Source organism: Bacillus sp. (in: firmicutes) (assembly GCF_031983925.1).
GTDB classification, from domain to species: Bacteria; Bacillota; Bacilli; order Bacillales; family Bacillaceae_G; genus Bacillus_A; species Bacillus_A pacificus.
Genome location: NZ_DALYZR010000001.1, coordinates 239,783 through 297,092 on the forward strand (window position 1 = coordinate 239,783; position 57,310 = coordinate 297,092).

Below are 57,310 nucleotides of genomic sequence, written 5' to 3' on the forward strand. Positions count from 1 at the left end.
ATTCATAAGGGGAGTTATTTGCACGGTCATAAAAGAAAACGGTACAATAGAAAGTAGTAATGCGGTATCGGTGTCATATTTGAATCGTTATCAGTGAAAGTACAAGAAGAAGTATGCTCATTCTAAAGGTTGCGTTCTTACACCTAGTTGCTTATGATAAAGTGAAACTTTAATTAGTAGGGGGATGTTTATCCCCGCTGATTATTAGTTGAACCAATCGGGCTTTTACGGGCAGTTGACCCAAAAACTAACTTCTTTGCCTTAGCTGAATTTTGAGGTGGGGTCTTACTGCCCGTTAATAGCGGGGTAAATGAACAGAAAAGAATATTTTTTAGAATTAAAGGAGACGTTTATGCAAAAGTTTGAACAAGCTGTTTCATATATTGAAAATGGTGAAGCGGAAAAAGGATTACAATTATTAAAAGAACAATTAAAAATTGCGAATGATGAAGAGAAGTATGATATCGCTCGCTATTATCATACACTTGGATTTACGGATGAAGCGTTAGCTATTACAGAAGACTTACGTTTATTGTATCCAGAGGAAAGTGAATTCACTGTATTTTTAGCAGAATTATATATTGATCTAGACAAAGAAGATGAAGCGATTGAAGTGCTTCATGATATTCCAGAAAATGATGATTTATATGTTCAATCGTTATTACTTGTTGCGGATTTATTCCAAATGCAAGGTTTCGATGATGTAGCAGAACAAAAACTATTAAAGGCGAAAGAAATGATGCCTGACGAGCCTGTCATTACGTTTGGATTAGCAGAGTTATATAGTAGTAAAGGTGAAGAACAAAAGGCAATCACTTATTATGAGTCGCTATTAGCGGAACATAAAGTAATGGGTGGTGTTGTCATTGCGCTACGCCTTGGAGAAACGTTAAGCGCGATTGGAAATTGGGAAGAGGCGATTTCTTACTACGAAGCAGGTTTAGAGGAACAAAAAGATATTCACTCATTATTTGGATATGCCTTCACGTTATACCAAGGTGAAGAATACCAACGAGCAATTGGTGCTTGGCAAGAACTGAAAGAATTAGATCCTGAGTATGCATCGCTTTACATGTATTTAGCGAAAAGCTATGAAAAAGAAGGGATGCTTCAAGAAAGCTATGAAACACTTCATGAAGGAATTAAAGTAGATGAGCTTTCTGTACCATTTTATGTAGAATTAGCAAACATTGCAGCGAAATTAGGGAAAATTGCGGAAGCAGAGGAAGTACTTCAAAAAGCGCTTGAGTTAGATCCAGGACATTTAGGTGCAACATTAAAATATGCGTACATCTTAAAGGAACAAGAAAAATATGAAGAGTTAATCGCTGTTGTAGAGCGTGCAATTGATAGCGGAGAACCAGATACACAACTACTTTGGGATCTTGCATTTGCAAAAAAACAATTAGAAATGTATTCGGATGCATTAAAACACTATGAAAGTGCATATACTTCTTTTAAGAATCATCCAGACTTCTTGGAAGAGTACGGTTATTTCTTATTGGAAGAAGGTATGCGAAAAGAGGCGAAAGAAGTATTTACTCAGTTAATACAACTAGACCCGACACAAATTCATATTGAAGAATTGTTATATAATTTAGAGGATTTTTCATAAGTTGGAAGGAAACTGAATGCCGCTTCTTGAATCTAAAAAGAAAAGAGAAAGACAGAGGAGGGACTTAATTGCTATGAATACCCCTGTTTCTGTAAACGAGAAGAAGGATTTTGTAAAATGGTTTTTGAATAATTACCAACTGAAACAGCGTGAATGTGTATGGATTTTGAATTATTTAATGAGTCACGACCAATTGATGCATAAAGTCCACTTCGTAGAGCATGCAAAATATTGTCCGCGTGGCTTAGTAATGTCCGCGAATTGTGTAAAAGATACACCGTTTCACTTTTTTAAACAAAATGTTATGACAACAGATGCTGAAAAATCGTTTCATGATATTCGTTTAAATCGAGATGAGGATATTTATATTCAACTCAATTTTAAATCATCGTTTCAAAATGCCAACTATGTAGCTGTATTAGAAGAAAACCCGTATTTACCAAAGCACATTGAAGTAAATGAAAAAGATCGTTTACTTGCAGAAAGGTTTTTAGAAGAAAGTGTATTTTCTTTTAGAAGAGAACGTCTTCTAAAGCAAATTGATGAAGCGCTGGATAAGCAAGATAAGGAAGCGTTTCATAGGTTAACAGCGGAGTTAAAGATGTTATAAAATTCATTTGGATTCATAAAATTTTACAAATTTTAGACTTTTTAAGAAAAACTACCTTAATATAGGTAGTTTTTCTTTTTTTACCTCTTTTAGTATGGTTTAATATATATAAAGTGAAAGTTCTGTTATTTCCAGGTGAGGGAGGGAAGAAATTTGAAATGGATTGTAAAAGATGTGGAGCAGTTTGAGCAAGCAAGAGAATATGTAGATACGGGTGTTATACCACTTTTATCAATTTCAGCAGCAAAAGAAATGAAAACGGTAGTAGAACAAGGCGAATTTATCGAATTGTTGAGTATGGAGCTAGAAAGAGAATATAAAGGAAGAGTGCTTTTACTACCTGCATTTACGTATCTAGTAGAAAGTCAAAAAAACGAAAAAGGTCGTTTGCAAGAATGGACAAATCATTTGAGAAAGCAAGGTTTTAAGCATATTGCTTATGTTACAAGTGATTTTTCATGGAAAGAAGATATGCAAGAATTGCAGGGAGATTTATTTTGGTTTCCTTCATTAGCGTTAGAACAATTTAGTGATCAAGCGAAAAGAGAAGTGATTCATGCACATATAAAAAATATAATGGTAATGTTAGAAGAAAAATGGGGAAAACAATAATAAACAGAAAGTTCTTATTATTATGAGTAGTATGATATTGACCTGTGCATGAGCGTATTATATCATGATAGTGTCCTAGTTTTTATTTTTTATATAATTTATCACGAGGGGACAATTTCTGATAGAGGGGGGAAATTTTCGTGAGCGAGAAAGAACATCGTGTGTCAAGAAGACAGTTTTTAAATTACACCCTTACAGGGGTAGGAGGCTTTATGGCAGCGGGTATTTTAATGCCGATGACGCGATTTGCGCTTGATCCGGTGTTAAGAAAAGAAGCGGGAACGGATATGGTTGCTGTTGCACAAGTAAAGGATATTACAACAGAGCCGAAACGTTTCGACTTTAAGGTGAAGCAGGTTGATGGTTGGTACAAGTCCGAAGAGCCAAAATCAGCTTGGGTTCATAAAGATGAAAGCGGAGACATTGTTGCGTTCTCTCCAGTATGTAAACATTTAGGATGTACAGTTAACTGGAATTCGGACAAAGCACATCCGAATCAATTCTTTTGTCCATGTCACGGGGGCCGTTACACAAAAGACGGAATTAACATTAAAGGCACGCCGCCCCTTGCTCCACTTGATGTATACGAATCTAAAGTGAAAGATGGAACGTTGTATCTAGGAAAAGCGAAGCCAAGAGGGGGTGCAAAGTAGATGCTAAATAAAATTTATGATTGGGTAGATGAAAGGTTAGATATTACACCAATATGGCGTGATATCGCTGATCATGAAGTACCTGAACATGTAAACCCGGCACATCACTTTTCTGCATTCGTTTATTGCTTTGGCGGACTTACCTTTTTCGTTACTGTAATTCAAATTTTATCTGGAATGTTTTTGACGATGTATTATGTGCCTGATATTAAAAATGCTTGGGAATCGGTTTATTATTTGCAAAATGAAGTTGCATATGGGCAAATTGTTCGTGGTATGCACCACTGGGGTGCTAGTCTCGTAATTGTAATGATGTTTTTACATACACTTAGAGTTTTCTTCCAGGGTGCGTATAAAAAGCCTCGTGAGCTAAACTGGATTGTTGGTGTTCTTATTTTCTTTGTTATGTTAGGTCTTGGTTTTACCGGATATTTATTACCGTGGGATATGAAAGCGTTATTTGCTACGAAAGTAGGGATTCAAATTGCAGAGCAAACGCCGCTCATTGGTCCTTACATTAAAACATTACTCGCTGGTCATTCCGAAATTGTTGGCGCTCAAACATTAACTCGCTTCTTTGCTATTCACGTCTTCTTCTTACCAGCAGCACTTCTAGGTTTAATGGCCTTCCACTTCATCATGATTCGCAAACAAGGTATTTCCGGTCCACTATAAGAGATTGCTAAATTAAAGGGGAAAGAACTAAAGGAGGGAGATTATGCATCGCGGCAAAGGGATGAAGTTTGTAGGAGATTCTCGGGTACCAGTAGCTCGGAAACCAAACATTCCAAAAGACTATTCGGAATACCCAGGGAAAACAGAAGCATTTTGGCCGAACTTCTTGTTAAAAGAATGGATGGTTGGTGCAGTTTTTTTAATCGGTTATTTATGTTTAACAGTGGCGCATCCGTCACCGCTTGAAAGAATGGCGGATCCAACTGATGCTGGGTATATACCACTTCCAGATTGGTATTTCTTATTCTTGTATCAGTTATTAAAGTATTCTTATGCTTCTGGCTCATTTACTGTAATTGGAGCGTTCATTATGCCAGGGATTGCGTTTGGCGCATTACTGTTAGCTCCATTTCTTGATCGAGGCCCAGAAAGACGCCCATTGAAGCGTCCTGTAGCAACGGGATTTATGCTTTTAGCAATTGCATCGATTATCTTTTTAACTTGGGAATCTGTAGCACACCACGACTGGGAAGCTGCAAAAAAACAAGGAGCAATTGTAAAAACAGCACCAGTTGATAAAAATGATGACGGTTATAAATTAATGCAAAAAAATACTTGTTTAACATGTCACGGTGACAATTTACAGGGCGGGGCAGCAGCACCGGCACTGCAAAATTTAACTTTGAAGCCAGAAGAAATTGCTAAAATTGCGAAAGAGGGAAAAGGTTCCATGCCTAAAGGTGTATTTAAAGGTACAGATGAGGAGCTGAAGAAGCTTTCGGAATTCGTTGCAAAGTATAATAAAAAATAATAAAAAGCTGACTACAAAATTTGTAGTCAGCTTTTTATTTTGATGATAGAAAGTTTACTATATAATAGAGTAGAGTTTGATGAAAGAATGAAAGGTGTTGGACATACAACTTGGTTTATTTGTATGCAATGTTAAGACAACGCTCCGTATTATTATTTTTATTAGTTGTTAACATATTAGGTACAATATACGGATTTATATGGTATGGAAATCAATTAAAAGAAACTTCACCTATATTTTGGCCGTTTGTACCCGATAGTCCTATGGCAAGTCTCTTTTTTGTCTTTGTTTTAATTGCTTTTTTAATAAAAAGAAATTGGGGATTAATAGAGGCGCTAGCGATTGTTACTTTAATAAAATATGGAATATGGGCTGTTGTTGTAAATGGGATTATGATCTATGTAAAAGGTCCTATTGGCTTTATCGGGTATATGTTAATGCTTTCACATTTTGCGATGGCAGTACAAGCAGTGCTATATGCACCGTTTTACCGTATAAAAAAATGGCATTTTGCAGTAGCAGCTATATGGACATTACATAACGATGCAATTGATTATTTGTTTTGGCAAATGCCGAGATACGGAATTATGCATTTGTTTGTAGGGGAAATTGGTTATTTTACGTTCTGGTTAAGCATTGCTGTGCTTTGTATGACATATTATTATTGCTTACGTGAGAATCGAAAACAGTTTTCTTTATAATCGTTAGAACATTAGGGGGAGAAAATGAAGAAAAATACGAGTGGTACAAAAATATTGGATCGATTGATTACGATAATTGTTTCATATAGCATAGCATTTTCTATATTTGCACTCGCAACAACGGCGGTTGTATACGGAAAATGGCTATATTATTTTGAAATTGATTTTTTAAACATTCCAGATTTAGCAGATATGACGAAGGATGATATTAAAAGAAATTATGATGTGCTTATCACATATTTATCTCCGTTTTATGACGGTGCATTACAGTTGCCCACATTAGATATGTCTACAAATGGTCGTATTCATTTTGTAGATGTTAAAAATATTTTAGTAAAGATACAATATGTAATGTATGCGACAATTATGATTGCAATAGTAGGCGGCATGTATTTATTAAAAAAGAAAAATGAAAAGTTTTTACTGCATGGATCGATTGTAACAATTATCTTTCCGATTGCGCTTGTGTTACCAATCGCTATTAATTTTGAAAAGAGTTTTGTATTATTCCATAAGCTTTTATTCAGTAATGATTATTGGATGTTTGATATTGAAACGGATCCGATTATATTAATGTTACCAGAAGAGTTCTTTATGCATGCAGCGTGTGCTATTTTATTATTTATTTTATGTGGTAGCATAATTTGTTATAGCTTGTATAAATATTTTGTAAAAAAGAAAAGGATTTCAAAAGAAAAATTCTCTGTTTAAAGAGAATTTTTTTGTTTGTAAAACGATAATATATTTTTCCGTCCAGTTCTGTTCTATTCTTGTCCAAATTAACATATTTTGTACTAGTAGTTATAGGGGGGACCGTGATGAAGAGAACATTAGTTGGATTGATAGCATTTCTAATTATAATGTTTCCGTTACGTATATATGCTGAAGAGTGGAGTGAACTAACAGGCTTGTTGGATGACTCATTACAATTAGTGAAGCGTAATGAAGATGAAAAAGCAGTACAAGTATTACAACATTTCTCGGAGCAGTTTGTCATAAAGGGGAATGAAAAGAAGCAAGAAGTAACGCCAGATCAAGTTAGAGTTATTTCTTTAGCTTACGACAAAGCGAAACAATCTCTCGCGGAAGAAGAGGTAAGTAAACAAGTTAAAATTGATAATGTACTAGCACTGCAGCTCGCTGTTGATGCACAAGTATCGAAGTACCAACCACTTTGGATGGAAAGAGAAGGAAAAGTAATGGATGCCTTTTCTCAAATGGAAAAAGCGATGACAAAAGAAGATACGGGACAGTTTCAACAAACGTTAAACACATTTTTACATGAATTTAATATTATTTATCCAAGCTTAATGATAGCTCTGCCAGAAAACGAAGTGCAGCGTGTAAATGCCCATTTATCTTATTTGGATGAATTCCGTAACGTTATGTTAAAAACGAAAGGTGGGCAAATGCAAGTAGGAATCATTAAAGGGGATTTACAAAAGATATTTCATACAGTAAAAAAAGACGAAATTGCACCCTCTCTCATTTGGTTTATGACAATTACTGGAGGTCTTATTTTATTCACATTAACTTATGTTGGATGGAGAAAGTATAAAGGGGAGAGAGAAAAAAGAAAAAGTAATGTACATTCTAAGAATAGATAATGTAATAAATAAAGATACGGATTGTAAGGTTTATTCATTGACAATGGTGGCAGAAGAAAATAGAATGAGAAGTACTATAATTAAAACTTCAATGGAGGTTCATGATGTTTTATTTAATTTACTTCGCGATCATTTTAATCATACCGTTGTACGCACAGTCAAAAGTACGTAGTGCCTATAGCAAGTATTCACAAGTTTACTCAACATCAGGTATGACAGGAGCAGAAGTGGCTCGGAAAATTTTAGATGAGAATGGATTATACAACGTAGCCGTTGAAGAAACACCAGGTCATTTATCAGACCATTATGATCCAACTGCAAAAACAGTTCGATTATCAACAGATAACTATTACGGTCATTCAGTTGCTGGTACAGCAGTTGCAGCACACGAAGTAGGACACGCAATTCAAGATGCAAAAGATTATAACTTTATGCGCGTTCGTCATTCGTTAGTGCCAGTTGCAAACTTTGGTTCGAATATGTCTTGGATTTTCGTCCTAATCGGTATATTTGCACAAATGTCTGGTTTGTTGTTATTAGGTATCATTTTAATGGCAGCAGGTGTTGTGTTCCAACTTGTTACATTACCAGTTGAATTTGATGCATCCAAGCGTGCAATGCAACAAATTGAAGCGTTAGGTATCGTATCAACTGATGAATATGGGCAAGCTCGTAAAGTATTAAATGCGGCAGCATTAACATATGTAGCAGCTGCAGCTGTAGCGGTATTTGAATTATTACGTCTTGTATTGATTTATACTGGTATGCAGCGTAGCGACGACTAAAGACTATCAATTATGATAGTCTTTTTTGTTTTATGAATTGAATTATATAATATATGGCAAGTAGCAATAATAGAAGTAATGCGGAAAGGTGGTGGGGCAAATGAAATATCCAAGTCATTTAGTAAAACAAGTGAAAGAACGTAGTGCTCCTTATCAGCTAGAAGGCTTTTTAAGTGGACAAGGTCCTGAAAATCCTAAATTTATGTTGTTAGGAGAAGCGCCTGGTGAAACAGAAATTCATAATGGGATTCCGTTTAGCGGGAGGGCAGGAAAACAATTAATGGGTTTTTTAGAACGTATTCACGTTACAAGGGATGAAGTATATATTACGAGCGCTGTTCGGAGTAGACCTTATAAATGGCGAGAGAAAAAAGAACGAAATGGTGAAATCATACAAAAAAAGTATAATAGAACGCCAAATCAAGGAGAAATAGTTGCCCATGCGCCTTTGTTAGATTATGAATTAGAGAAAATAAATCCGAAACTTATCGTCACGCTTGGCAATATCGGTCTTCAACGTTTAACAGGAAAAGATAAAAAAATCACAGACGTACACGGACAATTATTCAAACAGCCCATTCAAAAATTAAAGGATATGCAAAGTGCAGAGTTTACATGGTCAGAGAAAGAATATTATATTTTTCCGACATTTCACCCTGCTTCCATTTTTTATAATCGGAGTTTATTGGAGCTTATTTATGAGGATTTAGAGAAACTTAAGCGATATGTAATAAAAAACTAGAAAAGCTAAAAAGCTTTTCTAGTTGTGTTTACGTATGTAATGGATTTTTATTTTCATCCAATGTAAAACCTTCACCAACTACATCATGTACGTCAGTTACAGCAACAAAGGCGTGAGGATCTACAGAAGTAATAATGTTTTTTAGTTTCACGATTTCATTTTTAGCAACAACGCAATACAATACGTTCCGTTCCACTTTTGTATACGACCCAACAGCTTTTAAAAAGGTTGCTCCGCGCTCCATCTCAGATAAAATTTTGGCAGCAATTTCATCGTTTTTATCTGAGATAATCGTTGCTCCTTTTGCTGCATAGGCTCCTTCTTGCATAAAATCAATCACTTTCGCTCCGATAAAAACAGCAACTAACGTATACATACCCTCGCGATATGATAAATAGGTAAGGATAGAGACGATAATGACGATAGCATCAAACATAAACATCGTTTTCCCCATACTCCAGCCAACATATTTATGAGCGAGTCTTGCGATAATATCTACACCGCCAGTAGTTCCGCCGTATTTAAATATAATCCCAAGACCGATACCAATAAATGCTCCGGCGAATAAAGCAGCAAGTGTCATATCGTTTTGTAAGTTTACATGTAAGTTGAGAACTTCGTAACGCTGAAAAATCCATAGAAATAAAGATACGCTAAAGGTGCCGATTAGTGTATATATAAATGTCGTTCTTCCAAGTAATTTCCAACCAATAAAAAATATAGGGATATTTAAAAGTAAGTTTGAATAAGAAGGGTCAAACTTAAATAGAAAATACAATAATAGTGTAATACCGGTAAATCCACCTTCTGCAAGGTGATTTTCAATATTGATATTCACAATACCGAAAGAAAAAATAGCGGAACCGATTAAAATGAAAATGATATTTCGAATCTTCAAATTTGATGTCATATAGAAATCCCCCTAATTATGTAAATGGCATTGCTCCGCTGAAACGGTAAAACATAATGATAAGTAATTTCTAGTTGCTAGTGAAAATAGTGAAGGCTGTAAAAACGCAAAAGAAGTTTCACTTTACCCCGTTCCAACGGCTGGTAGGGAATAAAGCAAGGAAGCAGGGAAAACCAGTCGTTGGAACCCGATTGGTTTAGGTTGATCTTTTGCCAAAAATGCAAAAGAAAGTTTCACTTTATTATAATCTTTCCCAAAAAGGGTCGCAAATAGGTGTTTGGCGGGGAATAATATTTGTCAAATCGCGATGAATTGGCTAACATGAAAGAGGAAGGATTAGAGGTGAATTGTATGGAAGCGAAAACGATGAAGGATATGCAGAAAGAAGTAGATGCATATATTGGTCAGTTTAAAGAAGGTTATTTCAGTCCACTTGCAATGATGGCTCGTTTAACGGAAGAAATGGGGGAGCTTGCAAGAGAGGTTAATCATTATTATGGTGAGAAACCGAAGAAAACAACTGAAACAGAACGTAGTATTGAAGAAGAGCTTGGAGATGTATTATTTGTTATGATTTGTATGGCAAATAGTTTAAATATTGATTTAGAAACAGCACATAACATTGTAATGAATAAATTTAATACTCGCGATAAAGATCGCTGGACACGTATTGATGAGGGAGAGAAAGAATAATGAAAGAAATTAAAGTAATTATCGCTGGACCAAGAGGACGTATGGGACATGAAGCAGTTCTTCTTATGGAAAGAACGGAACATTTTAATTTAGTAGCAGCAGTGGATTATAAGCATGGTGGAGAGAAAATCTCTGATTTACCTGGAATGCCAGCGTTAGATACACCTATTTACGCGGATTTACATACTTGTTTAGAGGAAGTAGAAGCAGATGTGTTGTTAGATTTAACAACGCCAGAAGTTGGAAAACAACACGTTACACTAGCAGTTGAGCGTGGACTTCGTTCTGTTATTGGTACAACTGGATTTACAGAAGAAGAGCTAAAACAATTAACCGAGACTGCAAAAGAAAAAGCAGTAGGAACAATTATCGCTCCAAACTTTGCAATTGGTGCAGTTCTTATGATGAAATTCTCACAAATGGCAGCGAAGTACTTCCAAGATGTTGAAGTAATTGAATTGCATCATGATCAAAAGTTAGATGCACCATCTGGTACTGCGGTAAAAACAGTAGAATTGATTCGTCAAAATCGTGAATCTAAGCAGCAAGGTCATCCAAATGAAGTAGAGCAACTAAAAGGAGCTCGTGGTGCAAACGTAGACGGCATTCACATTCATAGTGTACGTTTACCAGGACTTATTGCACACCAAGAAGTAATGTTTGGTGGAGACGGACAAATGTTAACAGTTCGCCATGATTCATTCAATCGTGCATCATTTATGTCTGGTGTAAAACTATCAATTGAGACAGTAATGAATCTAGATCATCTTGTGTACGGTTTAGAAAATATTATCGACTAAAGGGGAGACAACGGATGAAAATTGCCTTAATCGCACATGACAAAAAGAAAAATGACATGGTTTCGTTTGCATACGCATATAAACCAATTTTTGAACAACATGAATTATTTGCAACAGGAACGACAGGGCTTCGTATTATGGAAGCGACCGGTTTAGTTGTAACAAGATATCAATCTGGTCCTCTTGGTGGCGATCAAGAAATTGGTGCAATGATTGCGAAAAATGATTTAGACATGGTAATTTTCTTCCGCGATCCATTAACAGCACAGCCGCATGAACCGGATGTGAATGCATTGCTTCGTTTATGTGATGTATATGCAATTCCACTTGCAACGAATATGGCGAGTGCTGAAATGTTAATGCACGCATTAGAACGAGGAGATTTAGATTACCGCAAGTTAAGAAAATGAGGGGAACAATTATGAGTGGATTACATATATTAGCGTTTGGTGCTCATGCCGATGATGTTGAAATCGGCATGGCTGGTACCATTGCTAAATATACGAAGCAAGGGTATGAAGTAGGTATTTGTGATTTAACAGAAGCTGATCTTTCTTCTAATGGAACGATAGAGTTAAGAAAAGAAGAAGCAAAGGCGGCAGCTCGTATAATGGGAGTAAAAACGAGACTAAATTTAGCGATGCCAGACCGTGGTTTGTATATGAAAGAAGAGTATATACGTGAAATTGTAAAGGTAATTCGTACATATAAACCAAAACTAGTTTTTGCACCGTATTATGAAGATCGTCATCCAGATCATGCAAATTGTGCAAAACTTGTGGAAGAAGCTATTTTTTCAGCGGGAATTCGCAAATATATGCCAGAGGTTCCACCACATCGTGTGGAGTCTTTTTATCATTATATGATTAATGGTTTTCATAAACCGAATTTTTGTATAGATATTAGTGAATACGTATCGCAAAAAGTGGAAGCACTAGAAGCGTATGAAAGTCAGTTTTTAACAGGGAGTGATGGTGTGAAAACGCCGTTAACAGAAGGTTACGTTGAAACTGTAGTCGCTCGTGAGAAAATGTTTGGAAAAGAAGTTGGAGTCTTATATGCCGAAGGGTTTATGAGTAAGAAACCGGTTTTATTACATGCTGATTTAATAGGGGGATGTAAATGAAATTAAAAATAGGTATTACATGTTATCCTTCTGTAGGTGGTTCTGGAGTTGTTGGAACAGAATTAGGAAAGCAATTAGCGGAACGCGGGCATGAAATTCATTTTATTACATCGGGTTTACCATTCCGGTTAAATAAAGTGTATCCAAACATTTACTTTCATGAAGTGACAGTAAATCAATACTCTGTATTTCAATATCCACCGTACGATTTAGCGTTAGCGAGTAAAATGGCAGAGGTTGCACAAAGAGAAAACCTAGACATTTTACATGTGCATTACGCAATACCACATGCCATTTGTGCTTATTTAGCAAAACAAATGATTGGCGAGCGTATTAAAATTGTTACAACCTTGCATGGAACAGATATTACTGTGTTAGGTTCCGACCCTTCGTTAAATAATTTAATTCGTTTTGGTATTGAGCAATCCGATGTTGTGACGGCTGTCTCGCATTCATTAATTAACGAAACGCATGAGCTTGTAAAACCAAATAAAGACATTCAAACGGTATATAACTTTATAGACGAACGTGTATATTTCAAGCGTGATATGACTCAATTAAAGAAAGAATACGGTATAAGTGAAAGTGAAAAGATACTCATTCATATTTCAAATTTCCGTAAAGTGAAACGTGTGCAAGATGTTGTGCAGGCTTTTGCTAAAATTGTTACAGAAGTAGATGCGAAGTTGCTTCTTGTTGGAGATGGACCGGAATTTTGCACGATTTTACAGTTGGTGAAAAATTTACATATTGAAGATCGCGTCTTATTTTTAGGGAAGCAAGATAATGTTGCAGAGTTACTTGCGATGAGTGATTTAATGTTACTTCTATCAGAGAAAGAGAGTTTTGGTCTTGTTTTATTAGAAGCGATGGCGTGTGGTGTACCTTGTATCGGAACAAGGGTTGGAGGTATTCCAGAAGTCATTCAACATGGTGATACAGGATATTTATGTGAAGTTGGCGATACAACAGGAGTGGCCAATCAAGCTATTCAGCTATTAAAGGATGAAGAACTTCACCGTATTATGGGAGAGCGAGCAAGAGCAAGTGTTTACGAGCAGTTCCGCTCTGAAAAAATCGTCTCACAATATGAAACGATTTACTATGATGTACTAAGGGATGACAAAAATGAAAAGATTTAAAAAAGCTAGTTCTATTATTGAGACTTTAAAGCAACAAGGGCATGAGGCCTACTTTGTCGGCGGAAGCGTACGCGATCTTATTATCGATAGGCCGATTGGAGATATTGATATTGCCACATCTGCTTTACCAGAAGAAGTGATGGCTATATTTCCAAGACATGTTCCTGTTGGTCTTGAGCATGGAACTGTAATTGTAGTAGAAAATGGTGAACCTTATGAGGTAACCACGTTTCGAACAGAGAGCGAATATGAAGATTTTCGAAGACCTAGTAGTGTTCAATTTGTTCGTTCATTAGAAGAGGATTTAAAACGTCGTGATTTCACAATGAATGCAATTGCTATGACAGAAGAAGGCGAAATGGTTGATTTATTTGCTGGACAGGAAGCAATTCAAAAGAGAGAAATTGTGACAGTGGGAAATGCTGCGGATCGTTTTCAAGAAGATGCCCTGCGAATGATGCGTGGTATTCGGTTCGTAAGTACGTTAGGTTTTTCTTTAGAGACGAAAACGAAACAAGCAATTGAAACATATGGACATTTGCTGGAACATATAGCAATTGAGAGAATTACAGTGGAGTTTGAAAAACTGTTAACTGGCACATATTGTGTGAAGGCTCTCAAAGAATTAGTAGAAACGAAACTATTTTCTCATCTACCATATTTACAGATGTCAGAAGAGAGATTGTTAAAAGCTACGCAGTATAACTGGGATTCTTTTGAAACAGACATTGAGGCATGGGCCTTTTTCTTATATTGTATCGGGGAAGAACATCCAGCTGTCTTTTTACGTCAATGGAAGTTTTCAAATAAAAAAATAAAAGATATCGTCGCAGTTTTATTAACAGTCCGTAAGAGAAAGGAGAAGGATTGGGATACAGTTCTTCTTTATAAAACGGGAATTCATATAGCTGAAATGGCAGAAAGAGTATATGAAGCGATGATTGAAAGCTATGATCATACATCTGTGAAACGAGTACAAACGTTGTTTCAAGCATTGCCAATCAAGAATCGACAAGAGATGAATGTGACTGGGAATGATTTGTTAAACTGGGCAAGTAAAAAGCCAGGTCCGTGGGTTGCTGAAATGATTCAAAAAATTGAAGAAGCAATCGTACAAGGAAATGTAGTGAATGAGAAAGAGTGTATAAGGGAGTGGCTGCAAGAATGCAATCTACTATAAGAAAGCAGTTATTGCAAGTTTTTTCGGAAGCGGATGGCGAGTTTGTATCTGGTCAAACAATTAGTGATAAACTTGGTTGCTCAAGAACTGCTGTGTGGAAACATATGGAGGACCTTCGGAATGAGGGGTATGAACTTGAAGCTGTGCGTCGATTAGGCTATCGAATTGCAAGTAAGCCAGACAAAGTGACTGCGAATGAAATTCAGTTAGGATTACAAACGAAACATATTGGTAGAACAGTGTATTTTGAAGAGTCTGTTGAATCGACGCAGTATATTGCAGCAAAACTTGCTTATGAAGGTGCAGAAGAAGGAACGATTGTTGTGGCAGAAGAACAAACAGCGGGTAAAGGTCGTTTAAGCAGAAAATGGCATTCACCAAAAGGAACAGGAATTTGGATGAGTATTATTTTACGTCCATCAATCCCGGTTCATCATGCACCACAACTTACTTTGTTAGCCGCTGTTAGCGTTGCGCAAGCAATTGAAAAGTGCACAGGTGTAAACGTAGGAATAAAATGGCCGAATGATATTTTAATTCAGGGGAAAAAAGCTGTAGGTATATTAACAGAAATGCAAGCTGATCCTGATAAAATTAATGCTGTCATTATGGGTATTGGTATTAATGCGAATCAAAAGCAAGAACATTTTGATGAGGAAATTCAGCATATTGCTACTTCTTTAGCGATTGAATCTGGTAAGCCAATTGTTCGTGCGGAGCTTATGCAACAAATCTTTTTACAACTAGAAAAATTATATGAAGAGTATTTACAAAATGGTTTCTCTGTCATTAAAATTCTTTGGGAAAGTTACGCTGTGAGCATCGGGAAAGAAATTAACGCTCGAACGATGAGAGAGACAATTACAGGGATAGCAAAAGGAATTACAGAGGATGGTGTATTGCTTCTAGAAGATCATGAAGGAAAAGTACATCACATTCATTCTGCGGATATCGAAATTAAGTAAAAGAAGTTCCTCTTTTGGAACTTCTTTTTTATTTTAATATTTTTGAAATGAGTTTGCGGTACGATAATGAATTTTTTAGTATTTACTTGTCATTTGACGATTACTTTTCCCTCCATTCCTTTAAGAAGGTGATACCGGCATATTAATTCATATGTACCAGTATTTTTAGGTTTCACGGTAATATTTTTTTCTTGTCCTGACTCGACTACGACGTCAATGCCGAGCTTTTTTACTGTAAAGGTGTGCTCGCTCTTGCCTTTATTTTTCAATAGCAATGTTGTTGATTCTTCAATTGGAATCGTGATGACGTTCGGTTTAAAGTAATCATCGTTTAGCTCGACTTCAATCACTTTGGCAGACTCAACAGGTTGTGTTACGACGTTAATTGATGCAAATACATTGAGGGAATTTAAAGTTGTTACTCCCACAAGCATCACAAGAAAACCGATGAATCGAAATAACCATGTGCTTATAGACATTAGCAATTCTCCTTTTGTAAGTATGTTTCCTCAATTAACCTGCATCATTATTTTAAGAGTTATACTATGCATGTAAACAAATTTGTTTATCTTTCTATGCATACGTTATTTAAAAATTTCACATACCTTAATAAGGATAAAAATTATTTTTTCAAAAAAATGTAGTAATTCCTTTTTAGAGTTTGCTATAATTAGTTCGAATGTGGGCAGTATCAGAGCGAACTGCACCATGATTCGATGCAATACGAAAAATAATAACTTGGATTCTGCCTTGATCCAATAACGGACTGGGACAGAGGGATGAATAATGCCGACTAACACACAACCCTTCTGCCCTTTTATGGCCAGAGGGGTTTTTTATATGATTTCGGCCATCTCCTCTCTCCTGTATAAAGGAGGAGTAGTTTTTGAAAACAAAAACAGATTTTTTGAAAATGAAAGAGCAAGGTGAGCCGATTACAATGCTAACGGCGTATGATTATCCATCTGCTAAGTTAGCAGAAGAAGCGGAAGTTGATATGATTCTAGTTGGAGATTCCCTTGGGATGGTTGTGCTCGGCTATGATTCAACAGTACCTGTAACAGTAGAGGATATGATTCATCATACGAAAGCTGTACGCCGAGGAGCGAAAGAGACGTTTATTGTAACTGATATGCCATTTATGTCGTATCATGTGTCGCCTCAAGATACGATGGTGAATGCACGCCGCATCGTTCAAGAGAGTGGTGCTCATGCACTGAAGGTAGAAGGTGCAGGAGAAGTGATATCAACTATTCATTACTTGACGAGTGCGGGAATTCCTGTCGTGGCACACTTAGGCTTAACTCCTCAATCTGTAGGAGTGTTAGGTGGCTATAAAGTACAAGGAAAAGATGCTGAAAGTGCAAAAAAATTAATAGAAGATGCGAAGAGATGTGAGGAAGCTGGTGCGATAGCACTTGTATTAGAATGTGTGCCAATGCAGCTAGCAGAATTCATTTCGAAGCAACTAACAATTCCAACGATTGGAATTGGAGCAGGACAAAAAGTGGATGGGCAAGTACTCGTTTATCATGATCTTATCTCATATGGCGTAAATCGTGTTCCGAAATTTGTGAAGCAATATACGTTTGTTCAAGAGGAGATTGTGCGAGGGATTTCACAATACGTAACTGAAGTAAAGACAGGGCAATTTCCGGAAGAAAAACATTCATTCACAATGAAAGAGGAAGAATGTTTAGCGTTATACGGAGGAAAACAATAATGAAAATCATAACTACAGTGCAAGAGATGCAGCAAATTACAAACGAACTACGTGCAAGTGGAAAAAGTATTGGTTTTGTCCCAACGATGGGTTATTTACATGAAGGTCATGCGACTTTATTACGTAAGGCAAGAGAAGAAAATGAAATTGTAGTTTTAAGCGTATTTGTTAATCCGCTACAGTTTGGACCAAATGAAGATTTAGATCGATACCCTCGTGATATTGATAGAGATGAAAATGTAGCAAAAGAAAACGGTGTAGATTATTTATTTTATCCGAGCGTAGAAGAAATGTATCCAGCAGAACAAACGACAACAGTAGAAGTTGTGAAGCGTACCGATGTGTTATGCGGAAAACAAAGACCTGGTCATTTCGCTGGTGTTGCGACTGTACTAATGAAACTATTTAATATTACATTGCCAACACGTGCTTATTTCGGTATGAAAGATGCACAGCAAGTTGCTGTCATTGAAGGATTTGTCGCTGATTTTAATATTCCGGTTACAATCGTACCGGTGGATATTGTAAGGGAAGAAGATGGATTAGCGAAAAGTTCTCGTAACGTGTATTTATCACAAGAAGAGCGTGAAGAGGCTCCTCATTTATACCGCAGTCTATGTATAGCGAAAGAAAGAATTGAGGCAGGAGAACGTAATGCAGAAATCATTACAACTCTTGTGAAAGAGTATATTGAGACGTATACGAAAGGCACTGTAGATTATGCTGATTTATATACGTATCCTTCACTACAAGTAGTGGATAAAATTGAAGGGCGAATCATTTTAGCAATTGCAGTTAAATTTGACAATGTACGATTAATTGACAATATAACATTAACGGTTAAATAAGGGGGAGCATCTATGTTTCGCACAATGATGAGAGCGAAGTTACATCGCGCAACAGTAACAGAAGCAAATTTAAATTATGTAGGTAGTATTACAATTGATGAAGATTTAATGGATGCAGTAAATATTGTAGAAAACGAAAAAGTCCAAATTGTAAATAATAATAATGGTGCTCGCTTAGAGACATATGTTATTAAAGGAGAACGTGGTAGCGGTGTTGTTTGTTTGAATGGTGCAGCTGCAAGGCTTGTACAACCAGGAGATAAAGTTATTATTATTTGCTACGGTCTAGTGGCAGAAGAAAATATTCATAAACAAGAGCCGAAAATTGCAGTATTAGACGATAATAATCAAATTATTGAAATGTTAGGTGCTGAAAAAGCAGGAACGATACTATAAGTAAGAAGGCTATCTCTATTACGGAGATAGCTTTTTTGTGCATCTTTTCATTAAGATGAGATAAAACGTGGTATAGTAACATTATATAATTTTCTGTTTGATAGGTAAGAAATTGAGGTGTTACATATATGAGTAAGCGTTATGTCGTTGTGGATTTAGAGACGACAGGGAACTCCTGGAAGGATGGGAAAGATAAAATTACCCAAATTGCAGCTGTTGTAGTGGAAGATGGAGAGATATTAGAGATTTTTTCATCTTTTATTAATCCGAAGAGAGAGATTCCGCCATTTATTACAGAGTTAACAGGGATTGATGAGAGTATGGTTAAGCAAGCCCCGTTATTTCAAGATGTAGCCCCGATGGTTGTTGAGCTATTACAAGGTGCAGCTTTCGTTGCACATAATGTTCATTTTGATTGGAATTTTTTAACGGAAGAATTAAGGCAGGCTGGATATACAGAAATACATTGTCCAAAAGTTGATACAGTTGAGTTGGCGCAAATTCTTTTGCCAACGGCTGATAGTTATAAATTACGTGATTTAGCTAAACAACACGAATTAGAGCATGATCAACCGCATCGTGCGGATAGTGATGCTCTTGCAACAGCGGAATTGTTTTTACAATTTTTAAATGAAATTGAGAAGTTACCCCTTGTCACCTTGCAATCGCTTTATGAATTGAGTGATGTGTTTCAAAGTGATATAGCGGATGTGCTTTCTGAAAATATTTTAAAGAAAATGATGCATGGTAAAAAAGGAGCAGAGGGATATGAAGTGTATCGAAATATTGCACTTCGAAAACGGAATTATTCTTTAAACTTAAGTGAAACATGTGCATTTAAATTTGATGCTTTCTTGCATAAGACAATTGATAAACTTGAGTCGAATATGCCAAAGTTTGAAAAAAGAGAAAGCCAACAGAGTATGATGAAGGAAATATATACAGCGCTAAGAGATTCTAGGTTTTCACTAATTGAAGCAGGAACAGGAACAGGGAAGACTCTTGCATATTTGCTTCCAAGTATTTATTTTGCAAAGAAAAAAGAAGAACCTGTCATCATAAGTACCCAAACTGTACAACTGCAACAACAAATACTAGAAAAAGAAATTCCATTATTACAGAAAATCATGCCATTTTCATTTGAAGTAGCTCTTTTGAAAGGAAGAAAGCATTATCTTTGTCTACATAAATTTGAATATGCTTTGCAAGAGGAAGAGAAAAATTATGATATGGCGCTCACAAAGGCAAAAATTTTAGTGTGGTTATTGCAAACGGAAACGGGCGATCGTGATGAATTAAATATTCCTGAGGGCGGAAAGTTACTTTGGAACCGGATTTGTAGTGATGTACATAGTCCGGGTGGGATGCAAAGTAACTGGTATAGTCGTTGTTTTTATCAACGAGCAAAGAATAAAGCATTATTTGCAGATATCGTTATTACAAATCATGCGTTATTATTTCAAGATTTTTCAAGTGAAGAACCACTGTTTGCCTCATGTGAACATATTATTTTTGATGAGGCTCATCATATTGAGGAGGCAGCGAGTAGAACATTAGGTGAACAGTTCTCCTGTATGTATTTCCAGCTAGTTTTATCTCGTCTTGGTACGCTAGAAACAGATGATGTACTTTCTAAAGTATATAAAATGATGAAAAAATCAGAGCAAGCCTCCCGTTCTACTTTCCGCATGGTAAGTCATAGTTTGAAGGAATTGAAATTTGATGCGGATGAGCTATTCCAAATGTTACGTGCATTCATCTTTAAACAAACAAAGCAGGAACAAGGGATCAGCAATATGCCACTCATTTATCGATATAACACGGAAGTAGAGAAAGGTAAGTTATGGGATAGTATTACCGAGTTAACAAATCGCTTTGTATATGATGTAAGAAAATTACTCTCTACACTTGAGAAGCAAGTTGATATATTGCAAAGTAAATTAGAATGGGAAATGCATGTTGTCACAGGTGAATTTATGCATTTAATTGAGTTGTTGAGAAAGATGGCGCAATCTTTACAAGTACTCATTTTAGAAAAAAATTCATATGTGACATGGATGGAAACTGAAACGAAGGGAACCATTCATTCAACTGTTTTATATGGACAACCTGTTCGTATTGGTGAAAGATTTGCTGATGAATTTTTAACAGAGAAAAAGAGTGTTATTTTCACATCAGCAACGCTAACAGTAAACGATTCATTTGACTATATAAAAGAAGAGCTAGGCTTACATGATTTTGCTCCAAATACATTACAGGTCCCATCACCATTCCATTTTGAAGAACAGATGAAATTAATGGTTTCAACGGATGTGCCTTTTATTAAGCAAGCAAGTAATGAAGAATATATTGAATCTGTGTCGGCTCATATTGCAAAAATAGCGAAAACTACAGAAGGTAGAATGCTTGTTTTGTTCACTTCGTATGAAATGTTGAAAGAAGCGTATACGAATTTGAAAAATGATGAGGAATTAGAAGGCTATTTATTATTAACGCAAAGTGTGAATAATAAGAGCAGAAGTCGCCTCATTCGTAAGTTTCAAGAGTTCGATAAATCAATTTTATTAGGAACAAGTAGTTTTTGGGAAGGGATAGATATACCTGGAGATGCCCTTAGTTGTCTTGTTATTGTCCGCCTTCCCTTTACGCCTCCTCATCAACCGATGATGGAAGCAAAAGGAGAGTGGTTAAAAAATCAAGGAGAGGACGTATTCGCTAAGTTAGCACTCCCGCAAGCAATACTGCGTTTCAAACAAGGATTTGGTCGTCTTATTAGAACAAGTACAGATACCGGGACGGTGTTTGTATTAGATCGTCGTTTGACAAGCGCTTCCTATGGAAAACGTTTTTTACAATCAATTCCAACTGTTCCGCTTTATGAAGGCCCTCTAGAAGAATTGTTAGAACAATTAAAGGAACGGCCAATTGAATAAAATTGGAAGAAAAAATACGCCTGAAGTGCATGTAAACTTCAGGCGTAAAAAATGTGGGTAGGAGGAATTTTATTTTTCTTACTTCTTGTATACAAAATGTATTGGTTTTCGACTTGAAACCTTTTTTTGCTGTACATGTCCTGCTATAATAGATGGGTGATGAAGCAGGGGTTGTAAAGAATGTACTCTTATTGTAACCGCATTGCGTTCTTCTATAATTAGAAATTTTTGTGTAACGGAGGAGTTTTTTCATGGATAAGAAAATCGAAGTCCTATCAACGACGCGTATTAAATATTCGTCTGACTTGTATAAAATCGTTGATAGTTTGAATCGTACGTTAAAAGAGCAGGACCTCATGTTCGGATTAGCATTAGACGAAAAAGATAAAGAAACAGCTGTATTTACGATTTACAGAACGTAGTGATACAATGAAAAAGTGGATCTTTGCAATCGTTATCGTAATCGTTGCTAGCGGAATATATGGGGCGTATGTTTATAATAAAGCAATGGAAAAGAAAATCCCTAAAGAGGCAAAATCTGTAGAAATTGCAAAAGAAAAAGCAAAGCTTGTAAAAGTAAAATCTGTGGATTATTATAACGGAAATTCTTCATATACAGTCGTACAAGGTGTAGACGAAAAAGGAGAACAAATTATTGTTTGGGTGCCTAATAAAAAAGGGAATGTCCTTGTGAAGAAAAAGAGTGAAGGTATTCCTGAAAAAGAAGCTTTGCAAAAGTTGGCTGAACAAGCTACAGGAAAAGGCGATGAGCCGAAGCCAAAGCCAAAAGAAATTATAAAAGTAAAATTAGGTGCTCAAAATGATATTCCGTTGTGGGAAATTACATATATTGATCAGGAAGATCGTTATACGTATTATTATTTAGAGTTTCAAAATGGGGCTTATGCTGGTCATTACAGCATTGAAAAATAGATGTAGGGGGAACTACAAATGAAATTAGCAAAGCGAGTAGCTGCTTTAACACCATCTGCAACTTTAGAAATTACAGCAAAGGCACAAGCATTAAAAGCAGAAGGTCATGATGTAATTGGATTAGGGGCAGGAGAACCTGACTTTAATACGCCAGAACATATTATGGATGCTGCACATAAAGCGATGTTAGAAGGACATACGAAGTATACACCAACAGGTGGATTACAAGCGTTAAAACAAGAAATTGTGAAGAAGTTTACTCGCGATCAAGGAATTGCGTATGATCCGTCTGAAATTATTGTATGTAACGGTGCAAAGCATGCATTATATACATTATTCCAAGTGTTACTTGATGAAGGAGATGAAGTTATCATCCCTACGCCATACTGGGTAAGTTATCCGGAACAAGTAAAACTTGCTGGTGGTAAGCCAGTTTATGTAGAAGGTCTTGAAGATAATGAATACAAAATTACAGCGAAGCAGCTGCGTGAGGCAATTACAGAGAAAACGAAAGCAGTTATTATTAATTCACCGAGCAATCCAACAGGAATGATTTACAGCAAAGAAGAATTACAACAGCTTGGAGAAGTATGTTTAGAACACGATATTTTAATCGTTTCAGATGAAATTTATGAGAAATTAATTTATGGTGGAGCAGAATATACTTCGGTTGCCCAGCTTTCTAATGCATTAAAAGAACAAACACTTATTATTAATGGTGTATCTAAATCTCATTCTATGACAGGATGGCGTATTGGATATGCAGCAGGAAATAAGCAGCTTATTAAAGCGATGACGAACTTAGCGAGTCATAGTACGTCAAACCCTACTTCAATCGCTCAATACGGCGCAATCGCGGCATATGCAGGCTCACAAGAACCTGTAGAAACAATGCGTCAAGCATTTGAAGAGAGATTAAACATTATTTATGATAAATTAATTCAAATCCCTGGCTTTACTTGCATTAAACCACAAGGTGCATTTTACTTATTCCCTAATGTAAAAGAAGCAGTAGCTTTATCAGGATACGAAACTGTTGATGATTGGGCAAAAGCTCTATTAGAAGAGGAAAAAGTAGCTCTTGTACCAGGTACAGGATTTGGTGCTCCAAATAACGTTCGTTTATCATATGCGACATCTCTTGAGCAAGTGGAGAAAGCATTAGAACGTATTCATACGTTTATGAAAAGTAAAGTGCAAGCTTAATTGTATATTTTATTAACGTAATACAAAAAAACCTTCCTACATAATAGGGAGGTTTTTTTGACGAATTGTGGCAAAAAGAAATAGCGAAAGGTGTGTTATACTAGAGAGCGAGGTGTTTGGTGATGAAAAAGAAAATGATGTTACAGTGGTTTGAGCAGGGAAGCATTGCAATTCCAAAATTACTTATGATGCATTATAAAAAATTAGGGTTAAATGAAACGGAATTTATGGTTGTACTTCATGTACATACATTTTTAGAATCGGGCAATTCGTTTCCGACTCCGTCAGAGATTTCAGAACGGATGACGATTACCGAAATGAAATGTATGGAAGTCATTCAGGCATTGATTCAAAAAGGTTTTTTATCACTAGAAGGTGGACAAAAATCAGAAGCGATGATGTGTGAAAGTTATTCTTTACAACCGCTATGGGAAAAAATATTGCATTTCTTAATGAATGAATCAATAGAGGAAGAACAAAAAGAAATAAAGCAACTGCAAGTAAATTTATATACAGTATTTGAAAAAGAATTTGGAAGACCACTTTCTCCATTTGAATGTGAAACGTTGGGAATGTGGGAAGATCAAGATCAACATCATCCGAATTTAATTCAAGCGGCCCTCAGGGAAGCTGTAATGAGTGGTAAGCTTAATTTCCGATATATTGATCGTATTTTATTTGAGTGGAAAAAGAATGGTATTAAAACAGTAGATCAAGCCCAAAACCAAGGACGGAAATTTAGAGCAAATCAACAACGAACGCAGCAAACGACAAAACAAGAGACGAAATTTACTGGAAAAGTGCCTTTTTATAATTGGTTGGAGCAGTAATGTAGGAGGAAGTATATGTTAAATAAAACGCAAATTCGCTATTGTTTAGACACAATGGCGGATATGTATCCAGAAGCACATTGTGAATTAATTCATGATAATCCGTTTGAACTAGTAATAGCGGTAGCGTTATCTGCACAATGTACAGATGCACTTGTAAATAAAGTGACGAAAAATTTATTTCAAAAATATAAAACACCAGAAGATTATTTAAGTGTTTCGCTAGAAGAATTACAACAAGATATACGTTCTATTGGTTTGTATAGAAATAAAGCAAAAAACATTCAAAAATTGTGCCGGATGTTACTGGATGATTATAACGGAAAAGTTCCAGAAGACCGTGACGAGTTGACGAACTTGCCAGGAGTAGGGAGAAAAACAGCAAATGTAGTTGTTTCGGTAGCGTTTGGTATTCCGGCAATTGCTGTTGATACGCATGTAGAAAGAGTGAGTAAACGGTTAGCGATTTGTAGATGGAAAGATTCGGTGTTAGAAGTAGAAAAGACATTAATGAAGAAAATTCCGATGGATGAATGGAGCGTCACACATCACCGTATGATTTTCTTTGGACGTTATCACTGTAAAGCGCAGCGACCACAATGTGAGGAGTGCCCTTTACTAGAAGTATGTCGTGAAGGAAAGAAGCGAATGAAGGGGAAATAAAGGATGGAGCGAGTGATAGAAATACCGAAAGAATTTCGATGCTTACCATTTTTTAAAGAAAGTAAAAATTCAATTGTGTATTATACAGAACAGTCTTTTGAAGAAACAATACAAAATACTTATTTTATATATGATATGGAAAGACAATATGAGCCGTGGAATGAAATTGAAAATAGTATTCCAGTATTATTGAATGTATGGAAAAGTAAGCATGAAGACATTGCGACACTTTTTCGAAACAGAAATAAGCAAGAAGCTGAAGGCCCAATGATTCTTTTTGCAGCACATTTGTTATCAATTGTATATTGGCTAAATGAACAACCTGTTTATAGTTTGAACGAAATGGAAGATTACACGAGTATGTTGGAAGTACAACCAGTGAATTTTATAGAGCGCTATTCGTTCATTATAAAGAAACCGAATAATTATCATTCTTATATTCAGTTAGCGCAGTTGTATATTGAAATAGAAAAGTTATATGTAAAGAAAATGATAACAAAAAAGAAGTCCTTTTCTCGTTAAGAGAAAAGGACTTCTTTTTTGTATTAAGACTCTGTTGTAACAACATTTCCGTCTGCGTGTGGTGTATCTTCACCGGTATTGTGTTGTTGTTCTTGTTGTTTCTTAGCTTCTTCTTCAGCTTTTTTTCTAGCTTCCTCTTCAGCTTTCTTTTGAGCCTCTTCTTGCTGTTTATGTTGTTGTTCTTGTTGTTTTTTAGCTTCTTCTTCAGCTTTTTTTCTAGCTTCCTCTTCAGCTTTCTTTTGAGCTTCTTCTTGTTGTTTACGTTGTTGTTCTTGCTGCTGTTGCTCTTGTTGTTTACGCTGCTCTTCCTCAGCTTTTTTCTTAGCATCTTCTTGTTTTAATTTATCTTCATTAGCCTTTTTCTGAGCTTCCTCTTCAGCTTTTTTCTTAGCTTCTTCTTCAGCTTTCTTCTTAGCAGCCTCATCTTCAGCTTTCTTCGCGTCTGGAGTTCCTCCAGGCGCAGTGAAGGATGCTCCAACTGCTGGGCTTGTTCCAGTACCTTTTTTCGCTACTACAGAGAAGCTGTAAGTAACGCCCGGTTTAATACCACCAAGAGTAGCTGTCGTACCTTTTATTGATAAACTACCACTTGAACCGTCAGTCGCTTTATAGCTTGCTGCATACGCATCAACTTCTGCTGGTCCAGACCAGTTTAGTGTAACTGTGCTAGCGCCATCGAAAGTGACATTAAGACCACTAGGTGCATCTACTTTAATTTGTTTCACTGCATCTTTTTTAGCGCCTTTTAAGTACAATTCACCATTTAATTCTTGTACAGAAGAAGGACGTTCGAAACGAGTTTTATCTGTAGCGAATTTGCTCATCATTACTTGGAACATTTGCTGTGCAATTTTAGTATAACGATCACTAATGTAGTTTTCTGGGCCATTTTTTTCGTACCCAGTCCATACTGCCATTGTATATTGCGGTGTATATCCAGCGAACCAGCTATCTCTGTTTGCATCAGCTGGAATACCATATTCTTTTATAACGTCTGCATCAAAGTTTTGTGTTCCTGTTTTACCGGCAACATCAACACCTGAAACGTATGCTGTTGGACCAGTACCGCCAGAACCAGGTTTTACGACGTCACGAAGAACGTCAGTCACCATGTAAGCTGTGTAGTCTTGCATCGCACGTTGTTCTTTCGGTTTAAAACTTTTCTTTTTCCCATCTGGGAAGATAACTTCTTTTACGAAGTGCGGTTTATTGTAGTTCCCACCATTACCAAAGGCTGCATATGCACCTGCTACTTGTAATGGTGAACTATCGTTACTACCAATTGCTGTTGATTCATATGTTTTGCCGTCTTTAAATGTCATACCTAAACCTTCAGCAAACGCTTGTGACTTAGGAAGACCAACCGCTTGAGCTGTCTTTAAAGCCGGAATGTTTAATGATTTTTTCAAAGCTTCACGTAGTGAAACGTCACCTTTGTAACTATTTGTTGCATTTCGTATTTTTTTACCATCGGAATACGTATATTCTGAGTCATTTAATTGATGGTATGTAGACCATTGTAAATTCTCAATTGCTGGACCGTAGTCGAAAATTGGTTTCATTGTTGAACCAACTTGGCGTTTTAAATCAGTGGCCATATTATGACCTTTGAAAGTAGACTTACTTTCTTTGCGCCCAGCCCCAATTGCTCGAACTTCTCCAGATTGTGTATCCATAAATACGAATGATCCTTGGAATTGATCGTTCGGATACTTAATAAGATTGCCATCCATAATTTTTTCAGCATAATCTTGAGCATCTTGATCAAGTGTTGTATGAATCGTCAAACCATCTGAACCAATATTTACATCAGGATATTCTTTTTCAACTTCTTTTACAACCGCATCTAAAAATGCTTGATACTTCATCTCAGTTATTTCTGAAGACGGTTGAAGACCCTCTGTTACTGGGATCTTAACTGCGTTATTCATTTCTTCTTTTGTTATATAACCATGTCGATTCATTAATGACAATACGACATTACGACGATTTGTTGCTCGTTCAACATTTTCCTTTTTGGTTGGATCATAAATGTTTGGACCTTGGGGTAAACCAGCGAGCATAGCAGCTTCATGTAATTGCAAGTCTTTTAAATCTTTACCATAATATTTTTGCGCTGCTGTCGCAATACCATATGAACGGTTACCTAAATTAATCTTATTTAAGTACATTTCTAAAATTTCATGTTTAGAGTATTGTTGCTCTAATTTGTAAGATAGGTACCATTCTTGTACTTTTCTCTTTGCAGTTTTGTCCATCGTTAGAAAATAGTTTTTGACTACTTGTTGTGTAATCGTACTACCACCTTGAGATCCGAAACCTCCAGTGACATTTTCCATAACTGCTTTTGTAGTTCGTTTCAAATCAATTCCATTATGATCATAGAAACGTGAGTCCTCAGTTGCAAGGAATGCATTTTCAACTACTTTTGGAATTTGATCATACGTAACGTGGGTTCGTTTTTCAGCACCGTATTCATAGAAAAAGTTCCCATCTTTATCAAGAAACTTTGTTGATAAAGGATTGACAAGTTTTGATTTGTCTAATTTTGGAGCATCCTTCACCATAACAAAGAAAGCGGAAACGCCAGCTACAAGACCAACGATACCAAGAAGTAGACAACCTATAAGGAATTTTTTAAAAAAGGAGCCTTTTTTCTTTGGTTTTTTCTCTGTATTTGTTTCTTGCTTTTGATTTTTTACATGATTTCGTTCTGTACGAGAACGATAATTATCTGACATTATACTTTCTCCTACCTTTCATTCTCTCCCCAAAAGTCGAAAAAAGAGCCTTAGTGATGACTCTATCACGAAAAATAAACCGTGTCTAGTACACGGATATAATCAATCCGAGGGTGATAACCGCATGATAATAAAGATCCATGCTCTACTATTTCTTCTTTCGTAATCGATTTTCGTCCACCAGTATTTTGACGATTCCAAAATGCAATAATATGTTTTGCATCTAATAAATAAAGTTCATCAAAAAGTGTAAATTTAATAATAACAAATGCAATTCCATTATGAGCGATTACTTGCTTCATATGCTCAATTTGATGAAGGTGGAAGTTTTGAAGTGGAAAACTCGTTTTATTTTTTGTTTCTTTCGCTTCAAAATCGATGTATTTCCCTTTATATACACCGTTGTAATCTGTTGTAGAAGGTTGTTTAAAATACGCTTCTTTTACCACTGCAGCACTTCGAGCGGGGTAATCTACTTTTACAATTTGAAGAGGTGTAGGTTTTTTATGTACGCATGCAATATTATGGGTTAAGTAATATTCATTCGTTTCATTCAATTCCTCTTCAAGGGACATACCTCTATTACTATAAGTATGTTTTTTTATTGGTGTTTTATGAGGTTGTGAAGCTTGATTGTACCGTTTTCCATTTGGGTAACGAATGGTCATAGTGTGTCCACTCCCAACTTGCTAAGAATTACTTACAAAGGTGATTATAACAAAAAATGAAAAAAGATGTGACCTTTTTGAAGAAAGGTATGATGACTTATTCATGTTTACATGGAATGATTATGAAAAAATTAAACAATATCGTAAAAATACGGTCTGTACAGAGGAAGAAAAAACAATGGTTTACAACATGAAGAGGGAAATAGAAATAGCTAATATGGACAACATTTCTCGAACGCAGTGTTATCAAGAATATTATGTAAGAAATAGTGAAATTAGGTGGGCTTTTTTAGCGAGTATGGTCTCGAGAAATGCGGGATGGAATATGACTGATTTACAAGGGAGGTATTATGCTACTGTTTTACCTCAAACAGTAAAAAAACATTTATTTTTGACTTATGAAGAAGCGAATTGGATTATTTTTTTAGATGCATTTCCTCAGCTGTTGTTATATGAAGAAAGTAAGAGGAGGCAGGTGCCACTATTCCATTTGTTACAATATTTTAACGTATCCATTTTTATGGAAAAGGAATGGATATATTTTTGGGAGAAAAAAGATATAAATAGACTTATGATAGCGCTTATTATAAATGAACAAAATAAAATTCAAAAACCAGTTATTGAGAATGCATATTTTAAAAAACATGTATTCCATACAGCACTTTTTAAATTACAAGAAATGCTTCATATTAGTGCCGTTATATTCCCAACCGTTGAAGGGAAGATGTATGGTTTTTCAGTTTATCAATTTGAAACGTTACAGAAGCGTATAGAACTAGGGAAGAAATTAGCAGCGTTACTATTTCATTGGAAGTATAAAAGTTTATTCCATAGGTTTGCATTGCGAACGATACACACAGGATCAAGAGCAGATTATGAATGTTATGTAAGAGAAGCTAGAAAATCTTGTACACCAGCTCTTAGAGAAGTTTATCCTGCTGTTGCACATGATGAAATAAGTATGAGAGATTGGTTTTGTAGAGATACGGAAATAAATGAACTATTTTTACCAGAAGAGTATAAGGGTGAAGTTGATATAACAGAATGGTATAAAAGAAAGAGGGAGCAAATCTATATTGCTTCCACCGTAAATCGTTTTGTTAAAAGGATAGATGAGTTCGTGATATAATAAAAAAGAAGTCCCGTCTTCATTTATGAAGACGGGACTTCTTAATGTGAAGTAACCCTGCTATGCGTGCTAAACATTTAATCTCAAAACGTAATGAATATAAGAGATTAAAGAAGTTTCACTTTATGTAGCAGGGAAGTTTGGACCATCTAATTTTGGGTTGCCAGTTTCGGGTTTATTTTGTTTATTTTGTTTTTTCTTTTTTTCGTTTTTGTTCTTTGCCATTTTCATGCACCTCCTTTTTGTATTGTTACCATTTCTATAAATGACATACAAAATGATTTCTTTGACGAATAACAACTAGTTTTGTCATGTGAGAAGGAGTGTGAAATCATTCGGCGAAATTACATGACAAAGGAAAAGCAAAGAAGGAGGCGTTTTGTATATGGCGATGGTTCAGAAGGAAGATGTAATGAAAACAATGGATCAAATGTTAAGTTCTCTCGATTTGCTGGAAATGAATATAGGGATTAGAATGAATCATGCATTAAAGGATAAGAGTGAAAAAATATGCAACAAGATAGAAATAACAGAAATGCATATTGAGCATATGGAAAATAAATTAGTGCATCACGAAGAAAAAGGGAATTGGGTGAAGGCATTTCAAAACGTCGTAGTGAGTGCATAATAAGGTGGGAATAAAATGAAGTATGAAGCATTAATACAGTCTTCGGAAAAACTTATGCAACATAATAATGAAGCAAATGTGAAAAAAAGAGAAATGATTGAATACGATTTTTATAAGGATATGAAACCGTTTGTAGATATGGTAGATGAGGAATTAAAAGTGTGGAAAGAATTAGCTTATGAATGGATTAAGGAAGAAAAACCAAAGTATATACATGTACAGCAAATTGATCAAGTGTACGATAATTTACAAACAAATGTGTTGCAATGTTTTGTAAATAAAGGAAAAGGTAAGCGATTCTTTGAAACGCATCAAGCCATTTCGTATACTTTGCAAAATATAATTGAGCAATGTAAGTAACAAGAGGGGAAACCCTCTTGTTTTTTATGCTTCTGTCATCGTTGTAGGCTTTGTTGCGCCGTTTATCTCTAATTCTTTTATTAATGTTCGGTAATCTGAAATACATATTTTTCCTTCGAGATACCAATGTCTCGCAAAGTCTAACAATTCATTTACATTCTCTGTGTAATACCCCTTTTTTTGAGAAAACGCTTGTTTTAAATCCCCTAATACCATGTTGATTCCTCCCCCATGAGAATCTTCTTCTTTTTTATCATAGCATGGAAGGGTTTTCTTTTATAATTTTTTAAAAATTTAAACTTCCGACAAAAATAGACAGATACTCCGTCACACAAATTATTTTACAAGTACATATTATATATGTAGAAACTTATGTGAAGGAGGAGAGAATGCATGTTTCAACAATCTAACGTATATCAGCAATCTAATCCATATGCACAGCAAAATATGTACCAATATAATACGGATACATATTTACGTTATAATATGTATCCTTTCGAGCCTCATTATGGAAATCAAAATTATTACCAGCCATTTGAAGTGTCGTTTATGAATCAACCGCAGCAACCTTATACGAACCAACAACCACAGCCTTATATGGATCACCAACCGCAACCTTATATGAATTCACAATACTATATGCCACCGCCATCTCCCTATAATCAACAAGCGATGTTTTATCCACCAAAACAACCGTACCCGACGCAAAATAAACAAAAGCAACAGCAACAACCAAGTCAATTTTCTAGTTTCGTTTCCCAATTTAAAAATTCAGATGGTAACTATGATGTAAATAAAATGATGAATACAGCTGGACAAATGATGAATGCAATGAATCAAGTAACAGGCATTGTAAAGCAAGTGGGAGGTTTTTTTGGTAAGTAATTTTGGAGGGTTGGCTATAAAAACATTGTATACGAAATAAAGGTCTAGACAAATTTCCTTAGAATAAATGGGTATATATAACAAGCGGCTTAACCTCTTTTCTCATATTGTAAAGTGTAATCAGATTTTTTTTATGAGAGAGGAGAGAAAAAACTATGCATCATTGTCATCCTTGCTTTGGAGGGCATAAGCCTACAGGACCTATTTGTACGACTGCTCCTGTCATTCATCCGACGAAACAATGCGTAACACATTCTTTTTCAACAACGGTGGTGCCACACATTTTCCCAACGCATACAACACATGTACACCATCAACAAATTAAAAACCAAAACTTCTTCCCACAAACAAACTCAAATGTAAATGTTGTAGACCCAATCGATCCAGGGTTCGGCGGATGTGGACCGTGTGGTCATGGACATCATCACCACGGTCATCAAATATCTCCATTTGGACCAGGGCCGAATGTATCACCGTTTGGACCAGGACCTAATGTATCACCATTTTTACCAAACAATGTATCACCAGTAGGTCCGAATATTGGACCAAACGTTGGTGGAATATTTAAAAAGTAAATGATATGTTAGAACTAGCGAAATGCTAGTTCTTTTTTTGTAATTGGAGTGTTGATATGAAAGTTATTGCAGTAACAGGATATAAGCCATTTGAACTTGGAATATTTAAAAATGATCATCCAGGAGTAGAATGTATAAAAAAGGCGTTGCGTCGTAAATTAACTGCTTTTGTAGAAGATGGTTTAGAGTGGGTTATAATAAGTGGCCAGTTAGGTGTAGAATTATGGGCTGCTGAAGTTGTTTTTGAAATACAAGTAGAATATCCAGATTTAAAATTAGCGGTATTTACTCCATTTTTAGAACAAGAAGAGGGTTGGAAGGAAGATAACCGTGAATATTACGAGTTTATTCTCTCTCAAGCAGACCATGTTGATAGTATCACGAAACGTAAGTACGAAAGCCCAGAGCAATTTAAATTAAAAAATCAATTTTTTATTGAAAAAAGTGATGCGCTTTTAGCTGTATATGATGAAGAAAAACCAGGGAGTCCTAAATATATTGTAGAAGCAGCAAAGAAAAAAGGAGAAATAGAAAATTATCACAGTTATTTCATTCTTTTTTCCGATTTACAAGATATAATAGAAGAGGAACAGTGGAATAATGCTGAGTAATATGTAATATAGTACTCGTATATATGATTGACAAAAAGCATTGTTTCTGAAAAAATTTAGTTAATGAAAGTTTTGGCAAAAATTTGAGGTGAAGAAAATGATTTCGGATAAAATTAAATTAACGGCGAAAGATATTTTAGAAAAAGAATTTAAAACAGGTATGAGAGGTTATCAACAAGAAGAAGTAGACAAGTTTCTTGATATGATCATTAAAGATTATGAAGCTTTCCACAAGGAATTTGAGCAATTAAAGCAACAAAATGCTCGTTTAAAGCGTGAACTAGAAGAACAAAAGCTAGCAGCAACGCAAGTTCCGCAACAACCTGTACAAACACCAGTTGCGCAACCAGTATATAACAACACGAATACGGACATTTTAAAACGTCTATCGAATTTAGAAAAAGCTGTATTTGGAAGCAAGTTATACGAATAATTTCTGGTGATAAAAAGGTTAAAGCATTTTACATAGAAAAAAACATTGCAAAATCTTTTTGTTTCCACTATACTAATGGATGTCATAACGTTTGGGTAATCGCTGCAACGCCAACGTTGTAGAGGAAAGTCCATGCTCGCACGGCCTGAGATGGCTGTAGTGTTCGTGCCTAGCCAATTCATAAGCTAGGGTATTCTGGCTGTAAGGCTGGTTTAACGGCAGGGAAAAAACCTAAGTCCTTTCGGATATGGTTTGACTACCTTTAAAGTGCCACAGTGACGAAGTCCTTGAAGAAATGATAGGAGTGGAACGAGGTAAACCCCACGAGCGAGAAACCCAAATAATGGTAGGGGAATCTTTTCCAAGGAAATGAACGATGGGAAAGGACAGGTTGTATAACCTGTAGATAGATGATTGCCACCGGAGTACGAGGCGTGGGCCGTTTGCAGTACAAAGGAACAGAACATGGCTTACAGAACGTTATGAACCAACTATGAAATAACTCAGCTCTCCTTTGTTAGAGGAGGGCTTTTTATTTGTATGAAGTTATAAATGATGAGTTAAAATGGTTAATGAGAAAATTCTTCGTAAAATGTAATAATTAATAGGAGAAATAGCTATTAATTATTGTTTGAATATACATAAGAGGTGAATGCAAATGGGAAAAGTTACTTTAATCGCAACAGCGGCAATGGGTATTGAAGCTTTAGTTGCCCGAGAAGTTCGTGATCTAGGTTATGAATGCCAAGTAGAAAACAGCAAAGTAACATTTGAAGCAGATGAAAAGGCGATTTGTCGCACGAATTTATGGTTACGTACTGCGGACCGTGTGAAAATTAAAGTTGGCGAATTTAAAGCGACAACATTTGATGAGCTGTTTGAGAAAACGAAAGCATTAAACTGGGGAGATTATATTCCAGAGAACGGTGAGTTCCCTGTTATCGGTAAATCTTTAAAATCTGAGTTATTCAGTGTTTCGGATTGCCAACGTATCGTTAAAAAGGCTGTCGTTGAAAAATTAAAAACAACATATAAACGTACAACTTGGTTTGAAGAAGATGGCCCGTTATTCCGTATTGAGATTGCAATGTTAAAAGATATCGCAACATTAACAATCGATGCGAGCGGTGTTGGACTTCATAAACGTGGATATCGTGTGGATCAAGGGGAAGCTCCTTTAAAAGAAACATTAGCTGCGTCTTTAATTAAATTAACAAACTGGAAGCCAGATCGTCCTTTCGTGGATCCTTTCTGCGGATCAGGTACAATTCCGATTGAAGCAGCATTAATTGGACAAAATATCGCACCAGGTTTTAACCGTGGTTTTGCATCGGATGAGTGGGGCTGGGTTGGTAAACAAAACTGGCGTGAAGCTCGTCAAGAAGTAGAAGATTTAGCGAACTATGATCAACCATTGCAAATCATTGGATCAGATATTGATCATCGTATGATACGTGTTGCTCAAGATAATGCAGAAGAAGTAGGTTTAGGTGATTTAATTACATTTAAACAAATGCAAGTAAAAGATTTCACAACAAAAGAGGATTATGGCTATGTTGTAACGAATCCTCCATACGGAGAACGTTTAAGTGAAAAAGCACTTGTTGAACAACTGTATAAAGAAATGGGACAAGTATTCCGTCCATTAGACACATGGTCGACGTATGTATTAACAAGTTACGAAGCATTTGAGAAGTGCTACGGAAAAGATGCATCGAAGAAACGTAAACTGTTTAATGGATTTATCCGTACAGATTACTACCAATACTTCGGAAAACGTCCACCTCGTAATTCATAGTATAAAACTCCTTTAGCGCGCATATACTGGCTATTATGTAATGCGTAAAGGAGGAACTGATATGGATAGTTTCCAATTATCAATGATTCAAAAAGCTATTCACCGTACGTATGATGAGCTCGGAAAAGAAGTGGATAACCAAGGTGCGATTGTAGATGAAATACAAAAAGCACAAGAAGAATATTTGTTAGCTCTTTCGCATGAAACAGCGATAGATAAACGGTATTTAAAGTCATTAATATAGACGAAAATTTTCCTTTTTCGAAAGGAAAATTTTTTTTCGTGTATTTCCATGTATTGCAACAGGGGAAAGTGGCTGCGCACATATGAGTAGCAGTTGCTATATCTTTTATAGAAAAACTTTTTGGTTGGAGGCTAAGGATGTTTACTGAGAAGAGATTACCATTTGAAGTAGGGAAACAAGACAATTTTTATGATAAGTTGAATGAGTGGATTGGAGATGTGTTTTACGACATCCTTCCGGAAAAAGGCTTTGAAGAGCGTGATGAACAAATTTTTATGGCGTTTCAATTAGAGCGTGCTTTCCAAGAAAAGAAAGTAATGTTCGCAGAAGCGGGTGTAGGAACCGGGAAAACAATTGTATATCTTCTATATGCAATTTGTTATGCACGTTATACTGGAAAGCCAGCGATTATCGCTTGTGCAGATGAAACATTAATTGAGCAGCTTGTGAAAGAAGAAGGGGACATTGCTAAATTATCTGAGGCATTAGGCTTATCGGTAGATGTAAGACTTGCGAAATCGATGGATAATTATTTATGTTTACGTAAACTTGAAGATGTTATGAGTGGACGAGCTCCAGAAGTAATTGAAGATGTATACTACGAATTACCGCAGTTTGTATTTGACCACGGTACGATGCAAAACTTTACTCACTATGGTGACCGAAAAGAATTTCCGCTTTTAAATGACGAGGAATGGTCAAAAGTAAATTGGGATTACTTCCAAGATTGCTTCACTTGTGATTCTCGACATCGTTGCGGGCAAACTCTATCACGTGAACATTATCGTAAAGCAGCAGATTTAATTATTTGCTCTCAAGATTTCTATATGGATCATATTTGGACGTATGATGCTCGTAAGCGTGAAGGACAAATTCCATTATTACCAGAAAGTAGTTGTGTTGTATTTGATGAAGGACATCTTGTAGAGTATGCAGCTCAAAAAGCTTTAACATATCGTTTAAAGCAAACGATGATGGAGCAACTTTTAACGAGATTATTACAAAATGATATTCGCGAGGAGTTTGCGCATTTAGTAGAAGAAACAATTTGGCAAACAGAGCGATTCTTTGATGTGTTACAAGAGAATAAAAAAGAAATTGCTGGTTCTGATCGTTTAGAAATTACTGTGACAGAAAAAGTAACGGCTGAAGCGAAGCGACTTTATGCGAAAATTGGTGAAGTCGGTGATGCATTAGTATTTGAAAGTGAAATGCATACAGTAAACACGTATGATTTAAATATCGTTGATGAACATTTAGATGTATTAGAGCATTCACTTCGTCTGTTTATGCACGAGAAAAATGTAATTACATGGGGTGAAGAAGGTGATGGAGCTTTCACGTTAGTAATTATGCCGCGTGCAGTTGAAGAAGTATTACAAGAGAAAGTATTCTCGAAGAAAATCCCGTATATTTTCTCTTCTGCTACATTATCTAACAACGATTCATTCGCATTTACAGCAAATAGTTTAGGGGTAAAAGATTACTTATCATTCTCAGTTGCCTCACCGTTTGATTACGAAGAGCAAATGGCAGTAAACTTACTATCTCATACGAAAGAAAACGAATGGGAAAGAAAGTGTCAATATACACTTGAAAATATACAAAAAACAAATGGTCGTACACTTGTATTGTTCCGTACAACACAAGAGCTTGCAGCGTTTAAAGAATATGTAAGTAAAGAACAAATGTCAGTTCCGTTCTTATATGAAGGGGACCAAGAAATTAGTCAGCTCGTTTCTCGTTTCCAAAATGAAGAAGAGACTGTACTTTGTGCCGTTCATTTATGGGAAGGTTTAGATATTCCTGGTTCATCATTATCACATGTTATTATTTGGTCATTACCATTCCCTCCAAACGATCCTGTGTTTGAAGCGAAGCGTAAACACGTAAATGATCCATTCTGGGATGTAGATGTACCATATATGATTTTACGTCTTCGTCAAGGGATTGGCCGTTTAATTCGTACGAGCGAGGATAAAGGTGCTATATCAATCTTCTTATCTGATACAGAAGATGAGAAAGTGGTAGAAGCGGTGAAAAACGTACTACCAGTAGAAGGTAAAGAATTATAAGGAGAAAGCTTGGCGCTTGCCAAGCTTTTTTTCTATTATAAAAGGAATTTGGATTTTCGTGTCGAATTAAGTTTGAGGTAGAAAAAGGAGGTTTTTATAGGATGACAGTAGCTACATATGAAGTGGAAAAACAATTTTTAACATATGTGAAGAAGATACAGAATTATGGAGAAGCATTAAGCTTAATGTTTTGGGACTTGAGAACAGGTGCGCCTAAAAAAGGTGTAGACCAGCGTTCAGAAGTAATTGGCATGCTTTCATCAGAAGTATTTGCTATGTCGACTTCAGATGAGATGGGGAACTATTTAACAGAGCTTGAAGCTTTAATAAGTGAAGACAAACTTTCTGAAACGACGAAGAAAATGGTGGAAGAGTGTCGTAAAGAATATGATAGAAATAAGAAAATTCCACAAGCGGAATACGAAGCATATGTGAAATTAGAAGCGAAAGCGGAAAGTGTGTGGGAAGAAGCTCGCGAAAAATCTGATTTCGAAATGTTCCGTCCGTATTTAGAACAAATCGTTGAATTTAAAAAGAAGTTCATTACATATTGGGGTTACGAAACATATAAATATAATACATTATTAGATATGTATGAGCCGGGTATTACGGTAGAAGTGTTAGATCACGTATTTGGTCAACTTCGTGAGCGTATCGTTCCGCTCGTAAAAGAAATATCAGAGTCGCAAAAGAGATTAAAGACAAGTGCTTTATCAGAGCATTTTTCAAAAGAAAAACAAAAAAACTTTACATTAGAGCTATTAAAGCAATTAAATTATGATTTTGAAGCAGGTCGTCTTGATGAAACGGTACATCCATTCGAGATCACATTAAATAGAGGGGATGTTCGTATTACGACACGCTATGACGAAAAAGATTTCCGTATGGCTGTGTTTGGCACAATTCATGAATGTGGTCATGCTGTATATGAACAAAATATTGCAGAGAAATTTGAAGGTACACCGCTATGTAGTGGAACGTCTATGGGTATTCATGAGTCACAATCATTATTCTTTGAGAACTTTATCGGTCGTAATAAATCATTCTGGAAGAAAAATTATGATTTATTAAAAGAGTATAGCGATGGTCAATTCAATGATTTATCAGTAGATGAGTTTTACGATGCGATTAATGAATCAAAGCCGTCGTTTATTCGTATAGAAGCAGATGAGCTTACATATCCGCTTCACGTCATGGTTCGTTATGAACTTGAGAAAGAATTATTTGATGGTACATTACAAGTGAGGGATTTACCAGCCGCTTGGAATGATAAGATGGAAGCATATTTAGGAATTCGCCCGGCTAACGATGCACAAGGCGTATTACAAGATGTTCACTGGGCTGGTGGTTCATTTGGATACTTCCCATCTTATGCGCTTGGCTATATGTATGCAGCGCAATTTAAGCAAAGAATGTTAAAAGACATTCCGAACTTTGATGCATTATTAGAAGAAGGAAACGTAACACCAATTCGTGAATGGTTAACAGAAAATATTCACCAATACGGTAAAACGAAAAAGCCACTTGAAATTTTAGAAGATGTAACAGGTGAAGGATTAAATGCAAATTACTTAGCAGATTATTTAGAAGCGAAGTATAAAGAAATTTACGAGTTATAAAAAGAGCTGCTTACTTGCAGCTCTTTTTTTAAAGGGGGGAGAAAAATGGATTATACATATACAGTAATGACGCAAGAAGAAGCAGAAGAAATTGCATACAACTGGCATTATGAAGGGGAATATTCCTTTTATGATATAGAGGCAGATGAAGAAGATTTAGCTGAATTTTTACATGATGAGAGTAGGGGGGATCATATCTTTTCTGTGAAGGAACATGGCACTCTCATTGGTTATTTTACTGTTTGTAAAATAAATGATGGGACGGTTGATATAGGTCTTGGAATGAAACCTAATATAACTGGAAACGGATTTGGTTTACAGTTCATAAACGCTATACTAGCTTTTAGTAAAGAAAAATATGGATGCAAGTATATAACACTATCAGTAGCTACATTTAATAAGAGAGCAATTAAAGTGTATAAAAGGGCAGGATTTGAAGCAGTTGGAACGTTTATACAGAAGACAAATGGTAGTTGTTTTGAGTTTTTGAAAATGAATTATATATGTAAAAATGATTAAAAACAGAAGAATCTCCTCTGTTTTTTATTTTGATGCAGAAATAAATAATATTTTTTGTAATTGGGTGCTTTGAATTTTTGATAGAGGATGTGTATGATTGAATTTCAGTAGTAAATGTGAAGTTTAGTCAGGAGAGGTAGAATGGTTACAATTAAAACGAAAAATGAAATAGATGTAATGCATGAATCTGGAAAGTTACTTGCTTCATGTCATAGAGAAATTGCGAAAATAATGAAACCAGGTATTACAACAAAAGAAATTAATACGTTTGTGGAAGCATATTTAGAACGGCATGGTGCAACGTCTGAGCAGAAAGGGTACAATGGATATCCATATGCGATATGTGCATCTGTAAATGATGAAATGTGTCATGCGTTTCCGGCCGATGTTCCTTTAACTGAGGGTGATATTGTAACAATTGACATGGTAGTAAACTTAAATGGTGGTCTTTCAGATTCTGCTTGGACGTATAGAGTTGGAAAAGTTTCTGATGAAGCAGAAAAGTTGTTACTAGTAGCTGAGAATGCTTTGTATAAAGGCATTGATCAGGCGATAATTGGTAATCATGTAGGAGATATTGGTTATGCGATTGAAAGTTATGTAGCAAGTGAAGGTTTTTCTGTCGCAAGAGACTTTACGGGACATGGAATTGGTAAAGAGATTCATGAAGAACCAGCAATTTTTCATTTTGGTAAGCTGGGACAAGGGCCTGAGTTACAAGAGGGAATGGTAATTACGATTGAGCCAATTGTCAATGTAGGTATGCGATATTCGAAAGTAGATTTAAATGGATGGACTGCGAAAACGATGGATGGGAAATTATCAGCTCAATATGAGCATACAATTGCGATTACAGAAGATGGACCGATCATTTTAACGAAGTTGTAATTTGGAATGAAAGAGTTTATAAAACTCGAACAAAAATGATGATTTTATAAAATTTGTCCGTGTTTTATTAATAAAAGCTTTTCAAAGTATAAAAAGTACGTTATAATCCTTCTATAAAATAAATAGTTAGCTACACTCATATAATCGCGGGGATATGGCCTGCAAGTTTCTACCGAAGTACCGTAAATACTTTGACTATGAGTGAGGACGAATATATTTGCTTGTTTAGCATTCTTTTTTTGCGAAACTCCAAAAGCGCGTCTCTCACTTGTAACGAGTGGTGGCGGCTTTTGGAGTTTTTTTATTGCATAAGAGGGGGAACAAACATGAAAGTATTACAAGAAAAGATTTTGAACGAAGGAAAGGTTTTATCTGGTGACGTATTAAAGGTAGATGCTTTTTTAAATCATCAAATTGATCCAGTACTTATGCAAGAAATCGGAAAAGAATTTGCTAAACGTTTTAAAGAAGAGAACATTACAAAAATCGTGACGATTGAATCTTCAGGTATTGCACCAGCGGTTATGGCTGCATTAGAACTTGGTGTAAAAGTAATTTTTGCTAGAAAGCGTAAATCGTTAACGTTACAAGATAATATGTATGTGGCAAACGTATATTCATTTACGAAACAAGAAACGAATGAAATCTCATTATCTCGAAATCATATCGATGAAAGTGATCGCGTTTTAATTATTGATGACTTTTTAGCAAACGGTCAGGCTGCTTTAGGTTTAATGAGTTTAGTAGAGCAAGCCGGAGCAAGTATTGCAGGTATTGGTATTGTTATTGAAAAAGCATTTCAAGATGGAGGAAAGAAGCTTCGTGAACAAGGAGTTCGTGTTGAATCACTAGCAGAAATTGCATCACTTGATAACGGCACAGTTACATTTGTACAGCATGAAACTGCGGAGGTGAAATAAGCGATGAAGCAACATCCATTTAAAATCGCATCACTTGGTATGCAGCATATGCTTGCAATGTATGCTGGTGCAATTATCGTTCCGCTTATTGTGGGCGGCGGACTTGGTTTAAATCAAAAAGAGTTAACGTACTTAGTCTCAATTGATTTATTAATGTGCGGCGTTGCGACAATTTTACAAGCATTATCAAATCGCTTTTTCGGTATTGGACTTCCAGTTGTACTTGGTTGTACATTTACAGCGGTTGGCCCGATGATTGCAATCGGGAAACAATACGGCGTATCCTCTATTTATGGAGCGATTATTGCTGCGGGGTTATTCGTTGTTATTTTTGCGAAATTATTTGGAAAGCTTGTAAAGCTGTTTCCCCCTGTTGTAACAGGATCTGTCGTTACCGTAATTGGAGTTACACTTGTTCCTGCCGCTATTAATGATATGGCTGGTGGAGTAGGAAGTAAAGATTTTGGTAGTCTTGAAAATTTAGCATTAGCATTTGGTGTGTTACTATTTATTATCATTATGTATCGTTTCTTTGACGGATTTATTCGTTCAATCTCTATTTTACTAGGTCTATTGTTCGGTACAATCGTTGCAGCATTTATGGGGAAAGTAAGCTTGCAAGCGGTTGGAGAAGCGGATTGGTTCCATGGTATCCAGCCATTTTATTTCGGTACACCAACATTTGAATTAACGCCAATTATTACGATGATTCTCGTTGCTTGCGTAGGGATTGTAGAAGCGACAGGCGTTTACTTTGCATTATCTGATATTTGCAATAAAAAGATTGGTGAAAAAGAATTAACAAAAGGTTATCGTGCAGAAGGATTAGCGATGGTGTTAGGTGGTATTTTCAACGCTTTTCCGTATACAACATACTCTCAAAACGTAGGGCTTGTTCAATTAACTGGAGTAAGAAATCGCGTGATTATTTACACGTGTGGTGGTATGTTAATCGTTCTTGGGTTCATTCCAAAAATCGCCGCTATTACAACAATCATTCCGAAATCAGTACTTGGCGGTGCGATGTTAGCGATGTTCGGTATGGTAATGGCATATGGTATTAAAATGTTAAGTAGCGTTGATTTTGGAAGACAAGAAAACTTATTAATCGTTGCATGTTCTGTCGGAATTGGACTAGGAGTTACTGTCGTTCCTACATTATTCTCACAACTTCCAGAAAGCATTCGTATTTTAACAGATAACGGAATCGTACTTGGAAGTGCGTCAGCAGTCCTTTTAAATATCGTATTTAATATGGTGCCCCAGCGTAAAGTGAAAGTAAAGGATGAACCAGTTCCGATACAAAGTGCGGTAAGAGAAGCGTAAAATTGATAAAAGGTTCAAATCGCATGCGATTTGAACCTTTTATTTTTGTGTTGCTTACGAGACCTTGCTTTTCTTTTTAAGTGGCATCATCTTTCCGTACGTACCAAGGCGCCATATATACTCAAGTGGCCCGTATTGGTAACGTGACAGCCACCAGCGGCTAATAAAGATTTGCAGCGTGTAGAAACCGATGCAAAATAGTGGTCCTACCCATAATGGAGCAAGATAATCATTTTTGAACAATATTCCGAATACAAGCAACGTAACAATTGTATGCGAGATATAATTTGTTAATGCCATTCGACCAACGTACTGGAACGGACGTAATATCTTTTGCCATTTTTCTTTTTGTAATAAACGCATGAGCGTGAAAATGTAGAATATGAATAATGTCTTTCCGCTTATCATCGTAATACCCATAAGTGAAAATGGTGTGTATGGTTGATTGTTCATAAAGAAGTAAACCATAATAAACCACATCGGTAATGTTAAAATGAACATAATGATTTGCCATTTTTTAAGTTTTGGATCTAATTCCTTAGCACGGCGGAAAATGTCTTTTTTACCGGCATATAATCCGAGTAAAAACAATCCTAGTGTTTCAGGAAGCATAATAAGACTGTTACTAATTGCTTCAGAATAGAAAGAATGGAATCGGTCTGTGATTTGTAAGCCCCAGTTTTCTAACGGCATAATTGCTGTGGAAAGGCCTAATTCCTCTACTGGCACGATTAACATGAGAAGAGAACCTAATAATGAGAACAGTTGCATGAAACTTAATAGTACAATTGACCAAATTAAAATAGTTCGTGGCTCTCTCTTATAAAATAAAAATAAGAAAAAACCAGTAATTGCATAAGTATGTAAAATGTCTCCGTCCCATAAAAGAACGTAATGTAAGAAACCAAATAATAATAAAATAAGTAAGCGACGAACAAATAAAGTTTTTGGTCGATCTGTTTTCGCTTCAGCACGAGTCATAAAAATGTAAAATCCTAGGCCGAATAAAAATGAAAAGATAGTATAAAACTTTGTTTGAATAAACATATCGTAAAATAGGCGAATGTAGCTGTCTATCCCTTCGTAAATTCCTGTAATATCACGTGAGTCAATCCCGGCGATAACAGGCCAGTTAACAAGAAAAATACCAAGTACAGCTATTCCTCTAATAATATCGATGGAGTGTATCCTCTCGCCTTGTGAAATATTTTGTGTCATTATTTTCCTCCTTGTTAAGTAATTCCCTTTTATTATACAAAATGTAAGATGGAGGGTATAGGGTGGATTTCCATTTTTTTTAACTATTAAGTTATGTAAGATGAGATATAATAAGAGTGCACAACAAGTTTTACCTTTTTTCAAAACAGGCAGTGAAGCTCCTTCTTATAAGGGGCTTTCTTTATGAAAAAGTGTTGATAATGATTCTCTTTAATGATAAAATGTATTCAAAAGTGATAATCATTATCAAAAAAGGTTGGTGCATGAGTATGGTATATGCATTAGTAGCAGGTACAGTCGCTGTATATGCAGTTATTGCAAAGTATGTTTTAAATGGAGTAGGAACAGCAAAATGAGTGATATTACATAAAATCCCTTTCATTTGTAAAAAGAATGAAAGGGATTTTTTATTTTTAATGAGAATATGCTGAAAATTTAGTATGATAGTAAAGTGAAAAGATAATCAATGAGTAGGTGCATTTCTCACTGGTTATTGGCTTGCAAATAGCATATACATCTTGGATAAAGGGGAACAAGGGGATGACAAACATAGTACAGACAAACGGTATGAAAAAACTTGTTTGTTTTTATGAAGAGTGGCAAAAACACGGCGATGCAGAGAATAGCTTAAAGTTGTTTGAAGTAATTCAAAAATATAAACGAGAGCAGCTTATGATAGCATTCTGCGGTCACTTCTCAGCAGGGAAATCAACGATGATGAATCATCTATATAAAGCGCAGTTGTTACCGACAAGTCCAATTCCGACAAGCGCTAACGTCGTTAAAATTGAAAAGGGATTTGATCGTGTTGTTGTAACGATTAAATCTGGAGAGCAGTACGAATATGACGGTGCATATTCAGCAGAAGAATTAAAACAAATTTGTAAAGATGGCGATGAAGTAATTGGTGTTCATATTTATCGGAATGATGCGCCAATTCCTGAAGGTGTTATGTTAGTTGATACACCAGGGATTGATTCAACAGATGATGCCCATCAACTAGCGACAGAATCAACGCTGCATCTAGCAGACGTGATTTTTTATATGATGGATTATAATCACGTCCAATCGGAAGTGAATTTACAATTTGTTAAAGAATTGAAACAACGTAATAAAACGGTTTATCTCGTTGTAAATCAAATAGATAAACATAAAGAAAATGAATTATCGTTTGCGGATTATAGAGATAGTGTAAAACAATCATTCTCTAACTGGGATATTGAAGTAGATGGAGTTTATTATACATCATTACGAATGATGAACCATCCACATAATGAAATTGAAAACCTAGAAACGTTAATTACTTCTATTATGAAAGAAAAAGAGCAGTATGTAAGAGATGGAATGGAGCGAGAAACAGAATATTTAATGGGGGAACATTTCTCGTTTATTCTTTCTGAAAATGAAAAAGCTCTTTTGAAATATGAGGAAGAGTTAGCATCACCGCTTTCCATTTCAGAAATAGTTGAAAAGAAAGAAGAGCTAACGGAAATGAAACATCGCGAGGCTAATAAAGAGTCTCAAATGAGAAATGAATTTATAAAAGGTTTACAAGCTATATTAGATAACGCGTATTTAATGCCATTTGAAATGAGAGAATTGGCAAATGCGTACTTAGAAACGAAATTAACAAAATTTAAAGTTGGTTTGCTATTTGCGAAAGGAAAGACTGAGCAAGAAAAACAGAGACGTTTAGATGCTTTTTATGCTGCTTTGCAAAAGACTGTCGAAACGCAACTTGATTTTCATGTGAAAGAATTTATTGTTGCCTTCTTAAAAGAAGAAGGGTTGTTTACAGAAGAGATTGGGAAAGACATATATGCTTTAGAAATTGCTTTTGGACCAGAAATGTTAGCGGAAGTAATTAAACAAGGTGCAGGTTTCACAGGTGATTACTTACTTCTTTATACAGCGGATGTAGCGAATGAATTAAAGAAACGCTATTTTACAAAAGCACAGCAAATTTTTGATAAAAGTGCAGTCGTTTTAAAGCAAAAGGTAAAAGAAGCAGTTGATCGTGTTGAAGAAGAGATTGAAACATATACGATGTTGCAAACTGCGAAAGAAACACAATTGCAATACAGTAACAATTTGGAGGCATATGAAGGCTATTTACAAAATATTTGGCATGATCGTGTTGCTACACCAGAAGGATTGCAAGTAGAGGAAATATTGCAAAGTAAAAAACAAATTGTTAGTGAGAAATTCACACTACAAGAGCAGGAAATTGTAAATGATAACGTAGCGGCTCGTGAGGAAGAGATAAAAGGAACGGCAGCTTTAAATATTCAGCGTATATTAGAGAAAGTGAAGAAAGCTGAAACGATATTAGAGCCATTGCCAGCGCTAAAACATGTACAGCAAGAGGTAATAGAAAAAAGGCGCCGTGTGGAAACGAAACAATTTACAGTGGCATTATTTGGAGCTTTTAGTGCTGGGAAATCATCATTTGCCAATGCATTGCTTGGTGAAAAAGTACTTCCTGTGTCACCAAATCCGACGACGGCAACGATTAATCAAATTTTGCCAGTTACAGAGGAAAAACCACACGGAACAGTAATGGTTCAATTTAAATCAAAGCAAGCCTTATTAGAAGATATGAAAGCTGTTTATAAGCTGTTTCATTATGAGATTACTACGTTAGATGAAGCGTTAGCACAGATTGATAAAGTTATGAAATACCCTTCACCAACTGGAAAGCAAAAAACAACATTTAGCTTTTTACGAGCGGTACAAAAAGGGTATGATACGGTTTCTGCGCATTTAGGTGAGCAAGTACAAGTTACATTAGATGAGTTTTCTGATTATGTAGCGAATGAAGAAAAATCTTGTTTTGTTGAGTACATGGAGCTTTATTATGATTGTGCATTAACAAGGCAAGGAGTAGCGCTTGTAGACACACCTGGAGCGGATTCTATTAACGCCCGCCATACAGACGTTGCGTTCCAGTATATTAAAAACGCAGATGCTATTTTATTTGTCACGTATTATAATCACGTGTTCTCTCGTGCCGACCGTGAATTTTTAATTCAGCTTGGTCGTGTAAAGGATACTTTTGCTCTTGATAAAATGTTCTTCTTAATTAATGCGGCCGATTTAGCAGAGTCTGAAGAAGAGCTTGAAATGGTAAAAGGTTATATCGCAGATCAGCTACTGCAATACGGTATTAGGAATCCGCGTTTATTTGCAATTTCAAGTTTATGTGCGCTTGAAGAGAAACAAGGGAAAAATATTGAAAAAGAGAAGTACGGTATTTTACAAAACTCTGGGATTGCTAAGTTCGAGGAATCATTTACATCCTTTATGATGAGAGATTTAATGCTCGTATCTGTTCATGCTTTATATGGTGCATTGCAAGGGGCAGATCAGCTGTTAGTAAATATGATAAATGGTGCAAAGCAGGGGAATGAAGAGAAAGAGAAGCAAACGAAAAAATATGAAGCAGAGCGTGATCAACTACTTCATATTATTTCATCATATAGTGTGCTTGCTGAAGAACAGGCGATGCAAAATGAAGTGAAAGAATTGCTTTATTACGTGCAACAACGTCTATTCCTACGCTATAACGATGTGTTTACTGAATTTATTAATCCAGCATCGCTTCGAACGGATGGAAATGTGAAAGTGCAGTTGCAGCAGTGTGTTATGGAATTAGTAGCATTTATTCAGCATGATTTATTACAAGAAATGCGTGCGACATCATTACGCCTTGAAAAATGGATAGATGAAGCGATGAAGCGTGCAAAGAATGAAATTGTGGTGAACTGTAAAGTAGAAAATGAATCAATTTCTATGAATGGAACAGTGGAATATGAATATAAAGATATTACACATAAAGAACCGTTCCCTTCAGTTGAAATAAAAGATTTCAAAAAAGCATTGGCACACTTTAAAAACGAGAAAAGCTTTTTTGAAAAGAATGACAAAGCCTTTATGCAAGAAGACGCTAAATCTGTATTAGAACCTCTCGTATCAAACTATGTAGCTGATGAAAAAGATTTATTTGTTCATCATTATAAGCAAGAGTGGGATTTGAAATGGAACTTATTCCAAAAAGTGATGCAGCAAGATGTGATGAATTATTATGAAAGTGTATTATTTGCATTGGCTGAAACAATTGATGTATCACTATATGAACAAAGTAAAGAACAATTGCAAAAGCAATTAGTAGAGATTGAAAAAGAAATGTATGTGATGTAGTCGTTATGAGAAAAAGATTCGTTCGATTTTCTTTTGTAGTACAGTATCTAAAGATTTGACAAACCCAGCAAATTCATCGGTAGAAATCATATGAGTAAGAACGAGTCGTCTGCCGTCTGGTGTTTCACCGCATAAGACGAACGAAGAAAATTCATATGTTTTGTTTTCTACTACTAATTTTGGATAGGAATACGTGTCGCTCTTCTTCTTCTTTCCATCAATAGAGATGACGTTGCATTTTTTCTCATTGTTGTCCATGGTGAATCCCTCCTTTCTATTACTTATGGTAGACAAGGAGGGTTTAGAACAATAGAGAAGGGGGAATTTTTTATGACTGTTGTAATAGAACGTATTTCAAAAGAAGCTATACCGAAGTCTTTATTACTACTTGCTGATCCAAGTGAACAGCAAATTGATGCATATGTACAAAGAGGATTAACATACGTAGCTAAGCAAGAGGATAATGTAATCGGTGTATATGTGATTTTGGAAACAAGGCCGAAGACGATGGAAATTATGAATATTGCGGTTGTAGAGCATTTGCAAGGAAAAGGGATTGGAAAGAAGCTAGTAAGTCATGCTATAGAAACTGCTAAAGGATATGGTATGTCAAAACTTGAAGTTGGTACAGGCAATTCTAGTGTTTCACAACTTGCTTTATATCAAAAATGTGGATTTCGTATTTTTTCTATTGATTTTGATTACTTTTCGAAGCATTATGAAGAAGAGATTATTGAAAATGGGATTGTATGCCGTGATATGATTCGGCTTGCAATGGAATTAAATCAGAACGTATAACTTATTTAGGGGGAAGAGAAGATGGAAGTACATAAAGCAATTACAGCACATTCTCGTAAACAAAATGAAAGTGTAAAAGCATGTTTACAATTAGATGCGCAGCGTGAAGCAGCTATTGAAGCAGCCGTATCTCTTGCGTCAAATGGGAAAGAATTTTCGGTTGATGTCATTAATGTTGTAACGAAGCAAATTAATGCTCTTGCAAAAAATGGTGTTACACTAGAGCGTAAATATGTTACAAAAGAAATGGTTATGGAGTATGTAAGTCGTTTGAAAGAGAAAGAAGGTCGTTAAAGATGTTAGTTACAGTCGAATGGTTACGTGAGCATATAAAAGATGAGAACGTCCGTATAATCGATTGTCGTTTTGATTTAGCGAATCCTAATTGGGGTAGAGAAAAGTATGAGGAAGAACATATTCCTCATGCATTATATTTTGATTTGAATGTAGATTTATCAAGTCCTATAACAGAACATGGTGGTCGCCACCCGTTACCAAATATTGAGGAGTTTGCAGACAAGCTTTCGCAAGCTGGTATTGATGAACACACGAAAGTGATTGCATATGACAGTGAAGCGGGTGCAAATGCTTCTCGTCTTTGGTGGTTATTAAACTATGTAGGACATGAGAAAGTATATATATTAGATGGCGGATTTCCAGCATGGAAAGAGAATGGACTACCGGTAACAACGGAAATTTCTGTTGCTAAACGAAAAGCATTCAAAGCAAATGTACAAAATCATATGCTTGTAACGATGGAAACGGTGAGAGAGAATATTTATGCAGGTGCAGATGTTACGTTAATTGATTCTAGAGAGCCAAAACGTTATGCTGGTGTAGAGGAACTTGTTGATCCGAAAGCAGGACACATTCCAACAGCAGTAAATTATTTTTGGAAGGATGGAATGCTGCAATCAGGACAATTTAAGAATGAAGCTCAGCAACAAGAACGATTCCAAAATCTTTCGAAAGATAAGGAAACAATTGTATATTGTGGTTCTGGTGTTACAGCATGTCCAAATATCGTTGCATTGAAATTAGCTGGATTCCAGAATGTTAAATTGTATGCAGGTAGCTGGAGTGATTGGATTTCTTATCCAGAAAATCAAATTGCAAAAGAAGAAGATTAATCACTTGCATGCAAAAATAATTTGTATTAAAATAAGGTCACAAGCAAGAGATTGCTCGAAAAACTTTGTATTTTACACATTGGAAACAATGTGATAATATAACGACAAGTAAATAATACATCCTGCGGTGTACGTAACTTATTTATGTCTAAAACCGATGTTAGTTATACGGAAGCTCAATATTTAGCGACCATCATCAAGCCTTCCTTGTGGAGGAAGATGTACGGTAACTGTGAGGGCATCCACCTGCGAGTAGCGGGTTTTTGGACATTTACGAGGAGCGGCACGTGCGGGGGTCTTATTTCAACTAACATTATATAAAATTCCTACGGTGTACGTAGCTTATGCATGTCTTAAACCAATAAGTTTAATATGGAAGTTCAATATTTAAATGTAGCTAACATGCCATCTTTTTAAGAAGGAAGTTACAAACATTTGTGAGAGCATCCACCTGTGAGAGCAGGTTTATGGACATCTAGAGAGAACGGCATATGTGGGGCTAAATAAAAACCTTACGTTTTATACGTAAGGTTTTTTTGTTGCATACATATATCCATGTTATCTCGATTCACCTGTGAAGTTTCCGTAATAAATATAGCACTTTCTGTCTTTATTATATCTAGGTTAGTTTGTTATACCTTTCGAAAAAAATGTAGGCTACTGTTGACATCTATTTTAAATAAGAGTAACATTTTCTATGTAATAAAAATAAGTCTCTGTTAGGTGAGGCTCCTGTATAGAGAAATGCTACTGCCCAAAAATGTCGAGAGACGCCAATGGGTCAACAGGAATGATCGAATTAAGGTTTTTCTTAACGTAGCTGGTAATGTACCTATGCTATACAGTGCTAAAACTCGGCGAGGGAGAGGTCCGTAGATTTCTAATTGTATTAGGAATCGTTTATTTGTGTATGTCATGGCCTTTACTCTTTTCGGAGTAAAGGTCTTTTTGTTGCAAAGCTATGAGTAATTTCATAGTATAAACTATAAAATAAAACGAGGAGGTGAGGAGCATGTCAAATTCTGACTCGGTTCCGTTACCCATATACTTCAAATCAAAAATATATGATGTAGGCAGGAAACGACTTGTTCCTCCCTTTATATTTATCATCATGTAGCGTTTATATGTATGTTTAAGCGCTAAATACTTTCACAGTAAAGTAGATAAATTGAGAAACAAAGCGTTTCTTCCTACGTTGTAAAGGAGGAGACGATAATATGTTATATGCAAACAAAACTGTGGGTAACACGTCATATAAATTAAGTAAAAAATCAATGAAAGAACAAACATTGCTTCAAAAAAATAAAGATTTATTAATTGAAATCGCAACGAGAGATGTAAAATCTGTATTTGCGTATTTTAAAACAACAAGAGATGGATTATCTATGAAAGAGGCACAAAAACGTATTCAAGTATACGGCCGAAATGAATTAACTTCAAAAAGAGCTCGTATTGCGGAAGTAATGATGAAGCTAAGTGGAATGATCCCAGGTTTTTCAAAACAACATGTGAGAGATGGATTACAATGTGAAAAGATTACTGTGTCTCGAGTAGAATGTTCTAGTGTAACAGGTTTAAATGGTGAATTAAAAATGATGGATTTGCCAGTACAAGAGCTTGTTCCTGGGGATATAATTTTCCTTTCAGAAGGTGACACAGTACCAGCAGATGTACGTATCATTTATGCAAATGATTTATTAGTAAATGAATCTGTACTAACAGGAAATGATGCGAGTATTGAGAAGTTTGAAAGCTGCTATCATCTTGAGCGCAAACGATTTATTCCTTTAAAAAGAATGAAAGACTATAATCCACTTGAACTTGAAAATGTATGTTTCAAAGGAACGTATATTGTTGGTGGAAATGCGAAAGCTGTAGTAGTTTCAACTGGGAAAAATACGTATACAGGGATTCTTCATACTTGTTGTAGTAGAACGTCTTAATGTGTAAATGATGCTAAATATACAAAAACAATGTATAATAGACAAAGTTGAAAAACGTAGAATGGTAATCTATTTATATAACCTTACGTGATGACGTGAGGTTATTATTTTTTTGGTAGGAGAGGAATTATGAAAAAAGTATTATTAGTTGATGGTATGGCACTATTATTTCGTGCTTTTTATGCAACAAGTGTCTATGGACAGTTTATGAAACGACAAGATGGTACCCCTACAAATGGGATTCATGGTTATATGAAACATTTATTAACGGCAATGCAAGCAATTGAACCGACACATATCGTAACATGCTGGGATATGGGAAGTACAACATTTAGAACAGAATCGTTCTCAAATTATAAAGCGAATCGTGCAGCGCCGCCTGAAGAATTAATTCCGCAATTTGATCTAGTGCAAGAAATGACTGCAAAATTATCTGTTCCAGTTATCGGTCTGAAAGGGTATGAAGCGGATGATTGTATCGGTACACTAGCAAAACAATATTGCAATGAAGCGGAAGTTTATATTTTAACAGGTGATACGGATTTACTTCAGCTTGTTGATAAGAACGTTACAGTTATGCTTCTGCGCAAAGGAATTGGAAATTACGAGTATTACACACCGGGGAAAATTATGGAAGAAAAAGGTGTAGAACCGTGGCAAATTGTTCATGCGAAAGCTTTTATGGGAGATACAAGTGATAATTATCCAGGTGTAAAAGGTATTGGTGAAAAAACAGCGTATAAGCTTATTCAAGAACACGGAACAGTATCAACTGTACTAGAAAACATAACATCATTAACGAAAGCGCAACGTACGAAGATTGAAAGTGATTTAGAGAATTTAAATATTTCATTACAATTGGCACAAATTCATTGTGAAGTTCCTATTTCATGTTCACTAGAAGAAGGATTACACACAATAGATGAAGAAAAATTACGATTCGTTTGTGAAGAAATGAATTGGGGAAGACCTGAAATATTAATCAATATGTTGTAAATACTCGAAAGACCGATTAAAAGTAAAATGAATCGGTCTTTCTTTTTTTGTTCACAAAGTTGTCAGAAAATAAACGGAATTTTCATATGAAGTTCAAATAGAATTCACAACAATCAATTATTATAAGAACAACCAGATAATTCATTATCTTTTATCCCACTTTAATGGGCAGTAAGACCCCCATCTTAAAATTCAGCGAAAGCAAAGAAGTTAGGTGGGGGATCAACTGCCCATAAAAGTCCGATTGGTTCAACTAATAATCAGTGGGGGATGAAGAAAACCCCCACTGATTAAAGTTTCACTTTATATAAATCATCCCCCAAGGAGGACAATGAAAATGAGAAAAAAAGTGAGAAAATCTTTTAAACAATTATTAATTGAAAATAAACAATCACTATTAAATAATAAAGAAAATATGAAAGAAATTGAGGAACGAATTGAGAAACGACATGTAGCATATCAAGTTGCTAGTAATTGAGTATAATAATTTTCCCTATGAAAAAAGCTTGTAGTTTAGAGACTATCCAAACTACAAGCTTTTTCTTTTGTATTACTTCCACCAAATCCAAGCCCAAAAGTAATTTCGTACATTTCGAGGAGTAATCCGTATGAAGCGTTCACCGTCAAAGAAGCAATTCAAATTTGGAAGTGTTTCATCTGGATTTTCTGGAACAAAGGTGACGATGTTTTCGTTACTTCTAATGGGTACTGTAATGGGTAGGTAGTGAAATTTGAAGCTGTACTATTTTAATCACAAGATAGATAGTTGCCATCCTAAAAAAGATTAGCACTATTAGCAGGGATGTTTAAAATAGCGATAGAACTATTTTGTGTATGGTTAATAATGTTGCATTAGCATGATTTTAATTATTATTGTACTTAATTCTTATAGGTATGTTGTCACCTCATATAGTCTTGGTCAAAATAGGATATGCGTGACAAATAAAGGGTAACATGTACAAGTTGAATTGGGAAGATGGATTTAAATGTCTAGATAAGGGGATGGAGTATGATTGAATTGGAATTTAGCGTGGAGCGTCTTAGGGAAGAACAAATAGGCGATATTGTAGCATTATCATCTTATATTGGTTGGGATTATAACAGGGAAGAAGTTGAAGCAATTTTTAACTCAGGTATTGTATACGGCGTATGGAATGAGAGAAAGGAACTTATTGCTAGCGCAGCAATAATATTATATGGGGAGGCGTTGGCATCTATCGGAATGGTAATTGTACATCCAGATTATAAGGGAAGAGGAATTGGAAAGATGATTACAAATTCATGCATGAATAGCGTATCAGCTCAAACTCCATTTATGCTTATTGCTACGGATGAAGGGAAACCTTTATATGAAAAATTAGGATTTAGGGCAGTAAGTTATGTTTCTAAATACATATGTAACTCATACAATGCGAATGATTATTGTGTAAGAAATGAAGATTATGTGATGAATTATGAAGAGGATGAGTTAGAAAAAATAATAAAAATAGATGAATATGCGTTTGGAACAAATAGAAAAGAGTTTTTAAAGAAAAGAATTATGCAAAGTGAACAGTGTATCGTTGTAAAGGACAAGGAACAAAATGTATTAGGTTACGGTTTAAGCATACAAACACCAGAAAATAAAATAATAGGACCGGTTGTTGCTAAAAATGATGAGATGGCAATGAGAATTGTACATGATTTAGCAAAAGGGCATAATGGTAAATTAAGAATTGATGTACTAGAAGGAAAGAAAGATTTCATGAAAGTATTAGAGATTACTGGTTTTAAAAAGGTGAATACACCACCAATTATGATGAAAAATAGCGGTCAATTATTAAAAAGGAATAATGAGTTATATAGCATTGCAGCACAAATTTTTGGGTGAAAAAGAATCCTTCTGAACGAAGGATTCTTTTTCGCTAATCACGATATTGATCATGAGTCGGCTGAAAGAGGTCTTCCTCGATATCCCTCACCATAGAAAAATGATCAACGTTATAATGCCCATGTAAAGTTTTATTGTGGTGACCAATAATTTGCTCTGCAGACAATACGTCAGAATCAGTTGTGGAATGACCGTTTTTAATTAATGTAACATCAAAGCCTTGTACAGTTGCTGTCCTTACAGCGGTATCAATACAATGCTCTGTTTTACATCCACCGATAACGATATGGTTAATCTTTTCTTCTTTTAAAAGTTCAAGTAAAGAAGTGCCATAGAATGCATTTGTTGCTGCTTTATTAATAAGGATTGCAGACTGAGGTACTTGGATTTTATTATGTACTTCAAAGCCTACGCCGCTACCAGAAGCAACATCGATATCTCTTACGAAAACAATAAGGGCATTGGAATCTATTGCTTTCTGCACGGCTGTATTTAATGTAGATAATAATTCGGTTTTACGAAAAACTTCACTTTCTTGTTCATTTCCATCCATTAATTCTTGCTGCGCATCGATAATTAATAGTGCTTGTTTCATCATGTCTCCCCTTTAATATGGAATAAGTTCCACGGTACATATTCCTTCATATTGTAAAGAAATCCTCCATTTATAAACGAAGTAGATGATTGATTTACAAAGTTGTCAAAGAAATTTCATTCTCATGGCGTATAAAAACATGTATGATAGGAAGTGGAGAATTTTTGAGTAGGTGGGAATAACATGCAAACAGTAGAAGATTATCTTTCATTCTTACATACGAAAGGATTTAAATTATCAGAGGAAGCACAAGGATTTATTATGTTCGGACAAGGATATACGGGTGCATCTGATGGCATTGTAAACGCAGCAATAGAAGCGACAATTAAGCATCAATTGCAGTTTGATGGCAGTTATTTTGTTGCGTTATTAGAACGATTGAAAGAAGAAGAGATTACAGATAAAAAAAGCGCTAAGGCTTTTATGCGGAAGTTACAAGCGTAACTTCACGCAGCCTGCGCTTCTTTTTTTGTTTTAGAAGGTAATTCAACAAAAACCATGCCTAGGAAAATACAGAGGCATCCGATAATAGCGGAAATAGAAAGTTGTTCGTTTGCAACGAGAACGCCTGTTAAGGCAGCGAAAACGGGCTCCATTGCGAAAATAATTGCTACTCTCGTTGGAGACGTATGTTTTTGTGCTGATGTTTGAATGAAAAAAGCAATGGATGTCGCGAACAGGGAAGTTAGAAATAGAGCAAATAAAAAGGAAGCATTCGTCCATAGTGCTACTGAAAATAATTTTTCCCAATCTTCAAACAAAAAGGCGCAAATAGAAGAAAACATACCGACAGCTAATACTTGCGATGTGCTTAACAATAAAGGTGATATTTTTTTAGAGAAGAAGCCGTTAACGAGAATATGAGCAGCGAAAGCAACTGCACAACCGAGAACGAGTATATCTCCAATGTTTAATTGAAAAGAATCACCTGCTGTTAATAAATATAAACCCGCTGTTGCTACAGCAATGCCAATTACGATAAAAATAGTAGCTTTTTGTTTTAAAAAGATAAAAGACAAGATTGGTACCATAACGATACTAAGCCCTGTTAAGAAACCAGCTTTTGAAGAAGTTGTATAAAGTAAGCCGAATGTTTGTAATACATAGCCAACGCATAAAAAGAATCCAACGGTTAATCCAGCGAGGCTACTCTGTTTTATATCTTGTTTTGAAGTTTTTTTGGAGAAAATCATTTGAACGAATAATAAAATGATTCCAGCGAATAAAAAGCGTATACCATTAAATGTAAATGGACCAACGAAAGACATAGCATTTTGAACGACGACAAATGTAGCTCCCCAAATAAAAGACACAAATAATAAAGCAAGAGGAGCAATCCAATCTTTTTTCACACTCATACCCCCGTTAATTTTGTAAGATAGCTTTTCTAGCTAATTCATCAGCAACTTTATTTTGACTACTTGGAATCCACTTAATAAAAAAGAGATCGAAACTTTTTA

Annotated in this window: 63 protein-coding genes, 3 other RNA genes and 2 riboswitches (1 of these 68 only partly in view); of the genes, 55 read left to right on the top strand and 11 right to left on the bottom strand. The window is 35.7% G+C overall.

Translation table 11 applies throughout. From position 1 onward, the window contains the following. Positions 1-352 precede the first annotated feature (352 nt). The 11 genes from RTP99_RS01310 to RTP99_RS01360 all read left to right on the top strand — a co-directional run bounded on the left by RTP99_RS01310 (position 353) and on the right by RTP99_RS01360 (position 8,811). Positions 353-1,615, top strand: a complete 1,263-nt coding sequence (locus RTP99_RS01310; RefSeq protein ID WP_001168676.1) for a tetratricopeptide repeat protein — start codon at positions 353-355, stop codon at positions 1,613-1,615. Positions 1,616-1,688: 73 nt separating this feature from the next. Next, on the top strand, positions 1,689-2,225 hold the full coding sequence (locus RTP99_RS01315; RefSeq protein WP_001095923.1) for a ReoY family proteolytic degradation factor: 537 nt from the start codon (positions 1,689-1,691) through the stop codon (positions 2,223-2,225). 135 nt (positions 2,226-2,360) lie between these two features. Next, complete coding sequence (locus tag RTP99_RS01320; RefSeq protein WP_116733345.1) at positions 2,361-2,837, top strand: YpiF family protein; 477 nt, start codon at positions 2,361-2,363, stop codon at positions 2,835-2,837. A 140-nt stretch (positions 2,838-2,977) separates the two neighbouring features. Beyond that, the gene (gene qcrA / locus RTP99_RS01325; protein ID WP_001290418.1) at positions 2,978-3,490 is read left to right on the top strand and encodes a menaquinol-cytochrome c reductase iron-sulfur subunit; all 513 of its coding nucleotides are present in this window, start codon (positions 2,978-2,980) and stop codon (positions 3,488-3,490) included. Then, entirely contained in the window at positions 3,491-4,165 is a 675-nt protein-coding gene (gene qcrB, locus RTP99_RS01330) for a menaquinol-cytochrome c reductase cytochrome b subunit (RefSeq protein WP_000932700.1), read from the top strand. It abuts the gene before it with no gap. Positions 4,166-4,208: 43 nt separating this feature from the next. Beyond that, on the top strand, positions 4,209-4,976 hold the full coding sequence (gene qcrC / locus RTP99_RS01335) for a menaquinol-cytochrome c reductase cytochrome b/c subunit (protein ID WP_000554603.1): 768 nt from the start codon (positions 4,209-4,211) through the stop codon (positions 4,974-4,976). 110 nt (positions 4,977-5,086) lie between these two features. Continuing rightward, entirely contained in the window at positions 5,087-5,677 is a 591-nt protein-coding gene (gene lhaT, locus RTP99_RS01340) for a lipoprotein heptaprenylglyceryl N-acetyltransferase LhaT (protein ID WP_000262825.1), read from the top strand. 24 nt (positions 5,678-5,701) lie between these two features. Further along, positions 5,702-6,388 (top strand): lipoprotein intramolecular transacylase Lit, encoded by a 687-nt coding sequence (gene lit, locus RTP99_RS01345; protein WP_000742535.1) that lies wholly within the window; start codon positions 5,702-5,704, stop codon positions 6,386-6,388. 107 nt (positions 6,389-6,495) lie between these two features. Then, positions 6,496-7,284, top strand: coding sequence for a sporulation protein YpjB (ypjB, locus tag RTP99_RS01350; protein WP_000831687.1), 789 nt, complete (start codon positions 6,496-6,498; stop codon positions 7,282-7,284). Between the two features lie 104 nt (positions 7,285-7,388). Further along, positions 7,389-8,069 (top strand): zinc metallopeptidase, encoded by a 681-nt coding sequence (locus RTP99_RS01355; protein ID WP_000499537.1) that lies wholly within the window; start codon positions 7,389-7,391, stop codon positions 8,067-8,069. 100 nt (positions 8,070-8,169) lie between these two features. After that, positions 8,170-8,811 (top strand): uracil-DNA glycosylase, encoded by a 642-nt coding sequence (locus RTP99_RS01360; protein WP_000876953.1) that lies wholly within the window; start codon positions 8,170-8,172, stop codon positions 8,809-8,811. A gap of 28 nt (positions 8,812-8,839) precedes the next feature. On the opposite strand, the gene RTP99_RS01365 is transcribed toward RTP99_RS01360, so the two are convergent. Next, positions 8,840-9,721 (bottom strand): YitT family protein, encoded by an 882-nt coding sequence (locus tag RTP99_RS01365; protein WP_000203310.1) that lies wholly within the window; start codon positions 9,719-9,721, stop codon positions 8,840-8,842. Positions 9,722-10,072: 351 nt separating this feature from the next. On the opposite strand from RTP99_RS01365, the gene RTP99_RS01370 reads away from it, so the two are divergent. Genes RTP99_RS01370 through RTP99_RS01400 form a run of 7 tightly spaced genes read left to right on the top strand, consistent with a single transcriptional unit; the run spans position 10,073 to position 15,627 of the window. Continuing rightward, a complete protein-coding gene (locus tag RTP99_RS01370; RefSeq protein WP_001992677.1) occupies positions 10,073-10,414 on the top strand; it encodes a nucleotide pyrophosphohydrolase in 342 nt (113 codons plus the stop codon). Further along, positions 10,414-11,214, top strand: coding sequence for a dihydrodipicolinate reductase (dapB, locus tag RTP99_RS01375; protein ID WP_000658804.1), 801 nt, complete (start codon positions 10,414-10,416; stop codon positions 11,212-11,214). Before RTP99_RS01370 ends, dapB begins: the two co-directional genes overlap by 1 nt. A 14-nt stretch (positions 11,215-11,228) precedes the next feature. Further along, positions 11,229-11,624, top strand: coding sequence for a methylglyoxal synthase (gene mgsA / locus RTP99_RS01380; RefSeq protein WP_000684765.1), 396 nt, complete (start codon positions 11,229-11,231; stop codon positions 11,622-11,624). Between the two features lie 11 nt (positions 11,625-11,635). Next, a complete protein-coding gene (gene bshB1 / locus RTP99_RS01385) occupies positions 11,636-12,340 on the top strand; it encodes a bacillithiol biosynthesis deacetylase BshB1 (RefSeq protein WP_000015665.1) in 705 nt (234 codons plus the stop codon). Then, on the top strand, positions 12,337-13,482 hold the full coding sequence (bshA, locus tag RTP99_RS01390; RefSeq protein ID WP_000768299.1) for an N-acetyl-alpha-D-glucosaminyl L-malate synthase BshA: 1,146 nt from the start codon (positions 12,337-12,339) through the stop codon (positions 13,480-13,482). The genes bshB1 and bshA overlap by 4 nt, the downstream gene beginning before the upstream one ends. Then, positions 13,469-14,662 carry a CCA tRNA nucleotidyltransferase gene (locus RTP99_RS01395; protein ID WP_000819498.1) on the top strand — a complete coding sequence of 398 codons (1,194 nt, stop codon included), beginning with the start codon at positions 13,469-13,471 and terminating at the stop codon, positions 14,660-14,662. Before bshA ends, RTP99_RS01395 begins: the two co-directional genes overlap by 14 nt. Beyond that, positions 14,647-15,627 (top strand): biotin--[acetyl-CoA-carboxylase] ligase, encoded by a 981-nt coding sequence (locus RTP99_RS01400; RefSeq protein ID WP_001192052.1) that lies wholly within the window; start codon positions 14,647-14,649, stop codon positions 15,625-15,627. Before RTP99_RS01395 ends, RTP99_RS01400 begins: the two co-directional genes overlap by 16 nt. A gap of 89 nt (positions 15,628-15,716) precedes the next feature. On the opposite strand, the gene RTP99_RS01405 is transcribed toward RTP99_RS01400, so the two are convergent. Then, entirely contained in the window at positions 15,717-16,106 is a 390-nt protein-coding gene (locus RTP99_RS01405; protein ID WP_000028419.1) for a cupredoxin domain-containing protein, read from the bottom strand. A gap of 407 nt (positions 16,107-16,513) precedes the next feature. On the opposite strand from RTP99_RS01405, the gene panB reads away from it, so the two are divergent. The 10 genes from panB (at position 16,514) to RTP99_RS01455 (ending at position 25,681) form a co-directional block, all read left to right on the top strand. Further along, positions 16,514-17,350, top strand: coding sequence for a 3-methyl-2-oxobutanoate hydroxymethyltransferase (gene panB, locus RTP99_RS01410; RefSeq protein ID WP_000853113.1), 837 nt, complete (start codon positions 16,514-16,516; stop codon positions 17,348-17,350). After that, positions 17,350-18,198 carry a pantoate--beta-alanine ligase gene (panC, locus tag RTP99_RS01415; RefSeq protein WP_000692368.1) on the top strand — a complete coding sequence of 283 codons (849 nt, stop codon included), beginning with the start codon at positions 17,350-17,352 and terminating at the stop codon, positions 18,196-18,198. The genes panB and panC overlap by 1 nt, the downstream gene beginning before the upstream one ends. 12 nt (positions 18,199-18,210) lie before the next feature. Beyond that, entirely contained in the window at positions 18,211-18,594 is a 384-nt protein-coding gene (gene panD / locus RTP99_RS01420; protein ID WP_000490177.1) for an aspartate 1-decarboxylase, read from the top strand. A gap of 128 nt (positions 18,595-18,722) precedes the next feature. Then, entirely contained in the window at positions 18,723-21,527 is a 2,805-nt protein-coding gene (dinG, locus tag RTP99_RS01425; RefSeq protein WP_000044937.1) for an ATP-dependent DNA helicase DinG, read from the top strand. Positions 21,528-21,778: 251 nt separating this feature from the next. Then, positions 21,779-21,949: a YpmA family protein gene (locus RTP99_RS01430; protein ID WP_000358352.1), complete on the top strand. Its 171-nt coding sequence runs from the start codon at positions 21,779-21,781 to the stop codon at positions 21,947-21,949. Positions 21,950-21,956: 7 nt separating this feature from the next. Then, entirely contained in the window at positions 21,957-22,460 is a 504-nt protein-coding gene (locus RTP99_RS01435) for a cell wall elongation regulator TseB-like domain-containing protein (protein ID WP_000758750.1), read from the top strand. 18 nt (positions 22,461-22,478) lie between these two features. Beyond that, complete coding sequence (aspB, locus tag RTP99_RS01440; protein WP_000761546.1) at positions 22,479-23,666, top strand: aspartate transaminase AspB; 1,188 nt, start codon at positions 22,479-22,481, stop codon at positions 23,664-23,666. A 122-nt stretch (positions 23,667-23,788) separates the two neighbouring features. Beyond that, complete coding sequence (gene dnaD, locus RTP99_RS01445) at positions 23,789-24,496, top strand: DNA replication protein DnaD (RefSeq protein WP_000728540.1); 708 nt, start codon at positions 23,789-23,791, stop codon at positions 24,494-24,496. Between the two features lie 15 nt (positions 24,497-24,511). Continuing rightward, positions 24,512-25,159, top strand: a complete 648-nt coding sequence (gene nth, locus RTP99_RS01450) for an endonuclease III (protein WP_000933028.1) — start codon at positions 24,512-24,514, stop codon at positions 25,157-25,159. A gap of 3 nt (positions 25,160-25,162) precedes the next feature. After that, the gene (locus RTP99_RS01455; protein ID WP_014893171.1) at positions 25,163-25,681 is read left to right on the top strand and encodes a YpoC family protein; all 519 of its coding nucleotides are present in this window, start codon (positions 25,163-25,165) and stop codon (positions 25,679-25,681) included. Between the two features lie 23 nt (positions 25,682-25,704). Here RTP99_RS01455 and RTP99_RS01460 read toward each other — a convergent pair whose 3' ends face one another. Together RTP99_RS01460 and recU are read right to left on the bottom strand one after the other, a co-directional pair. Then, positions 25,705-28,422: a PBP1A family penicillin-binding protein gene (locus RTP99_RS01460; RefSeq protein WP_001283131.1), complete on the bottom strand. Its 2,718-nt coding sequence runs from the start codon at positions 28,420-28,422 to the stop codon at positions 25,705-25,707. Positions 28,423-28,487: 65 nt separating this feature from the next. Then, the gene (recU, locus tag RTP99_RS01465; RefSeq protein ID WP_000155593.1) at positions 28,488-29,090 is read right to left on the bottom strand and encodes a Holliday junction resolvase RecU; all 603 of its coding nucleotides are present in this window, start codon (positions 29,088-29,090) and stop codon (positions 28,488-28,490) included. 103 nt (positions 29,091-29,193) lie between these two features. Here recU and RTP99_RS01470 point away from each other — a divergent pair, with 103 nt between their 5' ends. After that, positions 29,194-30,219, top strand: coding sequence for a DUF2515 domain-containing protein (locus RTP99_RS01470; RefSeq protein ID WP_041184744.1), 1,026 nt, complete (start codon positions 29,194-29,196; stop codon positions 30,217-30,219). Between the two features lie 123 nt (positions 30,220-30,342). Here the strand turns inward: RTP99_RS01470 and RTP99_RS01475 are convergent, their stop codons facing one another. Then, on the bottom strand, positions 30,343-30,519 hold the full coding sequence (locus tag RTP99_RS01475; protein ID WP_001982922.1) for a hypothetical protein: 177 nt from the start codon (positions 30,517-30,519) through the stop codon (positions 30,343-30,345). Positions 30,520-30,604: 85 nt separating this feature from the next. Between RTP99_RS01475 and RTP99_RS01480 the strand changes: the two genes are divergently transcribed. Next, the gene (locus RTP99_RS01480; protein WP_001252039.1) at positions 30,605-30,847 is read left to right on the top strand and encodes a hypothetical protein; all 243 of its coding nucleotides are present in this window, start codon (positions 30,605-30,607) and stop codon (positions 30,845-30,847) included. A gap of 15 nt (positions 30,848-30,862) precedes the next feature. After that, entirely contained in the window at positions 30,863-31,207 is a 345-nt protein-coding gene (locus RTP99_RS01485; RefSeq protein WP_000872959.1) for a YppE family protein, read from the top strand. A 24-nt stretch (positions 31,208-31,231) separates the two neighbouring features. On the opposite strand, the gene RTP99_RS01490 is transcribed toward RTP99_RS01485, so the two are convergent. Then, the gene (locus tag RTP99_RS01490) at positions 31,232-31,423 is read right to left on the bottom strand and encodes a YppF family protein (protein WP_000242661.1); all 192 of its coding nucleotides are present in this window, start codon (positions 31,421-31,423) and stop codon (positions 31,232-31,234) included. 177 nt (positions 31,424-31,600) lie between these two features. Between RTP99_RS01490 and RTP99_RS01495 the strand changes: the two genes are divergently transcribed. The 13 genes from RTP99_RS01495 (at position 31,601) to pbuX (ending at position 43,100) form a co-directional block, all read left to right on the top strand. After that, positions 31,601-32,092, top strand: a complete 492-nt coding sequence (locus RTP99_RS01495) for a YppG family protein (RefSeq protein WP_000487709.1) — start codon at positions 31,601-31,603, stop codon at positions 32,090-32,092. Positions 32,093-32,247: 155 nt separating this feature from the next. Further along, positions 32,248-32,667 carry a CotD family spore coat protein gene (locus RTP99_RS01500; RefSeq protein ID WP_000546263.1) on the top strand — a complete coding sequence of 140 codons (420 nt, stop codon included), beginning with the start codon at positions 32,248-32,250 and terminating at the stop codon, positions 32,665-32,667. 56 nt (positions 32,668-32,723) lie between these two features. Next, positions 32,724-33,278 (top strand): SLOG family protein, encoded by a 555-nt coding sequence (locus RTP99_RS01505; RefSeq protein WP_000862921.1) that lies wholly within the window; start codon positions 32,724-32,726, stop codon positions 33,276-33,278. A gap of 97 nt (positions 33,279-33,375) precedes the next feature. After that, a complete protein-coding gene (gene gpsB / locus RTP99_RS01510; protein WP_000622429.1) occupies positions 33,376-33,711 on the top strand; it encodes a cell division regulator GpsB in 336 nt (111 codons plus the stop codon). An 87-nt stretch (positions 33,712-33,798) separates the two neighbouring features. Next, positions 33,799-34,189, top strand: an RNA gene (gene rnpB / locus RTP99_RS01515) — RNase P RNA component class B. 180 nt (positions 34,190-34,369) lie between these two features. After that, positions 34,370-35,509: a THUMP domain-containing class I SAM-dependent RNA methyltransferase gene (locus RTP99_RS01520; RefSeq protein WP_000521235.1), complete on the top strand. Its 1,140-nt coding sequence runs from the start codon at positions 34,370-34,372 to the stop codon at positions 35,507-35,509. Positions 35,510-35,570: 61 nt separating this feature from the next. Beyond that, entirely contained in the window at positions 35,571-35,753 is a 183-nt protein-coding gene (locus RTP99_RS01525) for a DUF3921 family protein (RefSeq protein WP_000376892.1), read from the top strand. Between the two features lie 137 nt (positions 35,754-35,890). Further along, positions 35,891-37,828: an ATP-dependent DNA helicase gene (locus tag RTP99_RS01530; RefSeq protein WP_000493701.1), complete on the top strand. Its 1,938-nt coding sequence runs from the start codon at positions 35,891-35,893 to the stop codon at positions 37,826-37,828. Between the two features lie 101 nt (positions 37,829-37,929). After that, positions 37,930-39,447, top strand: coding sequence for a carboxypeptidase (gene ypwA / locus RTP99_RS01535; protein WP_000215093.1), 1,518 nt, complete (start codon positions 37,930-37,932; stop codon positions 39,445-39,447). 45 nt (positions 39,448-39,492) lie between these two features. Beyond that, positions 39,493-39,966, top strand: coding sequence for a GNAT family N-acetyltransferase (locus tag RTP99_RS01540; protein ID WP_000386770.1), 474 nt, complete (start codon positions 39,493-39,495; stop codon positions 39,964-39,966). Between the two features lie 141 nt (positions 39,967-40,107). Then, a complete protein-coding gene (locus RTP99_RS01545) occupies positions 40,108-40,854 on the top strand; it encodes a type I methionyl aminopeptidase (RefSeq protein ID WP_000256354.1) in 747 nt (248 codons plus the stop codon). A 116-nt stretch (positions 40,855-40,970) separates the two neighbouring features. Next, a riboswitch (purine riboswitch) is annotated at positions 40,971-41,072 on the top strand. A gap of 108 nt (positions 41,073-41,180) precedes the next feature. Further along, positions 41,181-41,774 carry a xanthine phosphoribosyltransferase gene (locus tag RTP99_RS01550; RefSeq protein ID WP_000866487.1) on the top strand — a complete coding sequence of 198 codons (594 nt, stop codon included), beginning with the start codon at positions 41,181-41,183 and terminating at the stop codon, positions 41,772-41,774. Between the two features lie 3 nt (positions 41,775-41,777). Next, positions 41,778-43,100 carry a xanthine permease PbuX gene (gene pbuX, locus RTP99_RS01555; protein ID WP_000809226.1) on the top strand — a complete coding sequence of 441 codons (1,323 nt, stop codon included), beginning with the start codon at positions 41,778-41,780 and terminating at the stop codon, positions 43,098-43,100. A gap of 54 nt (positions 43,101-43,154) precedes the next feature. On the opposite strand, the gene RTP99_RS01560 is transcribed toward pbuX, so the two are convergent. Beyond that, positions 43,155-44,318, bottom strand: a complete 1,164-nt coding sequence (locus RTP99_RS01560; RefSeq protein ID WP_000193091.1) for a DUF418 domain-containing protein — start codon at positions 44,316-44,318, stop codon at positions 43,155-43,157. 540 nt (positions 44,319-44,858) lie between these two features. On the opposite strand from RTP99_RS01560, the gene RTP99_RS01565 reads away from it, so the two are divergent. Then, on the top strand, positions 44,859-48,518 hold the full coding sequence (locus RTP99_RS01565; RefSeq protein ID WP_000182149.1) for a dynamin family protein: 3,660 nt from the start codon (positions 44,859-44,861) through the stop codon (positions 48,516-48,518). A gap of 3 nt (positions 48,519-48,521) precedes the next feature. Here the strand turns inward: RTP99_RS01565 and RTP99_RS01570 are convergent, their stop codons facing one another. Continuing rightward, positions 48,522-48,776 (bottom strand): DUF3931 domain-containing protein, encoded by a 255-nt coding sequence (locus RTP99_RS01570; protein WP_000369740.1) that lies wholly within the window; start codon positions 48,774-48,776, stop codon positions 48,522-48,524. Positions 48,777-48,848: 72 nt separating this feature from the next. Between RTP99_RS01570 and RTP99_RS01575 the strand changes: the two genes are divergently transcribed. The 9 genes from RTP99_RS01575 to RTP99_RS01615 all read left to right on the top strand — a co-directional run bounded on the left by RTP99_RS01575 (position 48,849) and on the right by RTP99_RS01615 (position 55,255). After that, positions 48,849-49,316: a GNAT family N-acetyltransferase gene (locus tag RTP99_RS01575; RefSeq protein ID WP_000219272.1), complete on the top strand. Its 468-nt coding sequence runs from the start codon at positions 48,849-48,851 to the stop codon at positions 49,314-49,316. A 21-nt stretch (positions 49,317-49,337) separates the two neighbouring features. Beyond that, complete coding sequence (locus RTP99_RS01580; RefSeq protein ID WP_000451811.1) at positions 49,338-49,610, top strand: YpbS family protein; 273 nt, start codon at positions 49,338-49,340, stop codon at positions 49,608-49,610. A gap of 2 nt (positions 49,611-49,612) precedes the next feature. Next, positions 49,613-50,446: a sulfurtransferase gene (locus tag RTP99_RS01585; protein WP_000961787.1), complete on the top strand. Its 834-nt coding sequence runs from the start codon at positions 49,613-49,615 to the stop codon at positions 50,444-50,446. Between the two features lie 116 nt (positions 50,447-50,562). Continuing rightward, positions 50,563-50,745: non-coding RNA, 6S RNA (gene ssrS / locus RTP99_RS01590), on the top strand. Positions 50,746-50,766: 21 nt separating this feature from the next. Continuing rightward, positions 50,767-50,950, top strand: a non-coding RNA gene (ssrS, locus tag RTP99_RS01595) — 6S RNA. A 204-nt stretch (positions 50,951-51,154) separates the two neighbouring features. Continuing rightward, a riboswitch (M-box (ykoK) riboswitch) is annotated at positions 51,155-51,320 on the top strand. Positions 51,321-51,663: 343 nt separating this feature from the next. Continuing rightward, a complete protein-coding gene (locus RTP99_RS01600; RefSeq protein ID WP_000964962.1) occupies positions 51,664-52,389 on the top strand; it encodes a P-type ATPase actuator domain-containing protein in 726 nt (241 codons plus the stop codon). A 129-nt stretch (positions 52,390-52,518) separates the two neighbouring features. Further along, a complete protein-coding gene (locus tag RTP99_RS01605) occupies positions 52,519-53,385 on the top strand; it encodes a 5'-3' exonuclease (protein WP_000757049.1) in 867 nt (288 codons plus the stop codon). 337 nt (positions 53,386-53,722) lie between these two features. Continuing rightward, positions 53,723-53,863, top strand: coding sequence for an FbpB family small basic protein (locus RTP99_RS01610; protein WP_001228043.1), 141 nt, complete (start codon positions 53,723-53,725; stop codon positions 53,861-53,863). 531 nt (positions 53,864-54,394) lie between these two features. Then, positions 54,395-55,255 carry a GNAT family N-acetyltransferase gene (locus RTP99_RS01615; protein WP_000570998.1) on the top strand — a complete coding sequence of 287 codons (861 nt, stop codon included), beginning with the start codon at positions 54,395-54,397 and terminating at the stop codon, positions 55,253-55,255. 34 nt (positions 55,256-55,289) lie between these two features. Here the strand turns inward: RTP99_RS01615 and RTP99_RS01620 are convergent, their stop codons facing one another. After that, the gene (locus tag RTP99_RS01620) at positions 55,290-55,850 is read right to left on the bottom strand and encodes a cysteine hydrolase family protein (RefSeq protein ID WP_000806356.1); all 561 of its coding nucleotides are present in this window, start codon (positions 55,848-55,850) and stop codon (positions 55,290-55,292) included. 183 nt (positions 55,851-56,033) lie between these two features. On the opposite strand from RTP99_RS01620, the gene RTP99_RS01625 reads away from it, so the two are divergent. Beyond that, positions 56,034-56,294: a DUF6123 family protein gene (locus RTP99_RS01625; protein ID WP_001195212.1), complete on the top strand. Its 261-nt coding sequence runs from the start codon at positions 56,034-56,036 to the stop codon at positions 56,292-56,294. A gap of 2 nt (positions 56,295-56,296) precedes the next feature. Here RTP99_RS01625 and RTP99_RS01630 read toward each other — a convergent pair whose 3' ends face one another. Continuing rightward, entirely contained in the window at positions 56,297-57,202 is a 906-nt protein-coding gene (locus RTP99_RS01630) for a DMT family transporter (RefSeq protein WP_000711156.1), read from the bottom strand. A 13-nt stretch (positions 57,203-57,215) separates the two neighbouring features. Next, positions 57,216-57,310, bottom strand: the 3' portion of a protein-coding gene (locus RTP99_RS01635; RefSeq protein WP_000573869.1) for a reverse transcriptase-like protein. The gene runs 292 nt beyond the window's last position; the window shows 95 of its 387 coding nt (coding positions 293-387); the start codon falls outside the window, past its right edge — the gene reads right to left on this strand; its stop codon occupies positions 57,216-57,218.

What these genes read in the sequence shown, in the direction of transcription:
- RTP99_RS01540 (WP_000386770.1), top strand. Translation starts at nt 39,493, where the DNA reads ATGGATTATACATATACAGTAATGACGCAAGAAGAAGCAGAAGAAATT.
- recU (WP_000155593.1), bottom strand. Translation starts at nt 29,090, where the DNA reads ATGACCATTCGTTACCCAAATGGAAAACGGTACAATCAAGCTTCACAA.
- ypjB (WP_000831687.1), top strand. Translation starts at nt 6,496, where the DNA reads ATGAAGAGAACATTAGTTGGATTGATAGCATTTCTAATTATAATGTTT.
- panC (WP_000692368.1), top strand. Translation starts at nt 17,350, where the DNA reads ATGAAAATCATAACTACAGTGCAAGAGATGCAGCAAATTACAAACGAA.
- RTP99_RS01520 (WP_000521235.1), top strand. Translation starts at nt 34,370, where the DNA reads ATGGGAAAAGTTACTTTAATCGCAACAGCGGCAATGGGTATTGAAGCT.
- RTP99_RS01550 (WP_000866487.1), top strand. Translation starts at nt 41,181, where the DNA reads ATGAAAGTATTACAAGAAAAGATTTTGAACGAAGGAAAGGTTTTATCT.
- RTP99_RS01405 (WP_000028419.1), bottom strand. Translation starts at nt 16,106, where the DNA reads ATGTCTATAAGCACATGGTTATTTCGATTCATCGGTTTTCTTGTGATG.
- RTP99_RS01310 (WP_001168676.1), top strand. Translation starts at nt 353, where the DNA reads ATGCAAAAGTTTGAACAAGCTGTTTCATATATTGAAAATGGTGAAGCG.
- RTP99_RS01600 (WP_000964962.1), top strand. Translation starts at nt 51,664, where the DNA reads ATGTTATATGCAAACAAAACTGTGGGTAACACGTCATATAAATTAAGT.
- RTP99_RS01400 (WP_001192052.1), top strand. Translation starts at nt 14,647, where the DNA reads ATGCAATCTACTATAAGAAAGCAGTTATTGCAAGTTTTTTCGGAAGCG.
- bshB1 (WP_000015665.1), top strand. Translation starts at nt 11,636, where the DNA reads ATGAGTGGATTACATATATTAGCGTTTGGTGCTCATGCCGATGATGTT.
- RTP99_RS01490 (WP_000242661.1), bottom strand. Translation starts at nt 31,423, where the DNA reads ATGGTATTAGGGGATTTAAAACAAGCGTTTTCTCAAAAAAAGGGGTAT.
- RTP99_RS01460 (WP_001283131.1), bottom strand. Translation starts at nt 28,422, where the DNA reads ATGTCAGATAATTATCGTTCTCGTACAGAACGAAATCATGTAAAAAAT.
- RTP99_RS01485 (WP_000872959.1), top strand. Translation starts at nt 30,863, where the DNA reads ATGAAGTATGAAGCATTAATACAGTCTTCGGAAAAACTTATGCAACAT.
- RTP99_RS01315 (WP_001095923.1), top strand. Translation starts at nt 1,689, where the DNA reads ATGAATACCCCTGTTTCTGTAAACGAGAAGAAGGATTTTGTAAAATGG.
- RTP99_RS01360 (WP_000876953.1), top strand. Translation starts at nt 8,170, where the DNA reads ATGAAATATCCAAGTCATTTAGTAAAACAAGTGAAAGAACGTAGTGCT.
- dapB (WP_000658804.1), top strand. Translation starts at nt 10,414, where the DNA reads ATGAAAGAAATTAAAGTAATTATCGCTGGACCAAGAGGACGTATGGGA.
- RTP99_RS01455 (WP_014893171.1), top strand. Translation starts at nt 25,163, where the DNA reads ATGGAGCGAGTGATAGAAATACCGAAAGAATTTCGATGCTTACCATTT.
- RTP99_RS01430 (WP_000358352.1), top strand. Translation starts at nt 21,779, where the DNA reads ATGGATAAGAAAATCGAAGTCCTATCAACGACGCGTATTAAATATTCG.
- RTP99_RS01625 (WP_001195212.1), top strand. Translation starts at nt 56,034, where the DNA reads ATGCAAACAGTAGAAGATTATCTTTCATTCTTACATACGAAAGGATTT.
- pbuX (WP_000809226.1), top strand. Translation starts at nt 41,778, where the DNA reads ATGAAGCAACATCCATTTAAAATCGCATCACTTGGTATGCAGCATATG.
- RTP99_RS01560 (WP_000193091.1), bottom strand. Translation starts at nt 44,318, where the DNA reads ATGACACAAAATATTTCACAAGGCGAGAGGATACACTCCATCGATATT.
- RTP99_RS01605 (WP_000757049.1), top strand. Translation starts at nt 52,519, where the DNA reads ATGAAAAAAGTATTATTAGTTGATGGTATGGCACTATTATTTCGTGCT.
- RTP99_RS01610 (WP_001228043.1), top strand. Translation starts at nt 53,723, where the DNA reads ATGAGAAAAAAAGTGAGAAAATCTTTTAAACAATTATTAATTGAAAAT.
- RTP99_RS01525 (WP_000376892.1), top strand. Translation starts at nt 35,571, where the DNA reads ATGGATAGTTTCCAATTATCAATGATTCAAAAAGCTATTCACCGTACG.
- aspB (WP_000761546.1), top strand. Translation starts at nt 22,479, where the DNA reads ATGAAATTAGCAAAGCGAGTAGCTGCTTTAACACCATCTGCAACTTTA.
- RTP99_RS01480 (WP_001252039.1), top strand. Translation starts at nt 30,605, where the DNA reads ATGGCGATGGTTCAGAAGGAAGATGTAATGAAAACAATGGATCAAATG.
- RTP99_RS01500 (WP_000546263.1), top strand. Translation starts at nt 32,248, where the DNA reads ATGCATCATTGTCATCCTTGCTTTGGAGGGCATAAGCCTACAGGACCT.
- RTP99_RS01505 (WP_000862921.1), top strand. Translation starts at nt 32,724, where the DNA reads ATGAAAGTTATTGCAGTAACAGGATATAAGCCATTTGAACTTGGAATA.
- RTP99_RS01615 (WP_000570998.1), top strand. Translation starts at nt 54,395, where the DNA reads ATGATTGAATTGGAATTTAGCGTGGAGCGTCTTAGGGAAGAACAAATA.
- RTP99_RS01370 (WP_001992677.1), top strand. Translation starts at nt 10,073, where the DNA reads ATGGAAGCGAAAACGATGAAGGATATGCAGAAAGAAGTAGATGCATAT.
- qcrB (WP_000932700.1), top strand. Translation starts at nt 3,491, where the DNA reads ATGCTAAATAAAATTTATGATTGGGTAGATGAAAGGTTAGATATTACA.
- RTP99_RS01575 (WP_000219272.1), top strand. Translation starts at nt 48,849, where the DNA reads ATGACTGTTGTAATAGAACGTATTTCAAAAGAAGCTATACCGAAGTCT.
- nth (WP_000933028.1), top strand. Translation starts at nt 24,512, where the DNA reads ATGTTAAATAAAACGCAAATTCGCTATTGTTTAGACACAATGGCGGAT.
- qcrC (WP_000554603.1), top strand. Translation starts at nt 4,209, where the DNA reads ATGCATCGCGGCAAAGGGATGAAGTTTGTAGGAGATTCTCGGGTACCA.
- RTP99_RS01530 (WP_000493701.1), top strand. Translation starts at nt 35,891, where the DNA reads ATGTTTACTGAGAAGAGATTACCATTTGAAGTAGGGAAACAAGACAAT.
- RTP99_RS01620 (WP_000806356.1), bottom strand. Translation starts at nt 55,850, where the DNA reads ATGAAACAAGCACTATTAATTATCGATGCGCAGCAAGAATTAATGGAT.
- RTP99_RS01580 (WP_000451811.1), top strand. Translation starts at nt 49,338, where the DNA reads ATGGAAGTACATAAAGCAATTACAGCACATTCTCGTAAACAAAATGAA.
- gpsB (WP_000622429.1), top strand. Translation starts at nt 33,376, where the DNA reads ATGATTTCGGATAAAATTAAATTAACGGCGAAAGATATTTTAGAAAAA.
- RTP99_RS01545 (WP_000256354.1), top strand. Translation starts at nt 40,108, where the DNA reads ATGGTTACAATTAAAACGAAAAATGAAATAGATGTAATGCATGAATCT.
- dnaD (WP_000728540.1), top strand. Translation starts at nt 23,789, where the DNA reads ATGAAAAAGAAAATGATGTTACAGTGGTTTGAGCAGGGAAGCATTGCA.
- RTP99_RS01470 (WP_041184744.1), top strand. Translation starts at nt 29,194, where the DNA reads ATGTTTACATGGAATGATTATGAAAAAATTAAACAATATCGTAAAAAT.
- lit (WP_000742535.1), top strand. Translation starts at nt 5,702, where the DNA reads ATGAAGAAAAATACGAGTGGTACAAAAATATTGGATCGATTGATTACG.
- RTP99_RS01435 (WP_000758750.1), top strand. Translation starts at nt 21,957, where the DNA reads ATGAAAAAGTGGATCTTTGCAATCGTTATCGTAATCGTTGCTAGCGGA.
- dinG (WP_000044937.1), top strand. Translation starts at nt 18,723, where the DNA reads ATGAGTAAGCGTTATGTCGTTGTGGATTTAGAGACGACAGGGAACTCC.
- RTP99_RS01495 (WP_000487709.1), top strand. Translation starts at nt 31,601, where the DNA reads ATGTTTCAACAATCTAACGTATATCAGCAATCTAATCCATATGCACAG.
- bshA (WP_000768299.1), top strand. Translation starts at nt 12,337, where the DNA reads ATGAAATTAAAAATAGGTATTACATGTTATCCTTCTGTAGGTGGTTCT.
- RTP99_RS01395 (WP_000819498.1), top strand. Translation starts at nt 13,469, where the DNA reads ATGAAAAGATTTAAAAAAGCTAGTTCTATTATTGAGACTTTAAAGCAA.
- RTP99_RS01365 (WP_000203310.1), bottom strand. Translation starts at nt 9,721, where the DNA reads ATGACATCAAATTTGAAGATTCGAAATATCATTTTCATTTTAATCGGT.
- mgsA (WP_000684765.1), top strand. Translation starts at nt 11,229, where the DNA reads ATGAAAATTGCCTTAATCGCACATGACAAAAAGAAAAATGACATGGTT.
- panD (WP_000490177.1), top strand. Translation starts at nt 18,211, where the DNA reads ATGTTTCGCACAATGATGAGAGCGAAGTTACATCGCGCAACAGTAACA.
- ypwA (WP_000215093.1), top strand. Translation starts at nt 37,930, where the DNA reads ATGACAGTAGCTACATATGAAGTGGAAAAACAATTTTTAACATATGTG.
- RTP99_RS01585 (WP_000961787.1), top strand. Translation starts at nt 49,613, where the DNA reads ATGTTAGTTACAGTCGAATGGTTACGTGAGCATATAAAAGATGAGAAC.
- RTP99_RS01565 (WP_000182149.1), top strand. Translation starts at nt 44,859, where the DNA reads ATGACAAACATAGTACAGACAAACGGTATGAAAAAACTTGTTTGTTTT.
- RTP99_RS01570 (WP_000369740.1), bottom strand. Translation starts at nt 48,776, where the DNA reads ATGGACAACAATGAGAAAAAATGCAACGTCATCTCTATTGATGGAAAG.
- RTP99_RS01355 (WP_000499537.1), top strand. Translation starts at nt 7,389, where the DNA reads ATGTTTTATTTAATTTACTTCGCGATCATTTTAATCATACCGTTGTAC.